The organism is Eggerthella hominis (assembly GCF_014287365.1).
In the GTDB taxonomy this organism is placed as follows: domain Bacteria; phylum Actinomycetota; class Coriobacteriia; order Coriobacteriales; family Eggerthellaceae; genus Eggerthella; species Eggerthella guodeyinii.
Genome location: NZ_JACOOA010000009.1, coordinates 57,672 through 114,907, shown reverse-complemented (window position 1 = coordinate 114,907; position 57,236 = coordinate 57,672). Strand labels below are relative to the sequence as shown.

Here is a 57,236-nt window from a genome sequence, read left to right as displayed (position 1 = left end):
GGCCGTCGCGCAGCGGCATCATGACGCTCTGCATGTCGCCGAGGCCGTTCTTCGGCAGCATGACCGACGTGTTCACCTTGCCGTCCACGTAGGTTTTCGGATCGGCGAACTGCGCGTTGTAGTCGGACGCCAGGCGATTGGCCCAGTCCGTCGCGGCGGCGAACAGCGTTTTCGCGAACTCGAGATCCTCGATGCCGGCGGCGCTCAGCTCCTTCTTGCGCGCCTCCCATGCCTCGTCGACCGTGGTCTTCACACCCGCGCCCTGCTGTACGTCGGTGCCGGCGATGCGCATGACGCCGTTCGATTCGTAGCTCTCGCCGCCCAGCAGGTCGAGCTTCTCCACCACCATCACCGAGCGCTTCGCCTCGAGCGGGTCCATGGCGGCCGACAGGCCCGCCACGCCGCTGCCCACGATCAGCACGTCGACGTCGGCGTCGAACGAGATGGCCGGCTGGCCCATCACGCTCGACTGCCCAGCGGTTTCGTTCGCTTCGTTCGCGGCGGTCAGGGGATTGTCCGGCAGCTTTCCCGCCTCGCATGCACCGAGGGTTCCGCCCACGGTGAGCACGGCAGCGGACAAGCCCGCAAGTTTGAAGAACGCGCGGCGCTCCATGGCGGAAGACCTCCTTTACTCGGTTCGCTGGCTAGACGTAGAACGCCGCATCGGGGCTCGGGGGCTCGAGAGCGCGTTTGAACGCCGTCGCGCGCACCGTTCGCAGCACGCGCTCGACGTCGGCGGCGTCGAACCCTTCGGCCGCGAGCGCCGTCGCGTCCAGCCCGCGCTCCACGTGCGCTTCCAACAGACGGTCGAGCGTGGCGTAGTCGATCCCCATGCTCTTCTCGTCCTCCTGCTCGGGCGACAGCTCGGCGCTGGGCGGCTTCGTGAACACGTGCTCGGGAATGGGAGGCGTCGTGCCAGCAGCTTCGGCCTGGTCGTTGCGCCAACGGGCCACCGCGAACACGTCGGTTTTGTACAGGCCGCCGATCGGCGCGAACGCGCCGGCCGTGTCGCCGTACAGCGTGGAATAGCCCATCATGGCCTCGCTCTTGTTGCCCGTGTTCACGAGCATCCACCCGTAGGCGTTCGACAGCGCCATGAGGCACACCATGCGGCAGCGCGCCTGCGTGTTTTCGGCCGCCAGCCCCTCGAGCTTGCCGCCGCACGCGTCGGCGAGCGCGGCCTCGAACGCCCGGTACGGCTCGGCGATGGACACCGTGCGCGGCTCGAGGCCCAGGTTCCGCGCCAGCTCGAGCGCGTCGTCCACCGAGTGCTCGGTGGAATACGGCCCCGGCATGAGCACGCCGTGGACGTGCTCGGCGCCGAGCGCGTCCACGCACATGACGGCCACGAGGCTCGAGTCCATGCCGCCGGACAAGCCGATCACGACGTCGGTGAACCCGGCGCCGTCCATGAAAGCCTCAAGCGCCTCGACGCAAAGGCGATACCGTTCGCTGTTCTCCATAGCGTTACTGGATAGCGCGGATGCGGTCGGCCAGCCATTCGGTCCAGGCTTCGACGCCGTCGCCCTTCGTGGCGGCGATCGGGAAGATGGGCGCCTGCGGGTTCAGCTGCGCGACCGCCTCGTCGAACGCCGCGCGGTCGAAGTTGAACACGGGCATGGTGTCCACCTTGTTGAGCACCACGGCCTCGGCCACCTGGAACACGCCGGGGTACTTGAGCGGCTTGTCGTCGCCCTCGGGCACGGACAGGATCATCACCTTGGCGTTTTCGCCCAGATCGAAATCGGTGGGGCACACGAGGTTGCCCACGTTCTCCACGATGATGAGGTCGAGGCGCTCCAGGTCGAGCACGTCCACGGCGCGCTTGATCATCGCGCTTTCGAGGTGGCACGCGCCGCCCGTGTTGATCTGCACGGCGGCGATGCCCTGCGCCTTGATCTTCTCGGCGTCCACGTTGCTGGCGATATCGCCCTCGATGACGGCGATGTTGAACTCGTCGCGCAGCGCGTCGATGGTGGCCAGGATGGTGGACGTCTTGCCCGAACCGGGGCTGGCCAGCAGGTCGAGCACGAACACGTGGTTGTCGGCGAAGCGCTGGCGCAGCTCGGAGGCGATCGCGTCGTTCTTCTGGAGGATCGGCTGCTTCAGATCGATTTGCATGGTTAGTCCTCGTTCTCCTCGTCATCGTCATCATCGTCGGGTATGTCGACTTCAATCGAGTCGATTTGCAGCTCGCGGCCGGCTATGAGCTCGGTGGCGAAGCTGTTGCATTCCGGGCACAGCATGTGGAACCGGTCGTGCCCGTATTCGGCACCGCATTCCAAGCAGCGGCTCTTCGGTCGCACCATGGTGATCTCCAGCTCGGCGCCTTCGCAGAGCGTGCCTTCCGACAGGGCCTCGAACGCGAACATGAGCGCGTCCTCGATGGCCTCGGTCATCTCTCCCACCGACAGGCTCACCTTCAGCACGCGCGTGGCCCCGGCCTGCTGCGCCGACGCCGTCACCGCGTCCATCACGCCCGTCATGATTCCCAATTCGTGCATGACGCTCCTTCGCGCTTGATCCACCTTGCATCGTTCGTGCCTATAGTAGCCGAAGAGCCGCGGCCGTGCAGGCATCGATGCGTCAACGGGTGCGAATGCTGCCCAGAAAACGCACAAGGCCCGCCGCTGTGCGACGGGCCTTCGACAAGGTACGGTTCGGACTACTTGGCCTTCTTGGCCTTCGTCTTCTTGAGCGCCAGCTCCTCGGCACGCTCTTCGGCCTCTTCGGCATCGAGCTCTTCGGTCTGCTTCTTGATGCGCTTGCTCAACACGACGCGAGCGATCAACAGGCTGCCCTCGTACAGCACCAGCAGGGCGGCGAACATGAGCAGCATGGTGACCGGGGACGCGTCCGGCGTGGCCATGGCCGAGATGACCATGAGCACGACGTACACCGTACGCCAGCTGCCGCGCAGCTTCTTGTACGGAACGACGTCGAAGATGACGAGGTAGAACACGATGAGCGGCAGCTCGAACGCGAAGCCGAAGCCCAGCTCGAACTTGATGATGGTGTCGATGTACGTCGACGCGCGCGGCACCACCTCGCCCAAGCCCGCGGCCTGGTCGGTCAGCCACTGGAACGCCGGGTCAAGGATGATCAGGTAGCAGAACACCGTGCCGAACACGAACAGCGCAACCGCCGCAGCGAACGTGGGGACGAACCACTTGCGCTCGCTGGGCTTGAGGGCCGGCAGGAAAAACGCGAGGATCTGCCAGAGAATGACGGGCGAGCAGGCCACGATCGAGGTCCAGATGGATATTTTGAAGCGCGTCGCGAACGCCTCGAACGGATCGAGCACGATCGTACCCGACAGCAAGCCGTCAACGCCGTCCGGCAGGTACGGAGAAATAGGCTGGAGCAGAAATTGGCTGATAACGGGCGTGGCCATGTAGAACACAACCACGGCGATAGCGAGGCACGCGATGATGCGCACGAGACGCATGCGCAGCTCGCCCAGGTGATCGAATAGGGGCATTCGAGCCGGTCCGACGGGCATGGCTTATTCCCCCTTCTCGTTCGTGTTGGATTTGGTCGTCGCTTCGGCCGCCTTCTTGTTCGCAGCGCGCGTGGCCGCAGCCTTCTTCGCCGCCGCCGAGCGAGCCGCAGCCTTCTCGGCGTCGGTCTTGGCAGCAGGCTTGGAAGCGGCCGCAGCCTTCGCGGCCGTGGGCTTCGCGGCGGGCTTGGCTGCGGGCTTGGCGGCTGCAGGCTTCGCGGCCGCGGGCTTGGCCGCGCTCTTCGCGGGCGCGGGAGAGGCCGCCGGCTTCTTGGCGGCGGGCTTCGTGCCGTAGAGCTCGTCGGGCGACGGCTTCGGCTTCGCGGTGGTCGCGGCAGGCTTCGTAGCCGGCTTCGTCTCCGCGGGCTTCGCCGCTTCCGGCTTGGCGAACGATCCGTCGGGCTTGGCGACCGGCTTGGCCGCAGCGGCCGTCGTCGCGGCGGCGGCAGTGGTCGCGGCAGCCTCGCCGCTTCCGGCCTTCTCGGCCTCGGCGGCCTTCTTGGCCGCGCGTTCCCTGTCGTACCTCGCCTTGCGCTCGGAGAAGCTCTCGGTCTTCTCCTCCTTGTCGTCCTTGCCGATCTCGCCGACCTTCGACAGCGCCTCAAGCGGGTTCTTGAACGGCTCGTCGGACGTGGGGTCGTAGACCTCCGTCTTGATGACCTTGTTCATTTCCTCTTGAGCGCTCCGGAACTTGTTGATGGCTTTCCCCAGCGTCTTCGCCATAGCAGGCAACTTGTCGGGTCCGAAGATCAGAAACCCGAACAGCAGAATGAGGAATAGCTCGAATCCACCTATACCAAACAAAGCAAACCCCTTTGTGCGGTTACTCTTCTCTCGTTTCCACGCCCCATGCGCGGCAACGATTTATAGTATCACAAACCTGCCCCCTGCACCCAAACGAGATAGCTCTACAGAAAAAGCATGACGAATGGCACGACGATGCACCCAACGAACACCGATTGAGGCGTACACCGTTTGAACTGGATCGGAAAAGCGGACCGCGCGCGCCCTTCGTGTCACAAAAATCACCGCTGTGAAGCCCCTCCCCCGGCGAGCGAGCGACGTCGATGCCTGCGACCTGGTAAAACGACGGCTGCATGCCGATGCATCGCGAGCGCAAAGCGGCGGAAAGACTCGAAAGACACCGAAATCGCTTCACAGCGGTGATTTTTGTGACACGAAGCCTCGTTTTAGCGGCGACACGCCCTCCGCGAAAGCGGAGGGCGTGTCGCGGGTCGGCTCCTTTACGAGCCGTTCCCGAGAAAGGCGAGCGCCACCGTGGGGATGCCGAGCGCCAGCACGAGGATGACGCACACGACGATGGTGAAGATCTTCTTCGTGCGCGCCGCCGCCTCGCGACGCTCTTTCTCCTTGCGCTCGCGCTCCTGTGCGGCACGGACGCGTTCGCTCTTCTGCTGAGCCGTCAACTTCTGGTTCGTTCCCATGGATTACAACCTCAACTTACCGCGGATCTCGATGACGCGGGCGATGTTCTTCGCTACTTCGACGCCCACGTTCCACTTGTTCTTCTCGTACAGCGCGACCCCGTTCACCATCGTCATGAGGATGTCGGCACCGCTGCAGGTGTTCACGACGGCCGACACCGGGTCGGTGGTGGGCGTCTGGTGCGAACCGGACAGGTCCACGGCGATGATGTCGGCCAGCTTGCCCACGTCGAGCGAGCCGATCTTGTCGTCCAGCCTGAGCGCGCGGGCGCCGCCGATGGTGGCCATCTCCAGCATGGTGGCCGAGTCCAGGAACTCGCCCACGTTCACCGCGCGCTGCACCAGCATGCCGATGCGCATCTCGGTGAGCATGTCGGTGGAGTCGGTCGCGGCGGGCGAGTCGGTGCCCATCCCCAAGCGCAGGCCGGCGCGCATGAACTCGTTGATGGGCGCCACACCCATGCCCAGCTGCGCGTTGCAGCGCGGGCACACGGCCACGGCCACGTCGTACTCTTTCAGCTTCTGCACGTCCTTGTCGTCCACGTGCACGCAGTGGATGGCCAGCACGTTGTCGGACTCGAACGCGCCCCAGTTCAGGGCGTAGCGCACGGGCGTCGTGCCGGTGGGCAGCCACGGCGGAATCTCGACGAAACCGCGCTTCTGGTCCATCGTGTGCACCGAGAACGGCGACGAGCCGTACTTGATGAAGTTGTATTCCTCGCGGTTGCCGGCCATGTGCATGGCCACGGGCACGTTCTCGCGACGCGCGAACTCCGACACTTTCGTGAACACGGAGGGGTGGCACGCGTACATGGCCGCGGGGGCCACGCCGATGGTGATGCGGTCGCCGTCCACCTCTTCGCGCCAGTGCATGATGTCGTTCTCGGCGATGCGCATGGCGTAGTCGACGCGGCGCTTGTCCATGGCGCCCACTTCGCGGTAGATGACGCTGCGCATGCCCAGCTTCTGCGTGGCGGTGCAGGCGGCGCCGGTGGTGGTGATGTCGGCGACGCAGGTGATGCCGCTCGACAGCGCCTCGAGGCCTCCGAGGATGGCGGAATCGTACCAATCGCCCACGTCCATCTTGGCGCTTTTCTCCACCATGGACGTGATCCAGGTGGTGTACGGCACGTCGTGCACGATGCCGCGCATGACGGAGTTCTCGAGATGCGTGTGCAGGTCGACGAGGCCCGGCATGAGCGCCGCCTGGCCGAAGTCCGCCACTTCTTCGTCGGGATAGCGCAGCTTGAGCATCTCGGCCGTGCCGATGTCGCGGATGACGCCGTCGCGGATCAGCACCGCGCCGTTCTGGAACGGCTCGGACGTGATGGGAAGAATGTATTGTGCGCACAAAAGCATGTCTGTCCCGCCAATCTCTTAGAATAATCGCATGATGCGTATCATAGCATTCCCTGTCCCCTCTGCGGCAAACGCACACAGGGGAATCGGCAGCCGTCCGCACGGAATCGCCCCGAAGGGGCGGCGTCAGGAGCGGTCGGCCAGCAGAGGCGTGACCTCGCCTTGCGCGAGCAGCGTGATGGTGCGCGTGGCGCGCGAGATGGTGGTGTACAGGCGGCGGCGCGACAGCGGGTCGTCCGGGAACGTCTGCGCGCTGGCGTCGGGGACGATGACGTGGTCGAACTCCAACCCCTTCGCCAAGCGCAGCGGCACGAGCACCACGCCGCGCGCCGGCAGCGTCGCGGACGCGTCGATGAGCGCGGGGGCCGCATCGCCCAACGCTTTCTGCAGCTGCTTGGCCTGGTGCTTCTGGGGCACTATCACCGCGGTCAGCCCGTCGTTTTCGGAGGCTTCCGCGATGGTGCGGCGCAGCGCGCGGTCGTATTCGTCGCGGTCGGCGTACGCGCGGATCACCGGCGCGGTGTCGGCGCGCTGGATGGACGAGATGCGCAGACGCTCCTCGGAGCTGAGCAGGCTGGCGAACAGCTGCGTGATCTCGGGCGTTGAGCGGTAGCTGGTCATGAGGCGGCATTCCTCCAGCGGGCCGCGCGCCTTCCGGAACAGCGCGCGCACCTCGTCGAAGGTGGCCGTGCCCGGCGCGATGGCCTGGTTCCCGTCGCCCAGCAACAGGAAGTGGGCGCGCTTGAAGTAGCGCGCGAGCACGGCCAATTGAGCCACCGTGTAGTCCTGCACCTCGTCGATCATCACGTACTTCGCGCTCGGGTTGCCGAGGCCCGTGAGCGCCATCTTGAGGTAGAGCCATTCCACCGGCACAAGGTTCTCCACGCCCAGCAGGCGCATGCCGATGCGATCGATGCGCAGCCAGTCGTCGTTCTCCACCGCGCGGCGCGCAGACGCGAAGCGGGCGTCCACGTACTGCTGCCCCATGGCGCGCACCTGGTTTTCGTCGTGCGGGTCGAACGTCTCGTGGAACAGGTCGACCTGCTCGTCGGGAGCGAGTTCCGCGATCTCGTCGAGCACCTTCTCCGACGATGCCAGCTGCTTGAGGCGGCTTTCCAGGCGTTCCAGCAGCTCCTCGCGCATGAGCGTGACGAGATGCGGGCCGGCGGGGATGTTCTTGAACTTCGCGGCCACCTGGAGGATCTGGCCGACGGTGACCAGGCGCTCGCCGTTGATGCGAAGCTCCTTGAAATCGTGCTGGTCGAACGTGAACGTGGCGCAGGCGGCGTCGATGCGCTCGAACGTGTCGAGGGACGCGGGCGCCTGCCCGCCGGTGCGGTCGGGCGGCATGAGCCCCTGCAGGAACTCGTCCCAGGTGAGGCATTCGGGGTTGCGCTCGCCCAGGTCGGGCAGCACGCCTTCGATGTAGTGCTCGAACACGGGGTTCGGCGTGATGAGGAACACCTCGCTGGGGTCGAGGCTCTCGCGCTGCTGGTAGAACAGGTAGGCGATGCGCTGCATGAGCACGGACGTCTTCCCGCTGCCGGCGATGCCGCTCACGAGCAGGGTCGGGACGTCCTCGTGGCGGATGACGAGGTTCTGCTCCTTCTGGATGGTGGCGGTGATGGCCTTCATCTGCGCCGTGCGCTGCTTCGTCAGCGAGGCCAGCAGCATGGCGTCCTGGATGGCGACGCTCGTGTCGAAGTAGGCGTTCAGCCGGTCGGCCTCGATGTCGAACTGACGACGCAGCTTGAGGTCCACGTGGATGGTGCGCCCGTTGGCCTCGTAGGACGTGGGGCCGTTCTCCTGGTTGTAGTACACCTCGGCCACCGGCGAGCGCCAGTCCACCACGAGACGGCGGTACGCGTCGTCGGAGATGCCGGCCGTGCCGATGTAGAGCTCCTTGGGCTTCTGGCCGGGCTTGAGCTGCATGACCACCTTCGCGAAGTAGGGCTGCCTGAGCAGCACCTGTATGCTCGTGAGCTTCTCGGCATCGACGGTTTGCGCGAGGTTGTACGCATCGATCACCCGGTTCACCGTGGCGAAGTCGGCGTAGGTTTCCATGGCGTCGGCGTAGCTGGCGAGGTTCACCGTCAGCTCGTCCACCATCGCCAGCTTGTCGGCGGCGGCGTCCTTGCTGTTCCGCTCCATCTTCGCCAGCAGGTCGCGGCCCATGGTCTGCAGCGTGGCGTACGTCTCGCTCAGGTGGCGCTGCTCCGCCTCGAACACCGGGTCGGACTCGGGATTGAGCTCGGGGCTGGGTTCGGGGCTGGTTTCAGGGCTGGCCGTGGGATCTGTGTGCTCGTGTTCCAAAAGTGCTCCTCTGTCTCCTTCGTGGGTTCGGGAGATTATACGCTCGGCCCGTGGAAAAAAGGAGCCTGTTCTTGGCAGGTTCCTTTCCTGTATAATAAGGTTACACCTTCCAATCTTTCCTGATTAACGGAGCATCACCTGTGAGCATCGATACCGCTACCGGCAAGGAAGCGCCCGCGGACATTTCGTCCGAACGCGTGAAAGACATCTTCTCCTCCATCGCCAAGAAATACGAGCGGTTCAACGCCGTGTCGAGCTTCGGCGCCTACAAGGCGTGGTTGGCCGGCATGATGCGCCAGGCGCCCATCGGCGCGCACGCGGACGTGCTCGACATCGCGGGCGGCACGGGCGATGTAACGTTCACCGTGGCACACGCCAAGCACCCCCGCCATATCCAGTGCACCGACCTCGTGAACGAAATGCTCGACGTGGCGCGCATGCACTACGCGGACGGCAAGGCCGAGGGCGTGCCGGTGGACTTCGAGGTGGTGGATGCGCAACACATCCCGTACGACGATTGCTCGTACGACGCCATCACCATGGCGTACGGCATCCGCAACATGCCCGAGCGCGACCAAGCGCTGTCCGAGATGTTTCGCGTGCTGAGGCCCGGCGGCGCGCTCGTGTGCCTGGAGTTTTCCACGCCGCCGAACGCCGTGTGGCGCGCATTGTACGGTTTCTACCTCAAGCACCTCATCCCCTTCTGGGGCGGGCTCATCACGGGCGACCGCGAGGGCTTCGTGTACCTGTCGCGCTCCATCAAGGCGTTCCCCGATCAGCAGGGGCTGGCGACCATGATGGAGAAGGCCGGGTTCGAGAACGTGACCTGGAAGAACTACACAGGTGGCATCGCCGCCGTGCACGTCGCGACGAAGCCGGCAGCGTAGGAGAGCCGCAGTTCGCCGCATGGAACCCGCGGCACACCGGGAAGCCGGGAACAAAGCGCAGGGGCTATCCGGTGATTTCCGCTACGGACTTGATGTCGGCTACGCGGAACAGGCGTTGCGTGGCGCCCTTGGCGCCGAAGGGAGCGGGGCACTCGATGAGCGCCCACTCGTCGTCGGAGTCGAGGACGATTCCGTTGCCTTGCGCGCTCGATGCTCCTGCATCGGCGAAGATGCGCCCCGGCGTCCACAAGGTGAAGACGCATGCGCGACCGTGCAGTTCGCGCAGCTGAGAGGCGATGCGTGCGGCGTTGTCCTCCCGCTCGCGCTCCCAACGCGCGGTGAAGCTGTCCTGCGAAGCGGCGTCCTTCTTCGGCAACCTGCTGAGCACGAATCCGAGCTGCACGATGACGATGACCAGCAACAACTCGATCATGATGCCGCCTCCTCGTCGTCGCTCGGCCATGCGAGCATGCTGTCGATCGCGTCGACATCGATGAGGCGTACCGCCGTCTCCTTCTTCGACCGGAACGCGCCGCTGCGAAGCTCGCACTCGACACGAAGCCATTCGTCGCCGACGGCGAGCACGCGAACCTTGTCGGGCATGGTGGCGGGATCGTAGAAATTCAGTTCGCCGAATACCGCTCGGTAGCAGATGCGGCAGCGCTTTCCTTCGAGGCGCTTGAGGACGTGCAGATCGCGCGGCTCCCTCGTGACGCGATCGGGGTCGGCCATCACGACTTCCACGTCGTCGGCCACGAGGTCGTCCAGGCTCACGCCGTAGAGCCGCGCAAGCTCGCTCGCCTTGTCGAGCGCCGGCGCGCCCTGGTCGCATTCCCAATTCGAGACGGTCTGGCGCGTCACGCCCAGCGCGGCGGCCACCTGCTGCTGGCTCATCCCCCGCTTCTTCCGCAGCTTCATCAGTTTCTCGCCCACCATGCCGTTTCCTTCCGCAGCGGTTTCATCACAATCATTCTCGCTGATCAGAGGCGCGGATTGAAGCAAATATTCCCGGCATTTCGGCAAATTCGTTTGGCGGGCGGGGTTGCGCGGCGCAGGAAAGCGCAGAGGATGCCCGGGCTCGCGAAAGAACGCGCCTTACTCTACGCGCATCATGCGGTAGCCTACTCCTACGTGGGTTTGGATGTAGCGGGGGTTCGCGGGGTCGGGCTCGATCTTCTTGCGGAGCGTGGCCATGAACACGCGCAGCGACGAGCGGTCGGACGCGAGCGCGCTGCCCCACACTTCCTTGAGCACGTAGTTGTGCGTGAGCACCTTGCCGGTGTTGCGTGCGAGCAGGCACAGCAGCTTGTACTCGATAGGCGTGAGGTGGATCTCCTCGCCGTCGCGGTGCACGCACGCGGCCGCGAAGTCGATGCTCAGACCGCCGTTCTCGTACACCGCGTCGTCGGCCTGGCCGCGCATGGCGCGCTCGCGGTCGAGCCGGCGCAGCGCCACGCGCACGCGTGCGAGCAGCTCTTCGACGGAAAACGGCTTCACGAGGTAGTCGTCGGCGCCGGCGTCGAGCGCTTCCACCTTGTCGGCGTCCTCCAGCCGCGCCGACAGCACGATGACCGGCAGCGCCGACCATTCCCGCAGCGTGCGGATGACTTCTACGCCATCGCGGTCGGGCAGCCCCAGGTCGAGCACCACCAGGTCGGGCGGTTGGGTGGACAGCTCGAGCAGCGCCTGGTTGGCCGTCTTGGCCTCCTGGCAGGCGTACCCGTGCAGGTTGAGCGTCGTCGTCACGAGACGCCGCACCGCCGTGTCGTCTTCCACCACCAGTATCCTGTAGCCATCAGCCATGGCGCTCCTCCGTCGTGGACGCTTCGGACTCGTTCATGCGCTCGGCAATCACGTCGTCGGCCTGCACGGCGGGCAGCATGAACCAGAACTCGCTGCCGTGCGGCTCGACGTTGCGCACCTCCAGCACGCCGCCGTGCACGTCGACGATGGAATGGCACAGCGGCAACCCGAGGCCCAAGCCGCGCTTGAAGTCGCCGCTCTTGTCGCCGCGTTTGCCGGTGGAACCATTGTAAAACAGGTCGAACAGATGCGTGCGTTCCTCCGCAGAAATGCCGGGGCCCTCATCCGACACGCCGATGCGCACGCGCGGCCCCTCGCCGCCGCTCGCCGCCACCGCACGGGCCGACACGACGATGCGCCCGTCGGGCGGCGTGTAGGACACGGCGTTGTTCACGAGGTTGATGATCACCTGGATGATCAGGCGCGCGTCCATCTGGGCCATGAGCAGCTCGTCGTCCAGCAACACGTCGATGCGGCGCTGCTCGGCGCGCCGATCCGTATGCTGCAGCGCCTCGCGCACCACTTCGCCCACCAACTCGGGCTGACGGGCGATCTGCAGCGTGCCGTTGTCGATGCGCGTGATGGACAGCAGGTTCTCTACGAGCGTGACCAGCCAGCACGCGTCGTCGTGAATGTCGCGGTACAGGCGCTCCTTCTGCTCCTCGCTGAGCGCGCCGCCTTCGTGCAACAGCACGTCCGCGTCGCCGGAAATGCTGGTGAGGGGCGTGCGCAGGTCGTGCGAGATGGTGCGCAGCAGGTTCGAGCGCAGCGTCTCCTTCTCCACGCGCACGGCCATGTGGCGGCGCTCGCGCTCGAGGCTGATCTGCTCGGCGGCCTGGCCGCACTCGTCCAGCACCATGAGCAGCAGGTTCTTCTCGAAGCCGCCGAAATCCTCGTCGTCGGTGCCGTCCACCACGAGGCCCGCCACGCCGTACACGGCATCCTTCGCCCTGATGGGCAGGTAGAGGCAGCGCGCGTCGGCCAACGTCTCGGTGGTGGCGCCCGCGCGCTCGTTGTTCGAGGCCACCCACGCCGCGACGCCCGCTTCGCCCGGCGACACGAGCGCCGCCGACGAGCCGTCGCCCACGGTGCCCGGCACGTCGTACACCTCGGGCGCGCCCAGCACGCCGTCGTGCAGCCGGTACATCACCACGGGCCGATTCAACAGCTTGATGATCTGCTGCGCAGCCAGACGGAAGCACGTGTCCACGTCGGGTGCCGCCTGCAGCTTCCGGCTGGATTCCAGCAGCACCTCGGTGCGGTACGCGCGGCGCGTGGTGCTGATGGCCTGGCGCTTCATGCGCACGGCCAGCGACGAGGCCGCCAGCGTGCCCAGCAGCAGGAAGCCGAAGATGAACGGGTAGTTCAGCCCGTAGGCGTTGAAGGTGAAGCGCGGCGTGGTGAAGAAGAAGTTGTACGCCAGCATGCTGCCGAGCGACGCGATGAGCCCGTAGAAGAACCCGTCGGCCTTCGTGGCCACGAACAGCACCACGAGCAGGTACAGCATGAGGATGACCGACGACGACAGCCCGATGGCGTACACGCCCATGCCGAGTGCCGTGGCGATGCCCACAGCCGCCAGCGCCTTCCACACGTCGCCCGTTGTGGGGCGCAGGCCGGCGGCCTCGCGCAGACGTCCGTACTGCACCGGCAGGTCGCGCACCGGAACCACGTTCACCACCGCGCCGTGCACGTGACGCATGAGCCGGTTCGCCAGCCCCTCGCGGCCGAGCGCCAGCGAGCGCAGCCCCATCGTGCTGCCCACCACGATGTGCGCGATGCCCGCCGTCTCGGCATACTGCGCGATCTGCTGGGCGATGTCCTCGCCGTACAGCGTGACCACGTGCGCGCCCAACTCCTCGGCAAGGTCGGTGTTGGCGCGCAGGCGGCCGCGCACCTCGCCCTCCACCCGCTTGTCGCGCGACGTTTCCACGATGAGCGCCGTGAGCGCGCCGTGGTAGGCCTCCGCCATGTTCGCCGCTTCGCGGATGGCCTTCACGTTGCCCGCATCGGCCGTGACGTACACGAGCACGTCTTCGCCCACCTCGAAGTGGCGGCCGGCCTCCACGCATTCGCCCTTGCGCGTGAGGCGGTCGGCCATGCGGCGCAGCGAGATCTCGCGCAGCGCCGCCAGGTTCTTGCGCGAGAAGAAGTTGGCCAGCGCCGTGTTCGCGCGCTCGGGCAGGTATATCTTGCCCGCCTCCAGGCGCTCGATGAGGTCGTCGGGCTCGATGTCGACGAGCTCGACGGACGCGGCCTGGTCGAACAGCCGGTCGGGAATGCGCTCGGCCACGCTGACGTGCGTGATGGCGGCGATCTTGTCGTTGAGCCCCTCGAGATGCTGCACGTTGACGGTGGTGAACACGTTGATGCCGGCGCGCAGCAGCTCCTCCACGTCCTGGTAGCGCTTCTTGTGACGGCCGCCCGGGGCGTTCGTGTGGGCCAGCTCGTCCACGAGCATGATCTGCGGGCGGCGTTCCAAGGCGGCATCGAGATCGAACTCCCTCAGCGTGATGCCGCGATGGCGCTGCTCGCGCGGGGGAATCTGCTCGAGCCCGTCGACGAGCGCCATCGTCTCGACGCGCGTGTGAGGCTCCACGTATCCCACCACCACGTCATAGCCCTTCGCCAACACCTCATGGGCCTCCGTGAGCATGGCGTACGTCTTGCCGACGCCCGCCGCATAACCGAAGAATATCTTGAGCTTGCCGCGCGTGTCGCCCTCGGTGGCCTCGGCTTCCTCGATTTGCCGCAGGATGGCATCGGGATCGCGCCGGGCGTCGAAGCCGTCGCACCTCGTATCGGTCATGATCGTCCTTTCCTTTCGCGCCGCTCATCATAGCACGCACCATTCCTCGTTGGTTGTCGAGCGGATCACGGGTTGGCGCAGTGAGCCAGCGAGGGGCTCCCTTCGGGGACTTGCTTCGCGGCGCGGCCTGTCGGCCCGTTCCGGCGGCCGTCAGACCGCCGGAACCCTGCTACAGCACGCCGTCGAGCATGAGGTTCACTTTCAGCACGTTCACGCGCGCCTGGCCCAACACGCCGAACTGGGGCTGCTCGGTGCACTGCTCGATGATGTCGCGAACCTCCTCCGTGCTCTTGCCCGTGTTCTTCGCGAGGCGATCCACCTGGTACTCGGCGGCAGCCGGCGAGATGTGCGGGTCGAGGCCGCTGCCGGAGCACGTCACGAGGTCGCTCGGGATGGCGCGGTCGCCCTTCTCCGGGTGCGCCTCGCGGATCTTCTCCACGCGCTCGGCCACGAGCTGGTCGAACTCGTCGCTGGCCGGGCTCAGGTTCGAGGGACCGTACCACATCACGGGGTTGCCCGCATCGTCGGTGAACGTGCTGACGTTCGCGTTCGTGGGACGCCCCCACATATGATCGTCGTCCGAGAACTCCTGGCCCACCACCGTACTGCCGTACTTCACGCCGTCCACTTCGATGATGGACCCATTCGCCTGCTGGGGAAACAGCAGCTGCGCGATGCCCGTGGTAACCGCCGTGTACAGCACGCCGCACAGCAGCGTCATCGCCACGAAGAACAGCGCTGCGCTCCCCCAGGTCTTCAACTTGCTCATTACGGTTCGCTTCCTTTCGATAGTAGCTCCGCCGGCGGGCGGCCGCTTGTGCCCGGCCGCCCGCGCTTTCGTCCTGCGAGTTGGCTCGCCGGACCCGTGAAAAAGGGCTACACGCCGATGGCCACCAACGCCATGTCCAACAGTTTGATGGCCACGAACGGCAGCACCACGCCGCCCACGCCGTACACCACGAGGTTGCGGGTGAGCAGGCTCTGCGCCGTGCCCTCGCGGTACTTCACGCCCTTGAGCGCCAGCGGGATCAGCGCCACGATGATCAGCGCGTTGTAGATGATGGCCGCCAGGATGGCCGACGACGGGCTGCCCAGCTGCATGATGTTGAGCGCCTCGAGCTGCGGGTACAGCGGCACGAACAGCGCCGGGATGATGGCGAAGTACTTGGCCACGTCGTTCGCGATGGAGAACGTGGTCAGGCTGCCGCGCGTCATGAGCAGCTGCTTGCCGATACGCACGATGTCGATGAGCTTCGTCGGGCTGGAGTCGAGGTCCACCATGTTGCCGGCTTCCTTCGCCGCCTGGGTGCCGCTGTTCATGGCCACGGCCACGTCGGCCTGCGCGAGCGCGGGCGCGTCGTTCGTGCCGTCGCCCGTCATGGCCACCATGTGGCCCTCGGCCTGGTACCCGCGGATGGCGGCCAGCTTCGTCTCGGGCGTCGCCTCGGCGATGAAGTCGTCCACGCCGGCCTCGGCCGCGATGGCCGCCGCCGTCATGGGGTTGTCGCCCGTGATCATGACGGTTTTGATGCCCATGGTGCGCAGGTCGGAGAAGTTCTCCTTGATGCCCTGCTTCACGATGTCCTTCAGATGCACGACGCCCAGAATACGATGATCGCGAGCAACGAGCAGCGGAGTGCCACCTGCGCGCGAGACATCCTCAACGATGCCGGCGCACTGAGCGCTGTACGTGCCGCCGTGCGACTCCACATAACTCTTGACGGCATCGGCCGCCCCCTTCCGAATCTCATGGCCGCCGAAGTCGACGCCGCTCATGCGCGTCTGCGCCGTGAACGGGATGGACTCCATGCCCGACCCTTCCAGCTCGCGAGCGCGGATGTCGAACAGCTCCTTCGCCAACACCACGATGCTGCGGCCCTCGGGCGTCTCGTCGGTGAGGCTGGCCAGCTGCGCCGCGTCGGCCACGTCGCGCTCCGACGCGCCGTCCACCGGGATGAACGCGGCGGCCTGGCGGTTGCCCAGCGTGATGGTGCCCGTCTTGTCGAGCAGCAGCACGTCCACGTCGCCCGCGGCCTCCACGGCTCGGCCGCTCATGGCCAGCACGTTCGCCTGGTTGAGGCGGCTCATGCCGGCGATGCCGATGGCCGACAGCAACGCGCCGATGGTGGTGGGCGCCAGGCACACGAACAGCGCGATGAGCGAGGTGAGCGTCGTCGGGTTCGCCGCGCCCTCCTGCCCGGCCGTGAACGCGCTGAACGGGAACAGCGCCACGGCCACGATGAGGAACACGATGGTCAGCGCCACGAGCAGGATCTCGAGGGCGATCTCGTTCGGCGTCTTCTTGCGCGAGGCCGATTCCACCATCGCGATCATCTGGTCGAGGAAGCTGTGGCCCGCATCGGCCGTCACCTCCACCACCAGCCAGTCGGACAGCACCGTGGTGCCGCCGGTCACGGCCGAGCGATCGCCACCCGACTCGCGGATGACCGGGGCAGACTCGCCCGTGATGGCGCTCTCGTCCACCGAGGCCGCGCCCAGGACGATCTCGCCGTCGGCGGGAATCTGCTCGCCCGCCGCCACGAAGAACAGGTCCTTCTTCTTGAGCAGCGCCGAGCTCACCTCGCTCGCGTTCAGGCGGAAGAACTCGGCCGGGTCGTCGAGATGCATGCCCTTGGCCAGCTGGCCCTGGTTGATCTTGTGCGCGTCCACGTCGCACTTGGCGGCGCGCAGCGAGTCGGCCTGCGCCTTGCCGCGGCCCTCGGCCAACGCTTCCGCGAAGTTCGAGAACAGCACGGTGAGCCACAGCACCACCGAGATGGCCAGCACGAACGCCGGATGCGAGTCCGTCACGCCGAACAGCGCCAGCACGAACAGCCCCAGCGTGAGGATGGCCGAGAGGTACACCATGAGCATGACGGGGTTCTTCGCCTGCTCGCGGGGATCGAGCTTCGCGAAGGCGTCGCGCACCGCGCGCTTCGCGAGCGCGTTCATGGCGCCGTCGTTCCGATTGCCGCGGGGGCTGCGAGCGCCCGCGTCTTCCCAAGTTGTTGTAGTCATAGCTCCATTCACCTTGCCTTACCCGAGCACCATCTGAAGATGCTCGGCAATGGGACCCAGCGCAAGCGCGGGGAACATCGTGAGCGCACCCACCAGCAGCACGATAACGATCAGCAGGAACACGAACATGGTGTTGCAGGTGGACAGCGTTCCTGCGCTCGTCGCCACCTTCGAGCGCTTCGCCAAGCCGCCGGCCAGCACGAGTGCCGCCGCCAGCGGAATGAAGCGGTTCACCAGCATCTCGACGCCCAGCACCACGTTGATCATGGGCGTGTTCGCGCTGAGGCCCGCGAACGCCGAGCCGTTGTTGCCGCCCGCCGAGATGGCCGCGTACAGCACTTCCGAGAATCCGTGCGCGCCCGAGTTGGTGAGGCTGTCGACCGTGGCGGGGTCGAGGCACATGACGGCCGCGCCCACGAGGATGACGAGCGGCGTGGTGACGCACAGGATCACCGCCATGCGCATCTCCTTCGGCCCGATCTTCTTGCCGAGATACTCCGGCGTGCGTCCTACCATGAGGCCGGCGATGAACACCGTGAGCAGCACGAACCCGAGCAGCGAGTACAGGCCGCAGCCCACGCCGCCGAACACCACTTCGCCGAGCGCCATGAGAATCATGGGCACCATGCCGCCGAGGGGCGTGAAGCTGTCGTGCATCGAGTTCACCGCGCCGTTCGAAGCGGCGGTGGTGAACGCCGCCCACAGCGACGAGTCCGTCACGCCGAAGCGCGTTTCCTTGCCTTCCATGTTGCCGCCCGACTGATCGGACGTGCCCATGTACACTGCGCCGTCCTGCGCGAGTTGCGGCGTGCCCACCTGCTCGAAGTACGCGATGGCCACGAGGCCCGCCAGCAGCAGGATGAACAGGGCCGCGAACAGGGCGCGCCCTTGTCGACGGTCGTTCACGAAGCGGCCGAAGCTGAACACGAGCGACACGGGGATGAGCAGCAGCGATATGCACTGGATGAGGTTCGTCAGCGGCGTGGGGTTCTCAAGCGGGCTGGCGGAGTTCACGCCGTTGTAGCCGCCGCCGTTCGTGCCGAGCTGCTTGATGGCAACCTGGCTGGCCTGCGGCCCCAGGGGGATGGCCTCCTGCGTGACGATCTGCTCGGCCGCTGGGTCGTCGGCGCTCACGATGTCGCCGTCGGCCGTGACGCCCACCGGCTCCACCAGCTGCACCGTCTCGTAGGGCGAGAGGTTCTGGGGCGAGCCCTGCGCGACATCGACGATAGCCACCACCAACGACAGCGGCAGCAGCACGAACAGCACCGCGCGCGTCACGTCTTTCCAGAAGTTGCCCAAACCGGACACGTTCTCGGCGACGATGCCGCGGAACAGCGCGAACAGCACGGCGATGCCCACGGCCGGCGTGACGAAGTTCTGCACGGTCAGGCCGATGGCCTGCGAGAAGTAGCTGAGCGCCGCCTCGCCGCTGTAGGCCTGCCAGTTCGTGTTCGTCACGAAGCTGACGGCGGTGTTGAACGCGAGGTCCCAGCTGAGGCCGGACATGCCCTCCGGGTTGCCGGGCAGCACGCCCTGCAGCATGAGGATGGCGAACAGCCCCACGAGCGAGATGGCCGAAAATGCGAGCGCGCTCACCAGGTAGCGCTTCCAGCCCATGTCTTCCTGACGATTGACGCGGATGCCGCGGTAGATGAGGTTCTCCACCGGATTGAGCACGCGCGACAGCACGGCCACCCGCTCGCCCGCCATCACTCGGTTGATATACGCGGACAGCGGAATGGCGAGGGCCACCAGCAGCGCGAGGTAGATTGCGTACTCGAACACTTCACCCGTCATCGTTCATCACCCCCTCGCAGAAGCACATAGAAGAGGTAGAGAGCAACGACGATGCTCAAACCCCCAACGATCCCGGTTACGATACTCATCATGATCCTTCCTTACGAGTTGCCTGGCGTGGCGGCGCGTACGGGAGCGCCGCCACGAACCCAGCATAAGAAGAACCGCATGAGCGCGACGTAAAGATGGAAGCCCGCGTGTTAAGGAAGGATTAAGATGGGGAAACGACGCGCGCGATCGCGCCCCCGAACGAATGTTTCACGTGAAACATTCGCAGGAGGAGTCGCGCGCGACGGGAAGAGGGAGAGGGGGCTAGCGCACCCCTTCCTTAGTACGGGTCGTCGAGGTTGGCGTGGGCTTGGGCGTCGGCTTCGAGGGGGAAGAACTTGCCCTGGTTGTGGCGGTCGAGGGCCACGAGCGCGATCATGCCGGCGTTGTCGCCGCAGGCGCTCATGGGCGGCAGGGTCAGTCGCACGCGCAAGCGCTCGCACAGCTGCTGGTAAGCGTCGCGCAGCACGGGGTTCGCGGCCACGCCGCCGCCGAGGCAGAACGTGCGCGCACCCGTTTGCCGCAGCGCCATCTCGGCCTTCTTCACCTGCACGTCCACCACGGCCTGCTGGAAACTGGCAGCGATGTCGGGCACGTTGAGCTCGCGCCCGGCGGCGCGCTCGTTGTTGATGTAGGTGACCACTGCGGTTTTCAGCCCCGACAGCGAGAAGCGCAGGTCGCCCGAGTGCATCATGGCACGCGGGAACGGGATGGCCGACGGGTCGCCCAGTGCGGCCTGCTTCGAGATGACGGGGCCGCCCGGATAGCCCAGGCCCAACGCCTTCGCCACCTTGTCGAACGCCTCGCCCACCGCGTCGTCGATGGTGGCTCCCAGCGTTTCGTAGTCGCCCCAGTCTTTCATGTGCACGAGCAGCGTGTTGCCGCCCGACACGAGCGACACCACCGCGGGGGGTTCGAAGTCGGGCGCGCCGATCTTGTTGGCGTACAGGTGGCCCTCGAGGTGGTTGACGCCGATGAACGGCAGGTCGGCCGCCCAGGCCGCGCCTTTCGCGAAGGCGACGCCCACCACGAGCGCGCCCACGAGCCCCGGCGCGTAGGTCACGGCCACGGAATCGAGATCGCGCCAGGTGAGACGCTCCATCCCAAGCGCGGCAGCCGCCACGTCGAAGCACTCGTCGCACACGCCGCAAATGGCCTCGATGTGCTTGCGGCTGGCGATCTCGGGCACCACGCCGCCGAAACGCGCGTGGAAGTCGATCTGCGAAGCCACGACGTCGGCGATGAGCGTGCCGTTGCCGTCGACGATGGCGGCCGCCGTCTCGTCGCAGGACGATTCGATGGCGAGGATGAGGGGGCGAGCCGCGGACGCCTCGCCCATCGCGTCGTGCACGTGCAGCTCCATGCCGGCCACGTCGTGCAAGCCCTGCGGCAGGGGGCCCTCCATGATGACGGCGTCCTCGCCGTCGGAATAGTAGCGCGGGCGCACGCCGAGCGCGACCAGGCCGAGCGCGGCGTACAGCGCCTGCGCGCCGGCGTTGCCCGCGCGCACCTCGAGCGAGCAGCTTGACGCGCCCAGGTCGCGCGCGTCGGCCGCCACGCGGGCCAGCAGCCCGCGCGCGATGCCGCGGCGGCGCATGGCCGGGTCGACGCCCACCTTGAGGATCTGCACCTGCCCGTCGACGATCCACCCGCCGGCGTAGCCTGCGAGCGCCTCCCCCTCGTAAGCCGCCCACCATACGCGGTCGAGGCGGGGGAGCTCGTCGGCGACGAGGGCTTCGTTCCAGGCGTCCGAACCCATGACCTGCGACTCCAGCGCCGCAACCGCAGCCGCGTGGGCGGCATCGAGCGGCTTGTACGTGATGCCGCGCTCGTCGGGCTGCGCGTTCAGGATGGCGGTGTCGTGCATGGTGGCGCGCTGGTCGGCCCGCTTCGCCACGTCCTGCACGCCGGTCATGAGGTTCTTCGGATCGTTCTTCGCCAGGCGGATGCGCTCGTTCTCCTCCGCGTCCGACAGCCGCGTGTACACGGGCAGCGCGAACGCGGGATCGTGGCGGCGCGCGTCGAACGGGTCCGCCTCGCCGGCTCGCCACGCCGCCTGCAGTGCCAGCAGCAGCCCGCGCCCCGTCGGCGTCCACAGCTCGGGCGCCAGCGTCGCGCCGCACGCCTCGAACAGATCGGCGTACTTGCGCAGCGCATCGCCCGTCACCTGCAGCGACGCCTCATCGGCGGCCAACTCTTCGGCGGCAAGCTCGGCCTTCACCACGCGGTCGGCCTCGAGTCGCTCGATTCCCTCGTCGCCCAGCAGGTAGCGCACCGGGTACACTTCCTTGCGCATGGCGTCGGCCACCACGGCCAACGGCCCGCGCTCGCCCGCCGCCCACGCGTTCCACGCCACCGCATCGAGCGACGACACGCCCACGAGCGCAACCTCGAGCGCCGACGCGACGCCCTTCGCCGTGGCCATCGCGATGCGCACGCCCGTGAACGAGCCCGGGCCGCGCCCCACCGTCACGCACGCGATATCCTCGCGCGCCACGCCGTGCGCGGTCAACGCCTCGTCGATGCGCGGCAACAGCTGCGTGTTCGACGCGCGACGCGCCTCCACCTCGACGGACGCCACCACCTCGACCGCCTGCGACGACGCGCGCAGCACGCCCAGGCCGATCGCGATGATTTCGTTGGCAGTATCGAATGCGAGCACGTATCGTGCCCGTTCAGACGCGCCCTCAGGACGCGAGTTCAATTCGCTCACGCATTTCCTCCCGCGCACTTCATGAGCCGCGACTTAGAATCCTTCGCCCATACGAACAGCAACCTGCGCGCGCGGTCGCCGTAGGCATGCGCCGTGACCGCGCGGTTGCCCGCGTCGTCCACGCGCAGCGACAGCTCGAGATAGCCGTACGGCAACGCCTCGGGGAACTTCTCGCCCCACTCGATGAACGACGCGCCGTCGCCGTCGATGGTCTCGTAATAGCCGATGTCCTCGAGCTCGTCCGCCTCCTCGAGACGGTACAGGTCGAAGTGGTACAGCGGCAGCAAGCCGGCCGGATACGTCAGCAGGATGTTGAACGTGGGGCTGGTCACCTGATCGCGCACGCCGAGGCCCGCCGCGACGCCCTGCACGAACTGCGTCTTGCCCGCTCCCAGGTCGCCCGACAGCACGATGACGTCGCCCGCCTGCAAGTAGGGCGCAAGCGTGGCCGCCAGCTGTTTCGTCGCTTCGGACGAGGTCGTTTTGCGCGTGTATGTCAGTCCGTTTGCCATGCTCCGTATCATACGCCAACGCCCCTGCGCGAACCAGCCCTCCCGAATATCACCGCATTCGGCGGACGCCCTCCGCACGAGGCGTTCGATGAGCTATGATCGCAGCGAACAAAGAAGTCAAGCAGTTCGGTTCTGCCGACGACCACGTTAGGAGCCACGCCATGTACGAACAGCGCGTCGACGCCGTGAGGAGCAACCTCGCGAGCCGCGACCTCGAGCAGATGCTCGTGTGCGATCCCCGTTCCATCCAGTACCTCACCGGCGTCTACGCCGAGCCGGGCGAACGCTTCCTCGGGCTGATCATCGCTCCGAGCATCCCGCCCACGCTCGTGCTGAACGCGCTGTTCACCGCCCCGGCCGATGCGGCGTGCGCCGTCCGCTCGTTCACGGATACCGACGACCCGCTGGCCATCGTCGAAGAGCTGTGCGACCCCGACGCGCCGCTCGGCTGCGACAAGAACCTGCCCGCGCGCTTCTTGCTGCCGCTCATGGACCGCGGTGCCGCAGCGGGCTTCGCGCTGGCCTCCGAGGCCGTCGACGACGCGCGCGCCATCAAGGACGATGCCGAGCGCGAGCTCATGCGCGCTGCCAGCGCCACGAACGATGCCGCGATGGGCCGCTTCCGCCAGCTCGTGCACGAGGGCGTCACCGAAGCCGACGTGGCCGGCCAGCTGGAGGCGATCTATCGCGAACTGGGCGCGCAGGGACACTCGTTCACGCCCATCGTCAGCTTCGGCGCGAACGCCGCCGACCCGCATCACGAACCCGACGACACGCCGCTGGCCAGCGGCGACGTGGTGCTGTTCGACGTCGGCTGCCGTCAGGACGAATACTGCTCCGACATGACGCGCGCGTTCGTGTTCGGCGAGCCCACCGAGAAGCAGCGCGAGGTGCACGATACCGTGCGGCGCGCGAACGAAGCGGCCCGCGAGTTGGTGGCCCCCGGCGTGCGCTTCTGCGACATCGACGCGGCGGCGCGCACCGTTATCGAAGAGGCCGGCTACGGGCCGTACTTCACCCATCGCCTCGGGCATCAGATCGGCCTCGACGTGCACGAACCCGGCGACGTGTCGGCCACGCACGACGCGCCGGTTGAAGCGGGCATGGTGTTCTCCATCGAGCCGGGCATCTACCTGCCCGGCGAGTTCGGCGTGCGCATCGAAGACCTCGTGCTGGTCACCGACGACGGCTGCGAAGTGCTCAACAGCTACCCCCGCGAGCTGACCACCGTCGGCTAGCGTTGCCTCCTGAGCGAAGGCGCCCAGCGCCCTCGCTCGGATGACGAGCCACACAGCAGGGCTGCCGTCCACCGATAAAAACACGCCGTTCACCGATAACAAACATACATGAATGTATTTTACGGGTATCATCGCGCTATCCGGTGAGACGATGGTGCATCGAGGAGGCGATATGGTTCGGCAGCACAACTCCCAGGAGACGCGAGAGCTCATCATCGACTCCGCCATCGGCCTGTTCATCGAGAAGGGATACTCCCACACCACGCTCGAGGACATCGTGCGCCGCGTCGGCCTCACCCGCGGCGCGTTCTACTGGAACTTCAAATCCAAGAAGGACATCCTCGACGAAGTCGTCGATCGCTACGAAGAATTCTATCGCGAGATCTACGCGAGCTACCGGCACTTCGAGTCCGCCTACGAGACCGTGAAGAGCTTCCTTACGTGCGACTTCCTGAAGAAGAACGTCGACAACCCCTACACCAAAATCATCCTGTACAAGGTAGAGGCCTGCGACGAGCTTTCCGACCTCGCCGAGCGTCAGGCGCGCTTGGACCGCGAGTTCACCTCGCTGATCGAGGGCGAGATCAAACGGGGCCAGGATCTCGGGGAGTTCCGACGCGACAAAAGCGCGCGGATGCTCACGCTTTCCGTCTACATGAACCTGCTGGGATTCGACACGTACAACGCCTCGCAGGACACGGGCGAACAGAACCGCTATTTCTCGGAAGAGGAGATCGCCGATTTCGTCGAGGTGATTTTGAGCAGCCTGGTCTGAGCGGTATATTTTTTTGGCCAAAAACATACAAACATGTATGTTTATAACAAAAAGGAGGCAGCCATGTCCAACGTAGAAGGTTCCTTGAAAGGCAAGCATTTCCTGACCCTCGAGGAATGCACGCCCGAGCAGCTCCGTCACCTGCTCGACCTGTCCGCCAAGCTCAAGAAGGAGAAGAAAGAGGGCGTGAACCAGCAGAAGAACATCGGCAAGAACATGCTCATGCTCTTCGAGATGGAGTCCACGCGCACGCGCTGCGCATTCGAGACGTCCGCGCAGGATCTGGGAATGGGAACCACGTACCTCTCCAACTCGCATTTCGGCGCGAAGGAGACCATCAAGGATTCCATGCGCGTCTTCTCGGAGATGTACGACGTCATCGCCTACCGCGGCAAGGACCACGAGCAGCTCGTCGAGATGGCCGCCGAAAGCGCAATCCCCATCATCAACGGCTACACCATGCACGAGCATCCCACGCAGATGCTTGCCGACTTCATGACGCTCGACGAGGTTTGGGGCCGCGAAGGGTACCGCGGCAAGACGTTCACCTACATCGGGCGCGGCGGGGCCTGCTGCGCGTTCTCCTACGCCGTGGCCTGCGCCATGCTCGGCATGAATTTCCGCTTCATCACCTCCTACATGACGCTCGAGGAGTCGCTCGAGCTGCTCACCCCCGAGGAGCGCGTGGCCTTCCGCCGCGAGGTTCCCGAGGGAGCCAAGCTCGACGGCTGGTCCGGCGCCCTTCCCGAGGAGCAGAAGGCCCTCATCAACGACCTGTACGCGAAGCACCATCCCGAGTGCAGCTTCCTCGAGACCGAAGATGTGGACGCCATCGAAGGCACGGACGTCGTGTCGACCGAGAACTGGGGATTTTTCACCAACAAGGCCATCACGTGGCTTCCCGGCATCGCCAAGTACCGTCCCTACCAGGTCAACCGCGAGCTCATGGAGCGCACCAAGAACCCGAACGCGATTTTCATCCACATGCTGCCGGCAACCCACAACAGCGGTCACAGCGCGGCGCAGAACCTCATCGGCGCCATCGCCGATCCGGAGCTCCAAGCGTTCCTTGACAAGGGCTTCGAGGTCACCGACGAAGTGTTCGAGGACAACGCCGGCTACATCTTCCGCGAGGCGGGCAACCGCCAGCACACCATCAAGGCCGTCACCTACGCCGTCATGGGCAACGACGCGTAAGACCGCGTAGAAAGGAGGGGACAGCATGTTCGTCGTGAGCCTCATCCCCATTATCGTCGCCTTCGCAGGCGTGATGATATCGAAGCGCGCCTTCGAGTCGTGCATCGCGGGCATCATCACGGCCGTGATCATCTATGCGGCGCAAACCGGCGACTGGAACATCCCGTTGCTCTTCTACAACTTCCTCGCGGAAACGAGCAGCGAGCCCGGCAACATGTGGGTCATCGTGTTCACGCTCTCCATCGGAGCGGTCACGCAGATCCTCACGGACGCCGGCGCCACCGCCGCTTTCAGCAACTGGGTCACGAAGCGCTTCGCCAACAACGAGAAGAAATCGATGCTCTCCATCGTCGTCTTGGGCATCTTGGTCTACGCAGACGAGTTCCTGAAGGCCGCCGTGCTCGACTCGTACGGCAAGACCATCGGACGCAAGAACCGCATTCCCGCCGAGGTCGTGGGCATGCTGGTGGTGGCGCTGTGCATCCCGCTCGTCGCGTTCACGCCCATGGCCACGTGGTCGGTGTACTTCTCGCAGCTCATGGTCAGTTCGGGCTTCGCTGCCAACGGCATGATGGACTTCGTGACGCAAGTCATGCCGATCATGGTGTTCCCCATCATCCTCACGGCCATCATCGTGCTGTTCTCCCTGGGCATCATGCCGGCGTTCGGCACCGTCAAGCATGCCATCGCGAAGAAGCGCGAAGGCGCTTACGACTTCTCCTGCTATGAAGATCAGGGGCTTTTGGACAACGCCGCTCTCAAGGCGCGCCCCCTCGACTTCGTAACCCCCCTGATCGTCCTTTTGGCCGTGGGCATCGCGCTCGACGGCGACCTGGCGATCGCATGCCTCGTCGCCATCGCTTTCGAGATGGTGTGGTTTACCGCACGGAGGGTCATGACCTTCGCCGAATTCATGGACAGCTTCTGGAAGGGCATGTTCGGCGTGTTCAAGCCCACGGTCTACCTCATGGTCGGCTTCACGCTCACCACCATACTGAAGCTCATCGGCTTCCCTGAGCTGGTGCAGGCGGTCGCGGGCTTCATGGTTCCCGGCGCGGCCCTCGCGTTCTTCTTCGTGGCGGCAGCCGCCATCGGAACGCTGACCGGCATGTTCTGGCCCACCACCGCGCTGTTCATGGCGGCGTGCCTGCCCGTCACCGACTCCATGGGCATCAGCCCCTTCGTCCTTTCCGCCGTGCTCTTCTCGGCGGCCACTTTTGGCTCGGTGCTCTCGCCGCGCGGAGCGCTGGTGATGTTCATCGGCGAGGAGCTGGGCTCCAACGCCGTGGACCTCACCCGCAGCTTGCGCCCCTACGCGCTCATCGCGGGCGGCCTCACGCTGCTCTTCTACCTCGTGCTCGGGTTCGTGGTGGTCTAACCGAGCGCCCGGCCCATTTCCGCCGCGCCGCAGGAGGGCCCTACCCCCCCCCGCGCGGCGCATATCCACTAGCAAGCATTCGATTCCGTCAGCGCGCGTGCGCGAAGGCAAGCAAAGGAGATACGCAATGAAAGAGAACACGTTCCGCTACGCCGGCGAGTTCGAGCCCCAGGAAACGGTCGTGATCGGCTGGCCCCGCATCATCGAACCGGTCGGCGGCATGTACACCGAGGGCGTCATGCGCCAGGTCGTCAAGGCGCTCGTCGGGCATGTGGACAACATCGTCGTCAACTGCGGATGGCCGGGCACCTACGATCGCTGCCGCGAGGTGCTGAGCGAGGGCGGCATCGACCTCGATCGGATCGCCATCACCCAGATCCCCGACATGATGCACTGGATGCGCGATTACGGCCCCGACATCATGAGGGACGACGAGGGGAACATGCGCCTCGTCCACTTCCGCTTCGACATGTACGGCATGGGCGAGGAAGACAGCGAGATGTCGCTTCTGTGCAAGAAGTTCGCGCCGCATATGGCCATCGAGCTGGGCTGCTACGACATCGTCGAGTCGCGCCTCGTCTCCGAGGGCGGCGACAAGGAGTTCAACGGCGCCGGCGTGATGATGGCCATCGAGGAGACCGAGGTTGCCAAGCGCAACGGCTCCATGACCAAGGAGGAGGTCGAAGAGGAGTTCAAGCGCGTCTTCAACCTCGAGAAGGTCATCTGGCTGCCGCAGTGCCATTGGGAGGAAGAGCCCTCGACGCTCGGCGTGCTCGACCACGTCGACGGGAAGCCCGTATACCGCTCCGGCTCGGCCAACGGCCACATCGACGAGCTCGCGCGCTTCGTCGACAAGAGCACCGTGCTGCTGCTGGAAGTGAGCGAGGAAGAGGCCTCCGAGCTCGAGAGCGCCCGTATCACCAAGGAGCGCTGCGACGCGGCCTACGAGGTCCTCAAGTCGGAGACGGACGCCGAGGGAACCCCGCTCACGATCATTCGCATCCCCGCCCCTATCCCCGAGTACGTGTCGACCACGCCGGAGGATTGGACGAACCGCACCTGGGGCAAGCGCTTCGCTGAGAACGAGGAGCCCCTGCTCGACGACGGCACCCCCATGCCCGAAGGCGAGATCATCATGCAGCCGGCGATGAGCTACATCAACTACCTGGTCTGCAACGACGTCGTGATCGCGCAGAGCTATTGGCGCGAGGGCAAGCCCGAAGCCATCCGCCAGCGCGACGAGCAGGCGATGGCGGCGCTCGCCGAGGCGTACCCCGGACGCACCATCGTGCCCATCTACTCCATGGATCTGAACATCCGCGGCGGCGGCATCCACTGCGCGACGAAGAACATCCAGAAGTAGCCGCATCCAGACGGCGGGAAGGATGGCGTATCCGTCCTTCCCGCCGCACCGCTCCTCCGCGCGCGGCATGCGCCGCGGGCGCAATCGCATGCCAAGAGGCCGAACCGACGGACGTGGGTCTTATGGATAAGAAACGCATCATCGACATCGCAAAGCTCGTCGTCCCCTCGACGGCGGGGGTTTTGCTCTTCCTGGTTCCGGTTAGCTACGGGGAAAGCCAAGAGATGCTTTCGGGCATCATCGTATCTTGGCTGAAATCGTCGCTGGAAGGAGTATCCGTCCCGCTGCTCGTATGCATGGTCTCCGCTTCAGCCGTACTCTCGCTCTGGCATCGTATCTCGCCCATCCCCTTCATCAGCAGGCACGACGGCCTTGACGCCATCTTTTCGCCAAGCAGGTTCTGGATCGCGGTGCGCGTCGGCGGAGCGGCTATGATGCTGGCGGTCTTTCTCGGCATCGGGCCTGCGGAACTGGTATCCGAAGGCACCGGCGGAAACATGTTGTACACCGTAGCGCCCACCTGCACGGCATGGTACCTGATAGGCGGCGTGTTCCTGCCTTTGCTCACCGACTACGGCTTCGTCGACCTGTTCGCCTCGCTGCTGCGCGGCGTCGCCCAACCGCTGTTTCGCATACCGGGCCGCTCGGTGGCGAACTGCCTCTCCTCATGGTTCGGCTCGAGCGTCTGCGGAACCTATCTGACCATCTCCCAATACGAGAAGGGCTTCTACACCGGCCGCGAGGCGGCGACCATCATCAGCTGCTTCTCCATCCTGAGCATCAGCTTCTGCTCCATGATCGCCTCGATACTGGGACTGGGGCGGCACTTCATCGCCTTTTACGGCACGATAGCGATCACGGGCCTGATCCTGGCACTCCTGCTGCCGAGGATCTGGCCCATCTGCTCCATGACGAGCGACTACTGCGATGATGTCGGCAAGAAGATAGACGAAGAGGCTCCCGAGAACGTCGGCCGGCTCGCCTGGGGTTGCCGCCAGGCGCTCGCCCGCGCCGCGAGCGCTCCCGGCTTGGGCACCGCATTGTCGCGAGGCCTCACGAGCGCGCTCAACATGACGGTGAGCACGCTGCCCAGCATCATGGTATTCGGAACCGTCGCGCTGATGGTGGCCACTTACACGGATCTGTTCGCCTACCTCGGCGCGCCGTTGGGAGCCTACCTTTCGCTGTTCGGGATTCCGGACGCCATGGAGGTGGGCTCGATCGTGCTCGTCGGCTTCGCGGATCAGTTCGTTCCCGTCATTCTCGGGGCGGCGCAGGCTTCCGTCGAAGTGCGCTTCTTGGTGGGGACGCTCTGCATCCTGCAGGTTCTCTACATGACCGACATCGGCGCGCTCATCTTGACCTCGAAGATCCCCTTCTCGTTCCCGCAGCTGTTCGCCGTGTATCTCGAGCGGGTGCTGATCAGCGTGCCCATGGTGCTGGCGCTCGGGCACTTGTTCGGGGTTCTTTGAGGCAGGCGAAACCCGCCCAAAGCGCTCCGCCGCCCCCCCCCACATCGCGCAGCGGCCCCGCCTCGGCTTCCGGAGGCGGGGCCGCATTTCGTTTACTTGCCGCCGAACAGGCCCGAGAGTTTACCCAGGATGTCGCCGTCGCCCAGGAAGTCGCCTACCGCTTCCATCACCTTGTCCATGTTGAGCTCCTTGCCCTCGAGCAGGGGCTCCACGGCGCCCACCACGTCCTTGAGCTGCTCGTCGCTCAGCTCGAGCCCCGTCGCGTTCTTGATGGCGGCGCCCGGGTCGATGCCGAAAGCCTTCAGCTGCTCCGGATCCTCGGCCGCCCCCTTCACGAACTGCCCTACGATCTGCTGCACATCCATGGTTCTCTCCTTGCTTCAACTATACGTTGAACTGGGGTTATTCCGTTCTCAACTTCTGCGCGTACCTTATCATATCGATAACCGTTCAAGGAGAACAAGAGGGGACGACACGCTTATGACAACGAAGAAGCAGCCGAGCGAGCACGACGAAAAAGCAAGCGAGGCGCCGAAGAAGCCGGCCGAGAAGAAGGAGCCGAAGGAGCGCCACTTCGTTGACGCGAAAACCGGGGAGACCGTCGCGAAACCGAAGCAGGGCGGTTCGGGCGCGGCGACGCAGGCCGTGCGCGAGGAGATGCACGCGGAGCGCAAGGGGAACGCGTTGCCGTTCCGCATCGGCGCCATCGTGCTGTGGGTGCTGGGCATCGTGTTCGAGGTGGTGGCCATCCTCGTGGCGAACAGCACGCTGTATCTTCCGAAGTTCCCGCCGATGACCTGGGTGGTTATCTTCCTCGTGGTCGACCTCGTGTTCGTGGTGGTGGGCTCGCAGCTGTGGAAGCGCGCGAACCACATCAACCCGGCGTCCAAGGAGAACAAGCTGGCGTACTGGGTGCAGACCGAGCTCGGCGTCATCATCGCGGTCATCGCGTTCGCGCCCATCCTGCTGCTCATGCTGACGAACAAGGACCTGGACAAGAAGACGAAGCAGGTGTGCTCCATCGTGGCCGGCGTGGCGCTCGTGGCCGCCGTCGGCAGCGGCATCGACTACCATCCGACGTCGCAGGAGGACCTCGACCAGGCCGAAGCCGGTGCCGCCGTGCTTTCGGACGACGGGCTGGCGTACTGGACGCCGTTCGGCGAGGTGTACCACTTCAACCCCGATTGCCAGTACATCAAGAATTCGGGCACCATCTACTCGGGCTCGATCAACGACGCGCTTGAGGCCGGCCGCAACCGCGCCTGTTCCGGCTGCGCCGTGGAAGACGGAACCGACACGCTCGACAGCGCCGATCCCGCTGCCGTGGAGGAAGCCGCCGCGAACGCCATCAGCGTGATCGAGGGCGGCGCCGGAGCAGACGCCGACGACGACGCCAAGCAGGAGGATCTCCCGAAGGCAGCGTAGAGCTGCACGAATCGCCGCGGTGGGCGACGTCCGGCCCGCACGTCGCCCACCGCGGGCCAAAGAGCGGAGAACCTACCGCTTCATCCCGCTGCGGCGGGCGGCGGCTTTGGCGTCGTGGAGGCGCTTGCAGTCGGGGCAGATGGACGTGAGCGTGCGAGCACGGGCGGCGTCGGCGTTCTCCTCCTGCTCGAGCAGCTCGTTCGCGAACGCCACCTCCTTGTTCGTGGCGTAGTAGCGGCCGCACGACTCGCACTCGGCCAGCGAGAACAGGCAGCGCTTCGGCGGCTCGGAGTCGTCGGCGAACTCGGTGCCCTCGATGAGGCTCATCGCCCCGGTCGGGCACACGGGCACGCAGCGGCCGCACTGCGTGCAGTCGTACAGGTCGAGCGTCCACACGAGCATGCCCTCGTCCTCGTCGATGAAGATGCGGATGGCGCGGGAGTCGCACGCCACCGCGCAGGCCGCGCAGGCGATGCACCGGCCGAAGTCGTGGCGGGGCTTCCCCTTCGCCGGCTCGTGCGCGCGGCGCGCCAAGGGAACGGGCCGTCCTCCGGAGATGGCGTTCGGCACGCGCGGCTTCATCGTACCCATCACGCCTCCCCCTCCTCGACGCCCAGCACGCCGCGCATGGCCACGTCGGTCATCTCGATGGCGTCGATGCGGCGCGTGCGGCCCAAAGCTCCCAGCGTGCCCTCGTCCACCAGGGCGAGCGCCTTCGTGGGGCAGGCGTCCACGCATCGCGGCCCGTCCGGCGACTTCGCGCACAGATCGCACATCACCACCGAGGTGTACGAGCCCGTCTCCTTCTGGCGCAGCAGCCCCGCAGACCGCGCCGACGAGGCACGGCTGTACGGCGCCGCCTTCACGTGCGCCGTCGAGGGCGCCGACGGGTACACCGCGCCGAAGGGGCACACGAGCGCGCACAGCAAACAACCCGTGCAGCGGCTTTCGTCCACGTGCAGGCGATCGCGCTCCTGCACGATGGCCCCCTCGGGGCACACGGACATGCAGGGCGCGCCCTCGCACTGGTGGCACGTCACCGCGGCGGACACCGTGCGCGTCTTCACGAGCGAGATGCGCGACGCGGGCCGCAGCGCGCGGCGGCGATGGCTCTCCGTGCAGGTGACGCGGCACGCGCCGCAGCCGATGCACCGGGACGGATCGGACACGACGAAGCGGTTCATACGAGCGTCTCTTCCTCGCCGTTCGCATACAGGGCGCGCCCCGCCACTTCGGCCTCGTGGGGCGCGAAGGCGGGGGTGGGAGTCGGGGCCGCATCGGCCGGCGCCGCGGGGAATCCTTCGACTCCGGCGGCATCGCTCAGGACGGTGGAGGGCACGGCGTCTTCGGCCGACTCCTCCTCCACCGGATGCTGCCGGTCGGCCTCGGCGGCCAGCCGCGCCTTCAACTCGGCGTAGCGCTCCACGAGGTACGTCTCGGCCCATGCCTGATCGGGAATGGCCTCCACCTGGCAGGCGCTGAACTTGTCCTCGGGCGTGCCCGACTCCCCGTCCGTGACGTGCAGCGTCAGCTCGTTGCACTTGCCGATCCACCACTGGTAGGTCATGTACACGGCACCGTCGTTGATGCGGTCGTCCACCGCCGCGCGGGCCAGCACCTTCCCGCGGCGCGACGTCACCCACACGAGCTGCTCTTCATCGATGCCGCGCGCGTCGGCGTCGACCGGGCTGATGCTCACGTATCCCGGCTCGTCGGCCAGCGCGGCCAGCGCCTTGCAGTTGCCGGTCATCGAGCGGCACGAGTAGTGCCCCACCTCGCGCACCGTGCACAGCACGAGCGGATAGCGCTCGTCGGGCTCCTCGGTGGGCGGGCGCCACGCGGCGGCCTCCAAATGCCCCTTCCCGTCGGGCGTGGTGAACGCGCCGCCGGCGAACAGCTCGGCCGTGCCGTGGTTGTCGGGGTCGTCCGCCGCCTCGGCGTAGATGGGCCATTGCGCATAGCCGACGCCCGCCATCTTCTCGTACGTCGCGCCCGCGAACTGGGGGCACAGGCTGCGCACCTCGTCCCAGATCTCCTCGGCGCTGCGGTAGTGCATCGGGTAGCCCATGCGCGTGGACAGGTCGGCGAATATCTGCCAGTCGTGGCGGCACCCACCCTTCGGCGGCAGCGCCGCGGTGGTGCGCTGGAACGAGCGGTCGGACGCGGTGTACACGGCGTCGTGCTCGGCCCACGACGTGGCGGGCAGCACGACGTCGGCCAGCGCCGTGGTCTGCGTCATGAAGATGTCCTGGCTGATCAGCAGGTCGAGCCCTTCGAGCGCGGCGCGCACCTGCGCCGTGTCGGGCTCGGTTTGCAGCGGGTCCTCGCCGAAGTTGTAGAACGCGCGGATGGTGCCCGTCTCCACGCCGTGCGGCAGGTCGGTGAGCTTGAAGCCCTCCTCGAGCGACAGGCGATCCTCGTCCACGCCCCAGGCGGCGGCGAACTTGGCGCGCACCGCGGGGTCGTCCACGCGCTGGTAGCCGGGATAGAGGCTCGGCCACATGCCCATGTCGCAGCTGCCCTGCACGTTGTTCTGGCCGCGCACGGGCGCCAACCCGCTCGCATGCCGACCGATATGCCCGGTGATCATCGCCAACGCCGCGAGGGCGCGCACGGTCTGCACGCCCTGGGCCTGCTGCGTTACGCCCATGCCCCAGCCGATGACGGCGGTCTCGGCGTTCGCGTAGCGGCGCGCGGCGTGGCGGATGGCCTCGGCCGCGAGGCCCGTGACCTCTTCCACGTCTTCGGGCGCGTAGTCCTGCACGACTTCCCACCAGGCGTCGAAGCCCGTCGTGTGCTGGTCGATGAAATCCCAATCGGCCAGCTCTTCGTCGATGATCGTGTAGGCGAACGCGTTGAGCAGCGCGACGTTCGACCCGTTCTTCAACGGCAGGTACACGTCGGCGATGCGCGCCGACTCGATGACGCGGGGGTCGCACACGATGAGCTCGGCCCCGCGCTCCTTCGCGTTCACGATGCGGCGCGCCACGATGGGATGGCTGGCCGCCGGGTTGTAGCCGAACAGCAGGATGCAGTCCGTCTCCTCGAGCGTGGGGATGCTCACGCTCATGGCGCCCGATCCCACCACCTCCATGAGGCCGATGACGCTGGCCGCGTGGCACGTGCGGGCGCAGTTGTCGATGTTGTTCGTGCCCAGGCAGGCGCGCGTGAACTTCTGCATCACGTAGTTCGCCTCGTTGCCCGCGCCGCGCGACGAGCCGGTGAGCATCACCGAGCGCGCACCGTGCTCCGCGATGATGGAGCGCAGGCGGTCGGCCGTGAAATCGAGTGCCTCGTCCCAGGTCACGCGTTCGAGCGGCGCGCCCTTCGCGCGGCGGATCATGGGATGGTAGATGCGGGGCGTGAGGATTTTCGTGTCGTTGACGAAGTCGTAGCCGTACCTGCCTTTGAGGCACAGCTCGCCCTCGTTCGTGATGCCCGGCAGACCCTCTGCGTCGATGACGAGGCCGTTCTCCACCACGAGGTTCATCTTGCAGCCGGCACCGCAGTACGGGCACACCGCCATATGCTTTTCCATGATCCTACTCCCCCTCGTCCAGATCGGCGTTGAGCTTCATGCTGGCGTACGATGCGGCCGCCCGAGCCGCGGCCCGACGCTTGTTCTGCCGCGCGCGCTCCATGAACCGCTCGTCGATGAGCCGCAGCGCCTTCGTCGGGCATGCCGAGGCGCACGCGGGACCGCCGGAACGGCCGATGCACAGGTCGCACTTCACCACGGTCGACTTCGTGCGCTTGCGCTTCTTCGCGCGCGCTCGGGCACGGGCGCCCTTGTCGTCCTGGGCGGGCGCGGCCGCAGCCTCGGCGCCTGGCGCGGGCTCCGGTTCGGGCGGCAGCTTCTCGGTGACGATCTCCACGGCACCGTACGGGCAGGCCAGCACACAGTTGCGACAGCCGATGCACTTGTCCGCGTGCACGCCCACGTGCTCGTCGTCGGTGAAGAGGCAGCCGGTGGGGCACGCGTCCACGCACGGCGCCTCGGCGCAGTGGTGGCAGCCCACGGGAGCCGAGATGGTGCGCGTGGTGACCAGCGTGAGGCGCGGAACGGCCACGTCGTTCGGCGCGTCGTGGCGATGGAAGCATGCGGCCATGCACGTTTTGCAGCCGATGCAGGTGGCGGGGTCGGCGATGACGAACGTGCGGCCCATCGGAGAGGGAGCGCGCACCGCCTACCGCCCCTCCCCACGCGCGGCGAGCGCCGCTTCGGCCGCGGCCACCGTGTGCGCCATCGTCACCGACGTGGTGACCGTGCCGATGCCGCCCGGCACCGGCGTGATGGCCCCCACCACGGGCTCAACTTCGGCGAAGTCCACGTCGCCGCACAGGTTTCCCTGCGTGTCGAAGTTGATGCCCACGTCGAGCACCGTTTGCCCCGGACTGAAAAACGACGCGCCGAAGGCCCGCGCACGACCCGTGGCGCAGATGACCACATCGGCCGAGCGCATGATGTTGGCAAGATGCTCCGTTTTGCTGTGGCAGATGGTCACGCTGGCGTTGCGGCGCAGCAGCATCATGGACACCGGCTTGCCCACCACGAGGCTGCGGCCCACCACCACGATGTGCTTGCCCTGGAGCGGCACCCGGTAGTGGTCGAGCAGCTGGATGCACGCGGCCGCCGTCGCGGGAGGATAGCCCGCATGGCCGTCGGTGAACACCGAGGCCAGCGACGCCAACGTGATGCCGTCGATGTCCTTCTTCGGATCGAGCAGCTCGCACACGTGCGACTCGTCCACGAACGACGGCAGCGGGCGGAACAGCAGGCAACCGTGCACGCCGTCGTCGTAGTTCACTTCGCGAACGGCCGCCTCGATGGCCGCCTGAGGGGCGAATTCGTCCAGCTCGTACGGCTTGACGGCGATGCCGAGCGACTCCGCGCGTTTGCGCGCCGTGCGTTCGTACGACAGGTCGTCGGGCCGCTGCCCCACGCGCACGAGCGCAAGCGCGGGCGTGACGCCGGCACGACCGAGCGCCTCGATGCGCGCATCCAGGTCGAGCGCCATGCTGTCGACAACGGGCTTCCCCCTCAGTAACTCAGCCATGTCTGCCTTTCTGCTTCGCAAGCCATGAAACTGGCGATGTTACCGTATCGCGTCCATCGTATATGCGAGAATTCCGTCGGCGCGCACGTTTGCCTCGGCGATGAGCGCATCGGCTTCGGCGCGATAGCCGTCGGCGCGGTTCTCGTCGTCCATCGAGGCCGCGTTGATGTACACGTTCATGCTGGCGGCCACCAGCGCAGCGCGCGCCAGCACCGCCGCCGCGCCCGCGTCCGACACGGCCAGCTTGCTGCCGTTGCGTGCGAGGAAGTCGGCGTAGTCGATGACCTCGGCGCACGCGCGCATGATAGCCAGCGGCACGTCGCACGCAGGTCCCAGCGCCAGCTGCAGCGCCGCCTGCTTCGCCGCCGCCTCCTCGGGCGTGGCCTTCGGCATGCGGTACGACGCGGCCAACGGCTCGAACGCCCGCGCGTCCGACTCGATGAGCGCAAGCAGCTTGGCGCGCACGCCCTCGAGGTCGCGCAACGCGTCCTGCACCTCGTCCTCCACGGCCGCATACGTCTTCTTGCCCGTCGTCAAGTTGCCCACCATGGACGCGAGCGCGGAAGCAACCGCCCCCACGTACGCCGAGGCACCGCCGCCGCCCGGCGTGGGGGCGGCCGAAGCCAGCTCGTCGATAAAAGTCGTGTCCAAGAAGGTCCTCCTTGTCGCGTCGCGCACTCGAAACATAGCCCCATGATACGACAATCCACTGCGCAGGGAGATCAGCGCGCGGCCGACGGCCGCATCCTCCTCAATTTCCCCGTGCGATTCCAGCAGAATCCTCATGCGATTCTCACGCGAATCCATCGGATTTTGCACGCGAGTCCAGCGCGGAACCGATGCGGTTCCAACGCGGATCAAGCGCGGTTCCAACGTCAATTCTACGCATATGAACAGGACTTTTGATGCTTCACACAATCGTTCGCAAGGAGTACAATGGCCGCACCGACGGTGTCCGCATTCGGGTGGCGCTTCTTGCGAAAGGGGCAAAACCTATGAACATCGTTTTTGAAATCCTTAACGCTTACGCAGCGGTGGCCACGATCGCGAGCTTTCTCCGCGACCTGTGGACGGACTATATGAAATGCGGACGAAGCAGGGAGGGAACCGGGGAGAAGCTGAAATAGCAAAGCCCGGGAATAATCCCGGGCTCCCACATTAACCTGCGCCGCCCGAACTGGACCGTGAACCGACTAAAACTCACATCCTGGGCACCGCCGGTAGTCGTAGTATACGACAGAAGGCCCCCCGGGTTCAAGGGAAACCGGGGGCCTTCGCGCTTAGAACAATCCCGATATCTTGCCGGTTTCGTCGACGTCGATGCGCTCGGCGGCGGGCACCTTGGGCAGGCCGGGCATCGTCATGATGTCGCCCGTTAACGCCACGACGAACCCGGCGCCGGCCGACACTTTCGCGTTGCGCACCGTGATGCGGAAGTCGCGCGGCGCGCCGAGCTTCTTCGCGTCGTCGGAGAAGCTGTACTGCGTCTTCGCCATGCACACCGGCATGCCGCCGAAACCAAGCTTCTCCAGCTTCGCCAGCTCGGTCAGCGCCTTCGGCTCGAAGTCCACGCCGTCGGCATGGTACACGCGCGTGGCGATGGCCTCGATCTTCTCGGCCAGCGACAGGTCGTCCTCGTAGGCGAACTGGAAGTCGTTCGGCTCTTCGCACAGGCGCACCACTTCGTCGGCCAGCGCGAGGCCGCCCTCGCCGCCCTTGGCCCACACCTCGGACAGGGCCACGTTCACGCCCAGGTCGCGGCACTTCTGCTCCACCAGCGCCAGCTCGGCCTCGGTGTCGGTCGGGAAGCGGTTGATGGCCACGACGCACGGCAGCTGGTACACCTTCGTGATGTTCTCCACATGCTGCAGCAGGTTCGGCAGCCCCGCCTCGAGCGCTTCGAGGTTCTCGTCGTTGAGGTCAGCCTTCGCCACGCCGCCATGGTTCTTGAGCGCGCGCACCGTGGCGACCACGACCACCGCGTCGGGGCGCAGGCCCGCGAGGCGGCACTTGATGTCGAGGAACTTCTCCGCGCCCAGGTCGGCACCGAAGCCGGCCTCCGTCACGCAGTAGTCGCCCAGCGCCATGGCCATGCGGGTGGCCATGATGGAGTTGCAGCCGTGCGCGATGTTGGCGAAGGGGCCGCCGTGCACGAACGCCGGCGTGCCCTCGAGCGTCTGCACGAGGTTCGGCTTGAGGGCGTCCTTCAGCAGCGCCGCCATCGCGCCCTGCGCGTTGAGGTCGCCGGCCGTGACGGGCTGGTCGTCGCGCGTGTAGCCCACGACGATGCGGGCCAGGCGCTCTTTGAGGTCGGTGATGGAGGTGGACAGGCAGAAGATGGCCATGATCTCGCTGGCCACCGTGATGTCGAAGCCGTCCTCGCGCGGCACGCCGTGCGCCTTGCCGCCCATGCCGTCGACCACGTTGCGCAGCTGGCGGTCGTTCATGTCCACCACGCGCTTCCACGTGATCTTGCGCACGTCGATGCCCAGCTCGTTGCCCTGCTGGATGTGGTTGTCCAGCATGGCGGCCAGCAGGTTGTTGGCCGCACCGATGGCATGGAAATCGCCCGTGAAGTGCAGGTTGATATCCTCCATGGGGATGACCTGGGCGTATCCGCCGCCAGCAGCGCCGCCCTTCACGCCGAACACGGGGCCCAGGCTGGGCTCGCGCAGCGCGACGACGATGTTCTTGCCCTGGCGAGCCAGGGCGTCGGACAGGCCCACGGTCGTGGTGGTCTTGCCCTCGCCAGCGGGCGTCGGGTTGATAGCCGTGACCAAGATGAGCTTCCCCGGCGTGTGCTCCTCATCGGTGAGCAGGTTGTAGTCCACCTTCGCCTTGTTCGTGCCGTACAGTTCGAGGTACGACTCCGGCACGCCCGCCTTCTCGGCGATCGCGCTGATGGGCAGAGGTTTCGTCGCCTGGGCAATTTCAATGTCGCTCAACACGTCGGGCCCTTCCTTTCTTTTCGCCTGCTCGTCACAGGCGGCGTGGCTTTCCCAATAGCAGCATTCTAGCTGCTCGGCGCGTCGGGGACGAGAATCATTCCCCAAGAGCGCAATAAAGCCAGCGTTGCGGCAACGCGCCCTTGGAGCAGGTGCATCGCAGAGCCAGGGAACCCGTTCGCGCCCATCGATCCGCGCTCAGCGGCCCGCCCCCTCCTGGGCCTCGTAGACGAGGCGCAGGCCCTCGAGGGTCAGCTCGGGGTTGATGGCGGTGATGGTCTGCGACTGGGCCGCGACGCGCGACGCGAGGCCGCCCGTCGCCACCACGGGCGTCTCGTAGCCCAGCTGGGCGAAGATGCGGCGGATGATGCCGTCCACGCGGTCGGCCTCGCCGTACACGATGCCGGCCTGGATGGCCTCCTCGGTGTTGTGCCCGATGGCGGTGCCCGGATCGACGAGGTCGATGGCGCCCAGCTTCGTGGCGTGCGAGAACAACGCAGAAGCCGACGTTTCCACGCCCGGCGCGATGACGCCGCCGATGAAGCGGCCGTCCGCGTCGATGACCTCCATGTTGGTTGCCGTGCCGAAATCCACCACGATCACGGGCGACCCGTACAGCGCCTTCGCGGCCACGGCGTCGGCCACGCGGTCGGCGCCGATCTCGTGCGGGTTGGGGTAGTCGGCCTCGAACAACGCCCCCGCCGTCTCGGCCGAGCACACGAGCGCCTCCTCGCCGATCATGCGGTGCGCCGCCGAGCACCACGCCATCGTGAGCGCCGGAACCACCGAGGCCAACGCCACACCGTGGATGTCGTCGAGCGCGAGGCCTTCGGACGCCAACAGCGGCACGAGTTTCACGCGAAGTTCGTCCGAAGTATGGCTCTTATTCGTGGCCACGCGCCACCGGTATTGCAGGCTTCTGTCCTGGTAGATCCCGACTACCGTTTGAGTATTCCCCACGTCGATGGCAAGTAACATGTTCCTGACAGTCTCCCTCGGTTGCGGCCCGAATGCTTATAGTTGCTCTCGACATTATAACAACCCGCCCACGCGCATCTGTCAGGCACCGGCAACGGGAGTCCATCTGATAGAAAGGCAACACATGAACGACACTCCGCACCGCATCCTCGTTGTTGACGACGAGCCCTCCATCACCGAATTCGTCAGCTACGCCCTCAAGAAGGAGGGCTTCTTCACCGACGTCGTGGACAACGGCGAAGACGCGCTGGCGCTTGCCACGAAGAACTCGTACGACCTGTTCGTGCTCGACATCATGCTTCCCGGCATGGACGGCTACGAGCTGTGCCGCCGCCTGCGTTCGAAGACCACCGTTCCCGTCCTTTTCCTGTCGGCTCGCGACACCGAGCTGGACAAGGTCGTGGGCCTCGAAATCGGTGGCGACGACTACCTGGCGAAGCCCTTCGGCGTTCGCGAGCTCATCGCGCGCGTGCGCGCTCTGCTGCGTCGCGGCTCGGGCGGCGATTTCCCCGGCGCGAACCACGCCGTCACCGCCAGCGGCATCACGCTGGACGAGGATGCCCACACCGCTTCGGGCGCCAACGGCGAGATCGACCTCACGCCGCGCGAGTTCGAGCTGCTTGCCAGCCTCATGAAGAACGCCGGCAAGGTGGTTTCGCGCGAGGATCTGCTGCGCGACGCCTGGGGTTGGGAATACTTGACGGAAACCAAGACCGTCGACACCCACATCAAGCGTCTGCGTGATAAGATTGAGTCTGCCGGGTACGATCCCGGCTTGGTGGAAACGGTTCGCGGCTACGGATATAGGTTCAGGCAATAAAAAGACTGCAAACATACTTCTCGCTGCTGGCAACCCTGCTTTCGCTTCTCGCCGGCGCGGTACTGCTCCTCATTTGCTTCCTCGCCTTCGACCTTCCGTCGAAGGCGTTTTTGCTGCTTGTTCCCGTCGGCCTCGTGGTGTTCACGTTCAGCTTGATCATCGGCCACTTCATATCCGAACCGCTGCGCTTGCTGGCGAAGAAGACCGCCGCGTACCGCTCGGGCGCCGACGTGCCGTTCGAGCCGGACGGTCGCCTGTACGAAGCCGACGAGCTGGCCACCGACTTCAAGGCGCTCGCGCAAACCATGAAGACGCAGCAGCACGACCTGGTGCTGAAGGAGCGCCGCCAGGCGGCGTTCATCAGCGACGTGGCCCACGAGCTGCGCACCCCGCTCACCGCCATCCGCGGCAACGCCGAGATGCTGGAAGACCCCGACCTGCCGCCTGAGCTGCACGAGAAGTTCTGCTCCATCATCATCAACGAGAGCGAGCGCCTGAGCCGCCTCACCCACGACCTGCTGACGCTGCAGCGCCTCGACGACGCGGCGATGCCCATGGAGCTGTCGCGCGTGAACCTGCGCGAGCTGTCCACGGGCGTGCTCGACGCGCTCGAGCCCATCCTGCGCGACCGCCACGCGAACACCGAGATCATCGGCGAGGCCCCCGACGTGCTGGGCGACCCCGACCGCCTCAAGCAGGCCGTGACGAACCTCGTGGAGAACGCGAGCCGCTTCATCGAGCCCGACGGCCACATCACCATCGAGCTGTTCGGCCTCAAGGGCAACTCCATCCTCGCCGTCAAGGACGACGGCACCGGATTCGGCGACATCGACCCGCAGCTGCTGTTCGACCGCTTCTACCGCACCGATGCCTCGCGCAGCCGCGGCACGGGCGGCACGGGCCTCGGGCTGGCCATCGTGAAGTCGGTGGTGGAGGCGCACGACGGCACGGTGGAAGCCATCAACCTGCCCGACGGGGGCGCGTGCTTCATCATCGCGCTGCCGTCCATCCTGCCCGGCGAGCGCTGAGGCTACCGGGCCGCTCCGGGCGGCGGCGCGCCCGCTGCTAGCGAGCTCCCTGCGCGTGGCCCTTCTTGCCGCGGAACAGCGCGAACGCGAGCACCGCAACCACGACCACGCTCGTGCCGATGGCGCACACCGCCTGCAGATGGATCATCGGGATGCCCACGAGCATGCCGATGATGTACGGGACGAGCCATGCCAGCCACACGAACGTGCTGAACGTATGGAAGCGCTCCATGCCGCGCTCGTTGCGACGCACGTACGTGACGGTTGCCCAGGTGGCGTGCACGAGCATGAGCGCGATGGCGATGGCGCCGGTAGCCGCATGGATGCCGAAGCCGCCCGCCGCCGATTGCTGCGCCATGTTCGTCATGATCATCGTGCCGGTGGTGTCGCACACGAGGCCGCCCCAGAACAGCAGCACATGACGCAGGGACAGCGTCCCCGAACGGCGTTCTCCGAACACTCCCACGGTATACAGCACCAGCGCGCAGGTGATGGCGATGCTCGCCACGATCAATTCCATACTCATAAGGCGCTCCTTTCCTTCATCTTTTATGAACGATGTTCATTAATGAACGAGGTTCATGTTAAGGAGCGAACGGGGGGAATGCAATACCGCGCACCCGTCGCCCACCGTTTCTTCACGAGCGGGGAGGCGCGTCTTCCTCTACAATGAGGGGCATCCTGTTCGAACCACGAACTTCCGCACGCGGGAGGTGCGCATGGGCAACAAACCCATCATCAGCAAGCAGCAGATCCTCGACACCGCCTTCGCGCTGGCCAGCGAATCGGGCTTGGCGGGCCTCAGCATCCGCGACGTCGCGCGCGCCTGCAACGTGGCCGTGGGCACGGTGTACAACTCCTACCCCACCAAGAACGACCTCGTCAACGACGTGGTGGGCCGGTTCTGGAACGAGGCGCTGGCCGACCGCATGCCGCATGCCGTGGCCGGCGACGACTTCATCTGCTTCTGCCAGGAGCTTGCTCGGCAGCTGTCGGAAGCGCTCGCGAAGTTCCGCGACGACTGGCTCACCGAGATCGCGGCGCTCGACGCGCAGGGCCTTGCCGCTGCGCGCAAGCGCGAGGAAGCGTGCTTCGCGCACATCCGCCGCGGCCTCGTGGTGGCGCTCGAGCGCGATCCGCGCGTGGCGCGCGATCGCCTGCACGACGCGCTGGCCCCCGAGCCGCTGTGCGCGTTCGTGTGGGACAGCATGCTGTCGTCCATCAAGCACGGCGATCCGAGCTGCCGAACCCTGTTCGCCCTGCTCCGCAGCACAGTGTACGAGGCCTGAAACGACCGCGAGGCCCCGGAAATCCGGGGCCTCGCTTCGCATCATGCGCGCTGCGGATGATTACAGGGCCTCAAGCGCGGGAAGCACCTTCTCGAGGTCGGCCACGAGGCCGAGATCGCACTGCTTCATGAGCGGGGCGTTCTTATCCTTGTTGACGGCCACCACGAACTGGGATTCGGCCATGCCCACCGTATGCTGCACCTGGCCCGACACGCCCAGCCCCACGTACACGTCAGGCTTGACGGTTGCACCGGAAACGCCCAGGTAGCGGCTATGCGCCATCCACCCCTCGCCTTCGGCGATGGGGCGCGAGCAAGCCATCTCGCCGCCGATGCGCGCCGCGAACCGCTGCGCCACGCCCAGGTTCTGCTCGCTCTGGATGCCGCGGCCCACGCACACCACCACCTTCGCGGAGCCGAGGTCGACCACTTCCTCCTGCTTCTCCTGGCGCCCGACCAGCTTGATGGGACCCGGTTCGATCGACGCCGCCGCACGCTCCACCGTACCGGGAGCCGGTGCCGCGTCGATCTCGAACACGCCCGAGCCCACGAGCACGAGCGCCGCGCCGCGCGCTCGCTCGACGCGCTCGGCCGCGCCGCCGTACGCCATATGCGCCACCTCGACGCCCGCGTCGTCGAGCGCCACGCGCGACGCGTCGGTGACCACCGGCACGCCCAACCGCACGGCGAGGCGACCCGCCACGCACTGCGTGCGCTTCGACATGCGCACCAGCACCAGCGCCGGCTGCTCAGCCTCGAGGATCTCCTGGAATGCGGGGACGCAGTCTTCGTACAGCGCGCCTTCGGGGACGGCCCCGACGCGAATCACCCGCGCGCCCCAGGCAGCGATGCGCTCCGCATCGGCCTCGTCGCCTGCCCACAACGCCACCGGGCTGCCGCCCAGCGCCCGCGCTCCGCTGCACAGTTCCTCGTAGGGCTCAACCGCATCGGCGAACACCGCGATCGTCTTATTGCTCATGGAAGCCTCCTTACAGCCGCTCGCGCACGCGCGCCACGAATGCCTGAACCGTCTCGTCGTCATCGCCCTCGAGGATCTCGCACGCGCGATCGCGCTGCTCGGGCGCAAGCGTGCTCACCACCTCGATGGCCTCGTCGGCGCCGGCGAAGCCCACGTCCTCGAGCGAAAGCACGCGCGAGGGCTTCTTCCCCGCGCCCAGGATGTCCTTCATGGAGGGGATGCGCGGCGTGTTCATGTCGGCGACCACCGACAGCACGGCCGGGAGCGGCACGTCCAGGCGCTCCACCACGGTGCCGACGGTGCGCTCGACGTGCGCCACGTCGCCGTCGAGCTCGATGGAGCTGACGGCGTTGATGACGGGCAGGCCCAGCACCTCGCCCAGCTGCACGCCCACCTGCTGCGCGTAGCGGTCGGCCGACCCCTCGCCGCACAGCACGAGGTCCACGTCGCCCAGCTGCTTGACGGCCGCCGCAAGCACCTGCGCCGTCGTGGTCGATGCGGCCTCGGGCAGCGACGCGTCCTTCACCGCCACGTTCTCCTGCGGGCCGCGCGCGAGGATGGCCTTCTTCAGCTTCGTGTCCTCCACGGCGTCGCCGCCGGCGGTGAGGCACACGAGCGACGCCCCGTGCGCGGCCGCCAGCTGCGCGCCGGCTTCCACGGCGTTCAGGTCGTAATCGCCGATCTTGAGCGCAGCGCGCTCGAACGACAGCGTGCGGTCGGCCTGCACGACCACGTCCTGCTCGTCGGGCACGATCTTGTAGCACACAACGATGTTCATGAATCACTCCTTTTGCGTATCGGGAATGCGGTTCCGTGCATTCGGAAAGCAAAAAGCGTGCCAGCCTGTCGCGGCTGCCCTCCGTCCGGAAGGAAGCCGTCCCTAGAACGTATCGTCGATGCTTTCGAGCACCACGCGAACGCGCAGGTGGAGACGGTTGAGCAACTCGGCCAGCTCGTCGTGCGTGAGGTTGAGCTGGCGCCCCACCGCCGCAAGGTCGCCTTCGTACTGCGCGAGGAGCGCCTGCACGAGCTGGCGCTCCTCGGACGTCGCGTCGTCCTCCACGCCTTCCCGCATCGCGCCCGCGCTCTGCTGCATGGCCGCGGCAACGTGGGCGACCGGGCCGTCCGGCATCGTGTTCGCCGCGTTCGCGATGTGCGGCGGCAGCGAATCGAGGGTGACGTTGGCGCCTTGGCCCTGCATGATCAGGCAGCGCTCCACGATGTTGCGCAACTCGCGCACGTTGCCCGGCCAACTGTAGGCCTGCAACGCCTCGATGGTGTCGGCGGGAAAGGGCGTGCACGGCACCTCGAGCACCGAGGAAAGCTGCCCGTTGAAGTAGTCCACGAGCGGCGGGATGTCGGCGGCGCGCCGTCGCAGCTGGGGCAGGCGAATCTCCACGAGGCTCAGACGGTAGTACAGATCGCTGCGGAACTTCTTCTCGGCGATGAGGCGCTCGATGTTCTGGTTCGTCGCGGCGATCACGCGCACGTCCAGCGTCTTCGCCGTGTTCGATCCCAGCTTCGTGACGCTCTGCTCCTGCAGCACGCGCAGCAGGCTCACCTGCATGTCCACCGGCATCTCGCCGATCTCGTCGAGGAACAGCGTGCCGCCGTCGGCGTACTCGAACTTGCCCACCGCGCCCGTCTCGCGCGCGCCGGTGAACGCGCCGCCCTCGTAGCCGAACAGCTCGGTGGCCAGCAGGTCGCGCGGCATGGCGCCGCAGTTGATGGCCACGAACTCGCCGGCACGCCCGCTGCGGCGGTGCAACGCGCGCGCCACCACCTCCTTGCCCGTGCCCGTCTCGCCCAGCAGCAGCACGTTCGTCTTGATGGGAGCCACCTTCTGCACCATGCGGTCGATCTTCTTCCACTCCTCCGTCTCGCCGATGTAGTCGACCTTGTCGCCCGTGGGCATGACCGCGGCGTCGCTGCGGCGACCGGTCGCGCGCTTGGCGTTGCGCTCGGCTTCGCCGCCGTCCTCGAACACGAGCATGACGAACGGCTCCTGGCCGTCGATGTCCACCACGCCGCGCCGCACGAGGCTGAGCTCCTGCACGGCGCGCGAGCGGCCCTTCTTGAACGGCAGGGGCAGCGGCGCCTCCAGCTTCTCGGGAAGGTCGAGCACGTCCTGGGCGGTGAAGCCCTTGCCCAGATAGGCGCTCAGCGATTGCGACCCGTAGGAGTACTGCTGCCAATCGGGACAGTACGGCCGCATGCCCGCGTTGCCGCCCAGGATGCGGCCGCTTTGGTCGATGAGGAGCACCGGATGCTCGAACGCCAGCATGAGCGGCTTGAAGAAGTCCACGGTGGACAGCAGCGCGCCGGCCTTCGCGTGCGCGCGGTACAGGTCGTTCGTCAGCGACACGCCGATGCGGCACAGCTCCAAGGCGCTCTGGGGAAGCACGGCGAAGGGGCTGTTGATGTTGAGCGCGCCGTAGTACTTCCCCGCCGCGTCGAGGTAGGGCACCGACACGCCCGAGTACGTCTGGACGATGGCGCGGTAGTGCTCGAACCCGTCGACGCGCACCGGGCGCTTCTCGTACGCCACCACGGTGGCGTTGCCCGTGCCCACCTCCTCTTCGCGCGTGAACGTGCCGAACGTGCGCGGATAGGTTGCCAGGGGCGACATGAGCTCGAACACGAAGTTCTCGCCGTCCATGAGCGACACGTTGCACCCCAGCATCATCTCGAGGAACTTCATGACCGGCGCGGTCGCCCTGAGCGAGGCGGCGAAACGCGCCCGCTTCTCCTCGAGCAACGGGACGTTCTGATCGACGAAATCGCTCGACCATGGGTTCACGCCTGCCGCGCGGCACCGAATCCATGAGCGAGCTATTTCGGGGCGAACCTTGTCCTCGAGGATCGTTCCGGTGCTGACAAACGTTTTCCAGGCCTCTATCGCGTGTTCTTTTCGATATACCACGTACGCTCCCCTCCGTCTCGATTGAGAACCTTACCGTCTTCGCTGCGACTGCCGCCCGATGCCGAGCGCTTCCCGATACTTCGCCACGGTGCGGCGCTTGATGTCCACGCCCTCGCCGTTCAGGATGGTGGTGATGGTCGCATCGCTCAGGGGCTTGCGGCGGTCCTCCTGTGCGACGAGATCCTTGATGCGGTCCTTGATGGCCAGCGACGACAGCGCGTGGCGACGCTCCTCCGCCGAGCAGGCAACCGAGCTCGAGAAGAAGTGCTTGAGCGGGTACACGCCCCAGGGGGTGAGCACGTGTTTGTCCTGCACCGTGCGGCTGATGGTGGACACGTGCACGCCCAGCGCGTCGGCGGCCTGCTGCATGGTGAGCGGGCGCATGCGTGCATCGCCTCCGATGAAGAAGTCGTACTGCGCCTCCGCCAGGTACACGCCGAAGCGGTGGAGCGTCTGGCGGCGCTGGTCGATGTTGGCCAGCGCCGCATCGGCCTCGGCGCGTTTCTGGCCCAGCCACTCGCGCGCCTCGCCGTCCATGCGGCCCTGCGCGGCCATGCGATCGTAGGTTCCGTTGAGCACGAGCGTCTCCGACAGCTGGCCGGTCACGCGCACCGAGAACCCCGTCCCGTCGGGCATGATGGTCACGTCGGGCACGACGTACACCGTCCCCTTGCGCTGCGAGAACGACGAGCCGGGACGCGGGTCGAGCGTGCAGATGATATCGCGGATGGCCGAGAGGTCGTCGACGCTGACATGGTACGCGCGCGTGAGCTTCGTCGTGCGATTCTCGGCGAGATCTTCCAGGCTGTTCTGCAGCATCGCGCGAATCACCGGCGCATAGGGGACGTCGTCGTCGAGCTGCAGCATGAGGCACTCGGCCAGGTCGCGCGCGCCCACGCCGCGCGGCGTCAGCGTTTGCACGAGCGCGAGCAGCCGCTGGCCGTCGTCCGTCGAGCAGCCCGCCTCCGCGCACACCGCGGGCATGCTGCCCGAGAAGTACCCGTCGTCGTCGATGTTCTCGATGAGGGCGTCCAGCACGAGACGGTCCCGCTCGCTGGCGCATGCTCCCGTCAGCTGCATGCGCAGGTGGCTCTGCAGCGTCTCGGTCTCGGAGCACTCGTCGCGCAGGCGCGCGAGATCGAACCCGTGCGCATCCCAGGCGATGGAGGCGGGACGCGCGTAGGCGCTCTCGGCGTCCTCGTCGGCGCCGCCGGAAGCGCGGTCGTCGTCTTCTTCGGGAATCTCCTCGAACGACAGGGAGGCGTGATCGTAATCGAAATCGAGCAGGGGATTGCGCTCCACCAGATCGCGCACGTAGGCATCGAGGCGCGTGACGGGCAGCGACAGCACCTCGAGCCCCTGGATGGCCGCAGGCGCCAATCGCTGCTTCGTGCGCAACGATACCTCGGAACGCGCTTCCATGCGAACGGCTTGGCTCGGGTACTCCGGCATGCAACCCCCTTGGTACGGCACGCTGGGGCCGTTCCCCTCGGCCAGCGCGTAGTTTTACCGACAAGCGGTGTCAATGCACCCATTTTAAGATGATTCCGTGAAATTTTCAACTAAATATGAGATATTATAAACTTTAGCACGATTTTTGCTAATTACTTCACTAATCTATGGATAAAGCTCAGGAAGGACCCCTTCATGACGTGCGATCCATGCACCCTCACCATTCGCGAAGCAACCGAGCACGACGGCGACACCATCGCGCGCCTGGCCGAGGATGCCGGCATGGGCACGCTCACCCCGCGCGGAACGTCGTACGTCGCGCTGAGCGAGGGGCGCATCGTCGGCTTCATCCGCATCGTCGAAGCCGAGGGCAGCTGGTACATCAGCCCCATCGTGGTCGATCCGCAGGCGCGGCGGCTGGGCGTCGGACGCACCCTCATGGAGGACGCGCGGGCGCGCTACGGAGCGCTGCTGTTCGTCGCGCGCGGCCCGGCGGTCCCCTTCTACACGGCGCTCGGATGCGAGCAGGTGGCGCGCGAGCACATTTCGCCCGACCTCGGCGAGGACTGCGACACGTGCCCCGATTTCGCCACCTGCTCCCCCGTCCCCATGATCTACCGCTGAAGGCCCCAAGGGGGACCGGCGCCTTCGGGGACCTTCCCTGCGCCTACCGCGGGTTCTTCGCTTCCGGGGCCGGATCGGCGGGGCCGGCGTAGGTTTGCACGATGCCGGCGTAGGTGCGCGCCTCGTCGCCGACCACCTCGAGGTCGGTGTCCATCCAGTTGCGGCGGCGGATGGCCACGAGCGCCCAGTCCTTCGCCGAGCCCTTGATGTAGTTCTGGTCGTTCGGCTCGCCCTTCGCCCACAGCTCGCCCGACGGCAGCGTCAGCTCGAGGTACAGGGGAATCTCGGGGTTGAACGCGAGGCCGTTCACGTTGTACATGTTCGGACGGCCCTGCCACGAGAGGAACAGCGTGGAGGTGATGCGCTCTTTCACCACGGGGTCGATGCCCAGCGCGTCGTAGAGGTCCACGCTGTGCGCCCATAGCTCCATGAGGCGCGCCGACGCGAGCGAGCGCACGGACATGGGCGGGATGCCGGCGGCCCACGGCACGCGGCCCTTGGGGCCCAGCTCCATGAAGGCGGCCGTCATAAGGGTGCGCTGTTCGCGCCACCAGTTCAGGATATCGGCGCCGCTCTGGTCGCGGAACGCCATCACATGGTAGTGCTCGTCCTGTTCGGACGCGGCGTCGGCCACGGCGTTCACGCTCTCGCCGCGCCCGGCCAGCAGCTCGACCGCGCAGTAGTCGAAGAACGCGATGTGGCAGATGACGTCCTTGAACGTCCAGGTGGTGCAGTACGACGCCATACGGTTCCAGTCGTCCTCGGTGAAGTCGGCAACGAGCGAATCAACCAGGGATTGCTCCGCAACGAGGTCGTCGACGGGATTGAAGATTTGGGGCATGATGAAGTCCTTTCTCGGTGGTTTGTGCACGCGCTCCATGCGCCCGCGAACCTCCTGCGGGAACGGTGCGTCGCGCGGCGGACGCAACCCGCGCATCCCGAAGGCCGATCCGCCGCGCACGAAAGCCAGACGACCTACTCCTGAAATTGCTTCTGGATGGCTCGTCCGGCGATGTGGATCATGATCTCGTCGGTTCCGGCCCCGATACGGTAGACGCGCTGGTCGCGCCAGAGACGCGAGATGCGGCAGTCCTTCGTGTAGCCGATGCCGCCCATCACCTGCAGCGCGGTGTCGCACACCTCGAAGGCGGCGCGGCCGCAGTACAGCTTCGCCACGGCGGAGTCGATCTGCACCGACTCGCCGTTGTCGATCTTCCACGCCGTCTTGTACACCCAGTTGCGCATGTTCTCGATCTTCAGGTACATGTCGGTGATGTGCTCCTGGATGAGCTGGTTGCGCCCGATGGGCTTGCCGAACTGGATGCGCTGGGTGGCGTAGCGCGTGGCGTCCTCGAACGCGCACTCGGCAGCGCCCAGCGATTGGGCGCACGCCAGCAAGCGCTCCACCTCGAAGTTCACCATGGCCTGCATGAAGCCGTTGCCCTCGACGCCCACGAGGTCCTTCTCCTCGAGCTCCACGTCCTGCATGTGCAGCTCGCAGGTGTTGCCCATGTTCCAGCCGATCTTCTCGAGCGGCTCGATGGAGATGCCGGGGGTCAGGTTGCCCTCGTCGTCGCGCAGCGGCACCCACCACATGGAGAAGCGCGAGCGGTTGGCGCGCTCCTCGGGGTCGTCGTCGGCATCGCGAGCCACGCACAGCATGTACTTCGAATTCACGGCGTTCGTCATGAACGACTTGCTGCCGTTGAGGTACACCTTGCCGTCGCGACGCTGGTAGGTGCTGGCCAGCGCAGAGCTGTCGCTGCCCGCGCCCGGCTCGGTGAAGCCCAGCACGAATCCGGGGCGTCCCGCCATAACCTCGGCGAAGCACTGCTCCTGCTGCTCGGGCGTGCCGTACTCGGTCATGTCCTTGAGCGCGCACAGGTTGCCGTACACGTAGATGGGCGCGCCGTTCTTGCACACGCGCTCGGCCACCAGCATGAGCGTGGTCACGTCGACGGGGGTGCCGCCGAACTCCTCGTCCACGCCCAACATCTGGAAGCCGTTCTCCAGCAGCGCGTCGGTGAACTCGTGCGGCCATTCATGCTTCTCGTCGCACTCCTTCATGTACTGCTCGGTGCAGTAGCGCTCCATCAGCTCGTCGAGGCTCTCAAGCAGAAGCTGCTGCTCGTCGGTCAAACTGAAATCCATCTCATCGTTCCTTTCCTTCGGTTCTCCGTACGTAGTGCCCCATGAAATACCGGTACGCATCCCCCGCGCGCTCCCTGCGCACCCGCCCTTCGCCCCTGAGGTGGTCGAGGTGGGCCAGCGTTTCGCACACGATGATCCACCGCTGGATGATGGGGATCTCCTCCCAGGTGTCATGCGGAATGTTCCACGTGATGGACTTAGCAAGTTCCGTGCCAGTCATGCCGGGAACCTCGTCGATTCGCGTGAGAATCTCGTCGAGCCGTTGCTGGTGATGCTGGCGCAGCCACGCGATGCGCGCGGGCATGGCTTCGGCCTGCCGCTGCGGATCGACGAAGCCGTGGCCCATGCAGGCGAACGCCACCGGCAGCTGCGCCACCTTGTCCAGGCTGCGCAGGTAGTCTCCCAGGGAATCCGCCTCGTCGGGGAACGGCGCCATGTTGGGCGAGCTGTTCATCAGCACGTGGTCGCCGTAGAACATGATCTTCTGATCGGGCAGGTACAGGCATTGGTGCCCCGGCGTGTGCCCGGGCGTGTCCACGGCCCGCATCCGATAGCCGCCGTAGCGCACCTCGTCCCCGTCGGCCAGGTTCACGAAGCTCTCGGGCATGGGCCATTCCACGCGCGGGATGAGGCTGGCATCGGTGCGCTCAAGCTCGTCCAACTCATCCGGCGGGAAGCCCTCGCGCGCCAGCCGCGCCTTCACCGTGCCGCGATACGAGCGCGCGCCCCGCCCGCGGAACACCTCCTCGTCGCGTGCGCTCAGGTACACGCGCGTGTCCTCGTGCGCAAGCGCCGCGACCAGCCCCAGGTGGTCGATGTGGAAGTGCGTAGCGAACACGTCGGTGCGCGCCATGTCCACGTGCAGATCCTGCAACGCCGAACGCAGCACCTCGTAGGACGCCTCATGGCTCACACCGGTGTCCACCAGCAGGTTGCGCTCGTCGGTGACGATGAGGTAGGCGTTCGTGTAACCGATGGGCGTGCCGCCCGAGTACGGCACCTGGATGAGGTAGATGTCGGGGTCGCTGCACAGCTTCTCGTGGTGACGCGGCGCGGCCTGTTCCTTGCGCTCGTCGAAGTACGCGACGACGTCGAGCTTCCGCACCTTGCCCGCACCATCGCGTCCCAGGTCGTCCATGAACACGACGTAGCGCGGCTTCTTGTAGCTGGCGATGTAGCCCTTGCAGTGCGTCTGCACCTCGGCGGCCGTGAGGTTCGAGCCCGCACGCGGCTGGATGACGGCCGCCACGGCCTCCCCCATCACCGGGTCGCTCGTGCCGAACACGACGCAATCCTCCACATCGGGATGCGTGCGCAGCACGTTCTCCACCTCGGCGACGAACACGTTCTCGCCGCCCGACTTGATCATGTCCTTCTTGCGCGACCGCACGTAGTAGTACCCCTCCGCGTCACGCATCATGAGGTCGCCCGTGCGCAGCCAGCCGTCGGGCGTGAACGCCTCGTCGGTGAGGTCGCGCTGCCCGTAGTAGCCGCGCATCACCGACGCCGAGCGGAACAGCGCTTCGCCCACCTCGCCGTCGGGCACCTCGCGGCCGGCCTCGTCCACCACCTTCATCTCCACGTGCTTCATCGGCCGCCCCACGCTCTCCAGCAGGGGCGAGCCGGCCTCGAGCATCGCGCGCGTGATCTTCAGACTGCTGCCCGCGCCGCTTTCCGACTGGCCCCAGCCGTAGTTGAGCACCGCGTTGGGGAACTTGTCGTAGATGGCCTGGATGATGGGCTTCGTGGTGGCCCCGGCGGCGCTCTGCACGAGGCGCACCGAGCTGAGGTCGCACTGGTCGATGGTGGGGCACCGCAGCAGGCGCAGGTACGTGGTGGGCGGCAGCAGAATCATGTACGTCACCCGGTAGAACTCGATGAAGTGGAGGATCTGCTCGGCGTTGAACGCCTCGCAGATGACCAGCGTCGCCCCGGCCGCGAACGTGATGGTGAACCAGCTGTGGCCGCCGTGGTGCTCGAGCGGGCACTGGATGAGCACCACGTTGTCGGGGTCGTCGCCAATGCCGTTCGAGTCCATGATGGCATCGAGCTCCACGAGGTCGGCGGCATGGGTGCGCGCGGCCCCCTTCGGCAGGCCCGTGGAGCCGCCCGTGTACTGGATGCGCGACAGGGCATCCGGGTCGCGGAACAGCGGGGGCTCGGCAGTGCCGTGGCCGGCGCACGCCCGCTCCAGCTCCAGCGTGCCATCCACCTCCCCGCCTGCGCTGACGAGCGCCACGTCGGCCGAAAACGCGCGCGCCGCCTCGGCCACCGCCGCAGCGAACTGGTGGGCGAACACGAGCACCTCGGCCCCGCTCGCGTTCACCAGATAGCCGATCTCGCGCGGGATGAGCTTGTAGTTCAAAGGCACGGCCACCGCTCCGAGCTTCTGGATGGCGTAGTACACCTCCAGAAGCTCGGGGCAGTTCGGCAGCAGGTAGGCCACGCGATCGCCCGGCCGTACGCCCAGGTCGCCGGCGAGCATGCCCGCCATCTGGTTGATGCGGTCGTTCATGGCGCCGTAGGTGATCTCGCGTCCGTCGAACACGACGGCCGTTTTATCGGGATGCGCCTGCACGCTTGCCAGGAACGGTTCCGCTACGTTGCACTGTGCCATATCGTCTCACCTTCGCAGGGTTCAGCGGGCAAATTTCTCCATGGTGGCGGCGTACGCCTTCGTCGTCGTGCAAAACGGCGACGCCGTCGATTCGGCTTCCAGGCACGCTTCCAGATTGCCGTCGGCAAGCCCGTTCATGATGTTCTTCGTCAGCTGGATGGACGCGTCGGGCATCCCCGCCAGCTGGCGCGCGAACCAGAGCGTGTCGGCTTCCAGGGTTTCGGCCGGGAACAGCCGGTTCACTACGCCCCAGTCGTACAGCTGGAGCGCGGGGATCTTGCCGCCGAAGAACAGCAGCTCCTTGGCGCGCTGCGGACCCACCAGATCGGGCAGCAACTTCATCATGCCCATCTCGGGCACGATGCCGATCTGGCAGAACGCCGGCACGAACTGCGCGCGCTCGGACGCGCACACGAGGTCGGACGCGCACACGAGCGCGAATGCGCCGCCCACGGCGTAGCCGTCCACCATCGCGATCACCGGCTTCGCCATCGTGCGGATCGTGCGGATCACGGCCAGGTACCGACGCAGCGTCTTGCGCGCGCCCTCGGGGCCGGGCTCGAGCGCGGGGCCCTGATCGAGGTCCCCGCCGCTCGAGAAGTCGGTCCCCGCGCCGCGCAGCACCACCACGCGCACGCCGTCGTCGACGTCCGCCGCGCGCAGCAGCCCGTCGAGCTTGCTCATCATCTCGCCGGACAGGGCGTTCTTCTTGCGCGGCTGGTTCAGGTAGACGACCTCGATGCCCCCTTCGAGCCGCTCGGCGTACACGACGTCGTGCGCGGAGGCGCACGCAGAAGATCCGTCGGCTCCGGCGGCTTCGCCGCCTTCGCTCGGGATGACAGGTTGTTCGGTCATAGCACTCACTCGCGTTTCCTCTCCTACAGCGCGCATGCCGCGCGATAGCCCATCTTGGTTGCGTCGGCGATGCGCCCCGGCGTCTCGCAGTCGCCCACGAGGTACACCTCGTTCACGAGCGGCTTACATGCCTCGCCCAGATCGTGGTTCTCGGCAAGGCCCAGCGTGATGGCCACGGTCTTGGCGGGGATGAACAGCTCCTTGTCGCCCTCCGGCGTGGTCTGCACGGCCTTCACGCCCTCCTCGGTGATGGCCGTAACGCGCGTGAGCGGGTACATCTCGACGTTCTCGGCCTTCTTGAAACCGCTGATCAGCCCGAAGCGGTCCGAACCGCCCACGTCGAAGCCCACCTTCTTGCGCTCCTCGACGATGGCGGTGGTGCGGCCCGTCTCCATGCACAGGTGGCCGAACTCGCAGCCCGGCAGGCCGCCGCCGATGATGGCGACGCTGCGGCCGATGGGCCACGGCGACTTCTCGGTCATCGTGCGCGCGAACGACGGCGTGTAGTACATGCTGAGGAACAGCGATCCCGCGCCCCACATGAAGCTGTTGAGCGCGCCCTTCTTCCCCGCAGGCTTGTGGCCGTTGATCATCTCGAGGAAATCGTGCGACGACACGACGTTCTTGCCGTCGGCGCCCGGCACGTCCAGCCCCACGGGCTTGCCGCCCACGGCCACAATGGCCGCGTCGGGCTTGGCCTGCCGCACCGTCTCGGGCGTGACCTTCGTCTTGAGGTGCACGGTGATCTCGGGATGCTGCTTCACCTGCGTGAGGAGGTAGTCCAGGTAGCGTTCGTGGTAGGGGCTGAAGATGCTGCTCATCTTCACGCATCCGCCGAGGCGCGGGCCTTCCTCGTACAGGTCCACGGCATGGCCGCGCTGCGCCGCCGTCAGCGCCGCGTTGATGCCGGCCGGCCCCGAGCCCACCACCATCACCTTCTTGGCGCTCTGCGCCGGCGGAAACGCCTCGTGGTCGAGCTCCTCGCCCAAGCGCGGGTTCACGCCGCAGTTGTTGAGCGGTTTGCCCTGGCTCACCACGTCGTCCAGGCAGCGGCAGCACACGATGCACAGGCGCATGTCGCAGGTGCGGTCCTCCATTACCTTGCGGGGCAGCGCCGGGTCGGCGATGCTGTAGCGCAGCCCGGCCACCACGTCCATCTTGCCGTCCTGCAGGTTCCGCTCCATCACGCGCGGATCGGTGTTGCGGTATCCCTGCGCCACCGGCTTCTTCGCCACGGTCTTGATCTGCTGGGAGATGAACGTCCAGTGGCCGTCCTCGATGACCTTCGTGGTGAGCGGCTCGCTGGTCTCGTGCCAGCCCACGGCCAGATCGTGCAGGTCGCAGCCCGCTTCTTCCAGCATCGGCGCGATGCGCAGCGCCTCCTCCATGGACAGGCCCGGGCCCGCGGGGCTCTTGATGAAGTCGACGGGCGACCAGCGCACCACGATGGGGAACTCCGGCCCCACCGCTTCGCGCACGCCGCGGATCACCTCAAGCGTCAGCTTCACGCGGTTCTCCAGGCTGCCGCCGTATTCGTCGGTGCGGTTGTTGGTGGCGAGCGCCATGAAGCGCGACAGGATGCCGCCCACGCCGGCCATGACCTCGATGGCGTCGAAGCCGGCCGCCTTGCACACGCGCGCCGCGTTGAAGAACTGCTGCTTGAACGCCTCGATCTGCTCGAGCGTCATGGCGCGGAAGCCGCCCATGAACTTGAGGATGGCGATATCGGACGGGCCGTAGGGGCCCTCCGGCGTCTCGGCGTCGGGCTTCCAATCGTGTACGTAGTACGGCTGCGCGCAGATGAGGCCGCCGTGCTTGTGCACCGGCTCGACCAGGTAGCGCTGCAGGTCGGGAATGCAGCTTTCGTCGTAGCAGCTGGGCAGTTCGTGGATGTGGTCGGGGTCGATCTCGTTGCGCTTCCACGGGCAGATGGTTTGGATGATGAGGGCCGTCTGCCCTTCGGCCCGTTCCTCCAGGTAGTTCGCCAAACGCTGCGTGGGACGGTTGTCCTTCGTCACGTAGCCCGCGCCCGGCGACATGGACGTGGTGATCATGCGGTTCTTCAAGGTGACGCCGTTCACCTGCAACGGCGATCCCAGGATGGGGTACTGCGTGCTCATAGTCTCAAGTCCTCTCTCGGTGTTCCTAACCCAGGCGAAATTCCACGCCCATGCCGCCGCGCGGGTAGTTCCACGACGTGACCACCGTGCCCTTGGCGGCCACGAGGCACGTGCCGCACTCCAGGCATCCGGCGTAGTCGAAGCTCAAGTTTCCCTGCTCGTCGATCACGTACAGGCCCGCCGGGCACAGCTTCGCCAATCGTTCGATGTCGTTCCTGCTGGCCGCCTTGTCCACTTCGATGTGGGCGCACTCCTCGTCCACGTGGAACTTGTCAGCGGCAAGCTTCTCCTCAACCGTCATCTGCTGGATCACAGCGCCTTCAACCCCTTTCGCGCATCGTTCGC

General features: G+C 66.4%; 52 protein-coding genes (2 of these 52 cut by a window edge). 13 read left to right on the top strand and 39 right to left on the bottom strand.

Annotation, left to right across the window (positions count from 1 at the left end):
• From H8S61_RS15915 to H8S61_RS15875, 9 genes are all read right to left on the bottom strand, one after another.
• A protein-coding gene (locus H8S61_RS15915; RefSeq protein ID WP_186939669.1) for an FAD-dependent oxidoreductase crosses the window boundary here: on the bottom strand, positions 1-613 show its start. Its footprint begins 935 nt before the window's first position; only the first 613 of its 1,548 coding nucleotides appear in the window; the start codon lies at positions 611-613; its stop codon lies beyond the left edge, outside the window.
• Positions 614-644: 31 nt separating this feature from the next.
• The gene (gene nadE / locus H8S61_RS15910; protein ID WP_186939668.1) at positions 645-1,463 is read right to left on the bottom strand and encodes an NAD(+) synthase; all 819 of its coding nucleotides are present in this window, start codon (positions 1,461-1,463) and stop codon (positions 645-647) included.
• A 4-nt stretch (positions 1,464-1,467) separates the two neighbouring features.
• Positions 1,468-2,121: a hydrogenase nickel incorporation protein HypB gene (gene hypB, locus H8S61_RS15905; protein ID WP_160941062.1), complete on the bottom strand. Its 654-nt coding sequence runs from the start codon at positions 2,119-2,121 to the stop codon at positions 1,468-1,470.
• A gap of 2 nt (positions 2,122-2,123) precedes the next feature.
• Positions 2,124-2,504, bottom strand: coding sequence for a hydrogenase maturation nickel metallochaperone HypA (gene hypA, locus H8S61_RS15900; RefSeq protein ID WP_186939667.1), 381 nt, complete (start codon positions 2,502-2,504; stop codon positions 2,124-2,126).
• 161 nt (positions 2,505-2,665) lie between these two features.
• Positions 2,666-3,502, bottom strand: a complete 837-nt coding sequence (gene tatC / locus H8S61_RS15895) for a twin-arginine translocase subunit TatC (RefSeq protein WP_154332369.1) — start codon at positions 3,500-3,502, stop codon at positions 2,666-2,668.
• A 3-nt stretch (positions 3,503-3,505) separates the two neighbouring features.
• Positions 3,506-4,303, bottom strand: a complete 798-nt coding sequence (locus tag H8S61_RS15890) for a Sec-independent protein translocase subunit TatA/TatB (RefSeq protein WP_186939666.1) — start codon at positions 4,301-4,303, stop codon at positions 3,506-3,508.
• A gap of 440 nt (positions 4,304-4,743) precedes the next feature.
• Positions 4,744-4,944 (bottom strand): CASC3 protein CASC3, encoded by a 201-nt coding sequence (locus tag H8S61_RS15885; RefSeq protein WP_154332371.1) that lies wholly within the window; start codon positions 4,942-4,944, stop codon positions 4,744-4,746.
• A gap of 3 nt (positions 4,945-4,947) precedes the next feature.
• Complete coding sequence (locus H8S61_RS15880; RefSeq protein ID WP_186939665.1) at positions 4,948-6,303, bottom strand: amidohydrolase family protein; 1,356 nt, start codon at positions 6,301-6,303, stop codon at positions 4,948-4,950.
• Positions 6,304-6,429: 126 nt separating this feature from the next.
• Positions 6,430-8,616, bottom strand: coding sequence for a HelD family protein (locus H8S61_RS15875; RefSeq protein WP_186939664.1), 2,187 nt, complete (start codon positions 8,614-8,616; stop codon positions 6,430-6,432).
• 140 nt (positions 8,617-8,756) lie between these two features.
• Here H8S61_RS15875 and H8S61_RS15870 point away from each other — a divergent pair, with 140 nt between their 5' ends.
• Positions 8,757-9,503: a class I SAM-dependent methyltransferase gene (locus H8S61_RS15870; protein WP_186939663.1), complete on the top strand. Its 747-nt coding sequence runs from the start codon at positions 8,757-8,759 to the stop codon at positions 9,501-9,503.
• Between the two features lie 64 nt (positions 9,504-9,567).
• Here the strand turns inward: H8S61_RS15870 and H8S61_RS15865 are convergent, their stop codons facing one another.
• The 9 genes from H8S61_RS15865 to tsaE form a co-directional block, all read right to left on the bottom strand.
• Positions 9,568-9,936 carry a hypothetical protein gene (locus tag H8S61_RS15865; protein ID WP_186939662.1) on the bottom strand — a complete coding sequence of 123 codons (369 nt, stop codon included), beginning with the start codon at positions 9,934-9,936 and terminating at the stop codon, positions 9,568-9,570.
• Positions 9,933-10,439, bottom strand: coding sequence for a helix-turn-helix transcriptional regulator (locus H8S61_RS15860; protein WP_186939661.1), 507 nt, complete (start codon positions 10,437-10,439; stop codon positions 9,933-9,935). Before H8S61_RS15860 ends, H8S61_RS15865 begins: the two co-directional genes overlap by 4 nt.
• 159 nt (positions 10,440-10,598) lie before the next feature.
• The gene (locus H8S61_RS15855; RefSeq protein ID WP_154332379.1) at positions 10,599-11,306 is read right to left on the bottom strand and encodes a response regulator; all 708 of its coding nucleotides are present in this window, start codon (positions 11,304-11,306) and stop codon (positions 10,599-10,601) included.
• Entirely contained in the window at positions 11,299-14,115 is a 2,817-nt protein-coding gene (locus H8S61_RS15850) for an ATP-binding protein (protein WP_186939660.1), read from the bottom strand. The genes H8S61_RS15855 and H8S61_RS15850 overlap by 8 nt, the downstream gene beginning before the upstream one ends.
• Before the next feature lie 169 nt (positions 14,116-14,284).
• The gene (kdpC, locus tag H8S61_RS15845) at positions 14,285-14,884 is read right to left on the bottom strand and encodes a potassium-transporting ATPase subunit KdpC (protein ID WP_186939659.1); all 600 of its coding nucleotides are present in this window, start codon (positions 14,882-14,884) and stop codon (positions 14,285-14,287) included.
• Positions 14,885-14,991: 107 nt separating this feature from the next.
• The gene (kdpB, locus tag H8S61_RS15840) at positions 14,992-17,133 is read right to left on the bottom strand and encodes a potassium-transporting ATPase subunit KdpB (RefSeq protein ID WP_186939658.1); all 2,142 of its coding nucleotides are present in this window, start codon (positions 17,131-17,133) and stop codon (positions 14,992-14,994) included.
• Between the two features lie 18 nt (positions 17,134-17,151).
• A complete protein-coding gene (gene kdpA, locus H8S61_RS15835) occupies positions 17,152-18,933 on the bottom strand; it encodes a potassium-transporting ATPase subunit KdpA (RefSeq protein WP_186939657.1) in 1,782 nt (593 codons plus the stop codon).
• 328 nt (positions 18,934-19,261) lie between these two features.
• Positions 19,262-21,694: a tRNA (adenosine(37)-N6)-threonylcarbamoyltransferase complex transferase subunit TsaD gene (gene tsaD / locus H8S61_RS15830; protein ID WP_186939656.1), complete on the bottom strand. Its 2,433-nt coding sequence runs from the start codon at positions 21,692-21,694 to the stop codon at positions 19,262-19,264.
• The gene (gene tsaE, locus H8S61_RS15825; RefSeq protein ID WP_154332384.1) at positions 21,691-22,206 is read right to left on the bottom strand and encodes a tRNA (adenosine(37)-N6)-threonylcarbamoyltransferase complex ATPase subunit type 1 TsaE; all 516 of its coding nucleotides are present in this window, start codon (positions 22,204-22,206) and stop codon (positions 21,691-21,693) included. Before tsaE ends, tsaD begins: the two co-directional genes overlap by 4 nt.
• A 95-nt stretch (positions 22,207-22,301) precedes the next feature.
• Between tsaE and H8S61_RS15820 the strand changes: the two genes are divergently transcribed.
• The 6 genes from H8S61_RS15820 (at position 22,302) to H8S61_RS15795 (ending at position 29,629) form a co-directional block, all read left to right on the top strand.
• Entirely contained in the window at positions 22,302-23,444 is a 1,143-nt protein-coding gene (locus H8S61_RS15820; protein WP_255466662.1) for a M24 family metallopeptidase, read from the top strand.
• Between the two features lie 172 nt (positions 23,445-23,616).
• Positions 23,617-24,219, top strand: a complete 603-nt coding sequence (locus tag H8S61_RS15815; RefSeq protein WP_186939655.1) for a TetR/AcrR family transcriptional regulator — start codon at positions 23,617-23,619, stop codon at positions 24,217-24,219.
• A 63-nt stretch (positions 24,220-24,282) separates the two neighbouring features.
• Positions 24,283-25,416, top strand: a complete 1,134-nt coding sequence (locus tag H8S61_RS15810) for a Rossmann-fold NAD(P)-binding domain-containing protein (protein WP_186939654.1) — start codon at positions 24,283-24,285, stop codon at positions 25,414-25,416.
• A 25-nt stretch (positions 25,417-25,441) separates the two neighbouring features.
• Entirely contained in the window at positions 25,442-26,794 is a 1,353-nt protein-coding gene (locus tag H8S61_RS15805) for a Na+/H+ antiporter NhaC family protein (protein ID WP_186939653.1), read from the top strand.
• A 127-nt stretch (positions 26,795-26,921) separates the two neighbouring features.
• Positions 26,922-28,157, top strand: coding sequence for an agmatine deiminase family protein (locus H8S61_RS15800; RefSeq protein ID WP_160941042.1), 1,236 nt, complete (start codon positions 26,922-26,924; stop codon positions 28,155-28,157).
• 497 nt (positions 28,158-28,654) lie between these two features.
• Positions 28,655-29,629, top strand: a complete 975-nt coding sequence (locus H8S61_RS15795) for a YjiH family protein (RefSeq protein WP_186939652.1) — start codon at positions 28,655-28,657, stop codon at positions 29,627-29,629.
• 92 nt (positions 29,630-29,721) lie between these two features.
• On the opposite strand, the gene H8S61_RS15790 is transcribed toward H8S61_RS15795, so the two are convergent.
• A complete protein-coding gene (locus H8S61_RS15790; RefSeq protein WP_160941040.1) occupies positions 29,722-29,994 on the bottom strand; it encodes a homocitrate synthase in 273 nt (90 codons plus the stop codon).
• A gap of 115 nt (positions 29,995-30,109) precedes the next feature.
• On the opposite strand from H8S61_RS15790, the gene H8S61_RS15785 reads away from it, so the two are divergent.
• The gene (locus H8S61_RS15785) at positions 30,110-31,054 is read left to right on the top strand and encodes a hypothetical protein (protein WP_160941039.1); all 945 of its coding nucleotides are present in this window, start codon (positions 30,110-30,112) and stop codon (positions 31,052-31,054) included.
• 72 nt (positions 31,055-31,126) lie between these two features.
• Here H8S61_RS15785 and H8S61_RS15780 read toward each other — a convergent pair whose 3' ends face one another.
• From H8S61_RS15780 to H8S61_RS15755, 6 genes are read right to left on the bottom strand one after another with little or no spacing between them, the layout of a single operon-like run.
• On the bottom strand, positions 31,127-31,645 hold the full coding sequence (locus H8S61_RS15780) for a 4Fe-4S dicluster domain-containing protein (protein WP_186939651.1): 519 nt from the start codon (positions 31,643-31,645) through the stop codon (positions 31,127-31,129).
• Positions 31,645-32,238, bottom strand: coding sequence for a 4Fe-4S dicluster domain-containing protein (locus H8S61_RS15775; RefSeq protein ID WP_160941038.1), 594 nt, complete (start codon positions 32,236-32,238; stop codon positions 31,645-31,647). Before H8S61_RS15775 ends, H8S61_RS15780 begins: the two co-directional genes overlap by 1 nt.
• Entirely contained in the window at positions 32,235-34,592 is a 2,358-nt protein-coding gene (gene fdhF / locus H8S61_RS15770) for a formate dehydrogenase subunit alpha (RefSeq protein WP_186939650.1), read from the bottom strand. The genes H8S61_RS15775 and fdhF overlap by 4 nt, the downstream gene beginning before the upstream one ends.
• 4 nt (positions 34,593-34,596) lie before the next feature.
• Complete coding sequence (locus H8S61_RS15765; protein WP_366458601.1) at positions 34,597-35,238, bottom strand: 4Fe-4S dicluster domain-containing protein; 642 nt, start codon at positions 35,236-35,238, stop codon at positions 34,597-34,599.
• Positions 35,239-35,241: 3 nt separating this feature from the next.
• On the bottom strand, positions 35,242-36,111 hold the full coding sequence (locus H8S61_RS15760) for a bifunctional 5,10-methylenetetrahydrofolate dehydrogenase/5,10-methenyltetrahydrofolate cyclohydrolase (protein WP_160941036.1): 870 nt from the start codon (positions 36,109-36,111) through the stop codon (positions 35,242-35,244).
• A 39-nt stretch (positions 36,112-36,150) separates the two neighbouring features.
• A complete protein-coding gene (locus H8S61_RS15755) occupies positions 36,151-36,762 on the bottom strand; it encodes a cyclodeaminase/cyclohydrolase family protein (protein ID WP_186939649.1) in 612 nt (203 codons plus the stop codon).
• 344 nt (positions 36,763-37,106) lie between these two features.
• On the opposite strand from H8S61_RS15755, the gene H8S61_RS17565 reads away from it, so the two are divergent.
• Positions 37,107-37,238, top strand: a complete 132-nt coding sequence (locus H8S61_RS17565; RefSeq protein ID WP_255466660.1) for a hypothetical protein — start codon at positions 37,107-37,109, stop codon at positions 37,236-37,238.
• Between the two features lie 153 nt (positions 37,239-37,391).
• Here H8S61_RS17565 and H8S61_RS15750 read toward each other — a convergent pair whose 3' ends face one another.
• Together H8S61_RS15750 and H8S61_RS15745 are read right to left on the bottom strand one after the other, a co-directional pair.
• Positions 37,392-39,059 (bottom strand): formate--tetrahydrofolate ligase, encoded by a 1,668-nt coding sequence (locus H8S61_RS15750; protein ID WP_186939648.1) that lies wholly within the window; start codon positions 39,057-39,059, stop codon positions 37,392-37,394.
• A gap of 195 nt (positions 39,060-39,254) precedes the next feature.
• Positions 39,255-40,034, bottom strand: a complete 780-nt coding sequence (locus H8S61_RS15745; RefSeq protein ID WP_154332393.1) for a type III pantothenate kinase — start codon at positions 40,032-40,034, stop codon at positions 39,255-39,257.
• 124 nt (positions 40,035-40,158) lie between these two features.
• Between H8S61_RS15745 and H8S61_RS15740 the strand changes: the two genes are divergently transcribed.
• On the top strand, positions 40,159-40,854 hold the full coding sequence (locus tag H8S61_RS15740) for a response regulator transcription factor (protein WP_154332394.1): 696 nt from the start codon (positions 40,159-40,161) through the stop codon (positions 40,852-40,854).
• Positions 40,855-40,964: 110 nt separating this feature from the next.
• Complete coding sequence (locus H8S61_RS15735) at positions 40,965-41,882, top strand: sensor histidine kinase (RefSeq protein WP_186939647.1); 918 nt, start codon at positions 40,965-40,967, stop codon at positions 41,880-41,882.
• A 37-nt stretch (positions 41,883-41,919) separates the two neighbouring features.
• Here H8S61_RS15735 and H8S61_RS15730 read toward each other — a convergent pair whose 3' ends face one another.
• Entirely contained in the window at positions 41,920-42,408 is a 489-nt protein-coding gene (locus H8S61_RS15730; RefSeq protein WP_186939646.1) for an HsmA family protein, read from the bottom strand.
• 193 nt (positions 42,409-42,601) lie between these two features.
• Between H8S61_RS15730 and H8S61_RS15725 the strand changes: the two genes are divergently transcribed.
• Positions 42,602-43,171 carry a TetR/AcrR family transcriptional regulator gene (locus H8S61_RS15725; RefSeq protein ID WP_186939645.1) on the top strand — a complete coding sequence of 190 codons (570 nt, stop codon included), beginning with the start codon at positions 42,602-42,604 and terminating at the stop codon, positions 43,169-43,171.
• Positions 43,172-43,231: 60 nt separating this feature from the next.
• On the opposite strand, the gene H8S61_RS15720 is transcribed toward H8S61_RS15725, so the two are convergent.
• From H8S61_RS15720 to rpoN, 4 genes are all read right to left on the bottom strand, one after another.
• A complete protein-coding gene (locus H8S61_RS15720) occupies positions 43,232-44,149 on the bottom strand; it encodes an electron transfer flavoprotein subunit alpha/FixB family protein (protein WP_186939644.1) in 918 nt (305 codons plus the stop codon).
• Positions 44,150-44,159: 10 nt separating this feature from the next.
• Positions 44,160-44,927, bottom strand: a complete 768-nt coding sequence (gene fixA, locus H8S61_RS15715) for a putative electron transfer flavoprotein FixA (RefSeq protein ID WP_160941028.1) — start codon at positions 44,925-44,927, stop codon at positions 44,160-44,162.
• Positions 44,928-45,029: 102 nt separating this feature from the next.
• Entirely contained in the window at positions 45,030-46,949 is a 1,920-nt protein-coding gene (locus H8S61_RS15710) for a sigma-54 interaction domain-containing protein (RefSeq protein WP_366458596.1), read from the bottom strand.
• 153 nt (positions 46,950-47,102) lie between these two features.
• Entirely contained in the window at positions 47,103-48,524 is a 1,422-nt protein-coding gene (gene rpoN / locus H8S61_RS15705; protein WP_160941026.1) for an RNA polymerase factor sigma-54, read from the bottom strand.
• 195 nt (positions 48,525-48,719) lie between these two features.
• Between rpoN and H8S61_RS15700 the strand changes: the two genes are divergently transcribed.
• Complete coding sequence (locus tag H8S61_RS15700) at positions 48,720-49,148, top strand: GNAT family N-acetyltransferase (RefSeq protein ID WP_186939642.1); 429 nt, start codon at positions 48,720-48,722, stop codon at positions 49,146-49,148.
• Between the two features lie 43 nt (positions 49,149-49,191).
• Here the strand turns inward: H8S61_RS15700 and H8S61_RS15695 are convergent, their stop codons facing one another.
• The 7 genes from H8S61_RS15695 to H8S61_RS15665 all read right to left on the bottom strand — a co-directional run.
• Complete coding sequence (locus H8S61_RS15695; RefSeq protein WP_160941024.1) at positions 49,192-49,989, bottom strand: TIGR03084 family metal-binding protein; 798 nt, start codon at positions 49,987-49,989, stop codon at positions 49,192-49,194.
• Positions 49,990-50,123: 134 nt separating this feature from the next.
• Positions 50,124-51,299, bottom strand: a complete 1,176-nt coding sequence (locus tag H8S61_RS15690; RefSeq protein ID WP_154332403.1) for an acyl-CoA dehydrogenase — start codon at positions 51,297-51,299, stop codon at positions 50,124-50,126.
• A gap of 1 nt (position 51,300) precedes the next feature.
• Positions 51,301-53,916, bottom strand: a complete 2,616-nt coding sequence (locus tag H8S61_RS15685; RefSeq protein WP_186939641.1) for an AMP-binding protein — start codon at positions 53,914-53,916, stop codon at positions 51,301-51,303.
• Between the two features lie 21 nt (positions 53,917-53,937).
• Entirely contained in the window at positions 53,938-54,771 is an 834-nt protein-coding gene (locus tag H8S61_RS15680; protein WP_255466658.1) for an enoyl-CoA hydratase/isomerase family protein, read from the bottom strand.
• 23 nt (positions 54,772-54,794) lie between these two features.
• A complete protein-coding gene (locus tag H8S61_RS15675) occupies positions 54,795-56,891 on the bottom strand; it encodes an oxidoreductase (protein WP_186939639.1) in 2,097 nt (698 codons plus the stop codon).
• 25 nt (positions 56,892-56,916) lie between these two features.
• A complete protein-coding gene (locus tag H8S61_RS15670) occupies positions 56,917-57,204 on the bottom strand; it encodes a ferredoxin family protein (RefSeq protein ID WP_366458593.1) in 288 nt (95 codons plus the stop codon).
• Positions 57,201-57,236, bottom strand: the end of a protein-coding gene (locus tag H8S61_RS15665) for an FAD-dependent oxidoreductase (protein ID WP_186939638.1). Its footprint extends 1,257 nt past the window's final position; only the last 36 of its 1,293 coding nucleotides appear in the window; its start codon lies off the right edge, out of view; the stop codon is at positions 57,201-57,203. The genes H8S61_RS15670 and H8S61_RS15665 overlap by 4 nt, the downstream gene beginning before the upstream one ends.

What these genes read in the sequence shown, in the direction of transcription:
- tsaE (WP_154332384.1), bottom strand. Translation starts at nt 22,206, where the DNA reads ATGGCAAACGGACTGACATACACGCGCAAAACGACCTCGTCCGAAGCG.
- H8S61_RS15795 (WP_186939652.1), top strand. Translation starts at nt 28,655, where the DNA reads ATGTTGTACACCGTAGCGCCCACCTGCACGGCATGGTACCTGATAGGC.
- H8S61_RS15745 (WP_154332393.1), bottom strand. Translation starts at nt 40,034, where the DNA reads ATGTTACTTGCCATCGACGTGGGGAATACTCAAACGGTAGTCGGGATC.
- hypB (WP_160941062.1), bottom strand. Translation starts at nt 2,121, where the DNA reads ATGCAAATCGATCTGAAGCAGCCGATCCTCCAGAAGAACGACGCGATC.
- H8S61_RS15725 (WP_186939645.1), top strand. Translation starts at nt 42,602, where the DNA reads ATGGGCAACAAACCCATCATCAGCAAGCAGCAGATCCTCGACACCGCC.
- H8S61_RS15805 (WP_186939653.1), top strand. Translation starts at nt 25,442, where the DNA reads ATGTTCGTCGTGAGCCTCATCCCCATTATCGTCGCCTTCGCAGGCGTG.
- H8S61_RS15850 (WP_186939660.1), bottom strand. Translation starts at nt 14,115, where the DNA reads ATGACCGATACGAGGTGCGACGGCTTCGACGCCCGGCGCGATCCCGAT.
- kdpC (WP_186939659.1), bottom strand. Translation starts at nt 14,884, where the DNA reads ATGAGCAAGTTGAAGACCTGGGGGAGCGCAGCGCTGTTCTTCGTGGCG.
- H8S61_RS15720 (WP_186939644.1), bottom strand. Translation starts at nt 44,149, where the DNA reads ATGAGCAATAAGACGATCGCGGTGTTCGCCGATGCGGTTGAGCCCTAC.
- H8S61_RS15740 (WP_154332394.1), top strand. Translation starts at nt 40,159, where the DNA reads ATGAACGACACTCCGCACCGCATCCTCGTTGTTGACGACGAGCCCTCC.
- kdpB (WP_186939658.1), bottom strand. Translation starts at nt 17,133, where the DNA reads ATGACTACAACAACTTGGGAAGACGCGGGCGCTCGCAGCCCCCGCGGC.
- rpoN (WP_160941026.1), bottom strand. Translation starts at nt 48,524, where the DNA reads ATGCCGGAGTACCCGAGCCAAGCCGTTCGCATGGAAGCGCGTTCCGAG.
- H8S61_RS15800 (WP_160941042.1), top strand. Translation starts at nt 26,922, where the DNA reads ATGAAAGAGAACACGTTCCGCTACGCCGGCGAGTTCGAGCCCCAGGAA.
- H8S61_RS15865 (WP_186939662.1), bottom strand. Translation starts at nt 9,936, where the DNA reads ATGATCGAGTTGTTGCTGGTCATCGTCATCGTGCAGCTCGGATTCGTG.
- H8S61_RS15880 (WP_186939665.1), bottom strand. Translation starts at nt 6,303, where the DNA reads ATGCTTTTGTGCGCACAATACATTCTTCCCATCACGTCCGAGCCGTTC.
- H8S61_RS15855 (WP_154332379.1), bottom strand. Translation starts at nt 11,306, where the DNA reads ATGGCTGATGGCTACAGGATACTGGTGGTGGAAGACGACACGGCGGTG.
- kdpA (WP_186939657.1), bottom strand. Translation starts at nt 18,933, where the DNA reads ATGACGGGTGAAGTGTTCGAGTACGCAATCTACCTCGCGCTGCTGGTG.
- H8S61_RS15760 (WP_160941036.1), bottom strand. Translation starts at nt 36,111, where the DNA reads ATGGCTGAGTTACTGAGGGGGAAGCCCGTTGTCGACAGCATGGCGCTC.
- H8S61_RS15790 (WP_160941040.1), bottom strand. Translation starts at nt 29,994, where the DNA reads ATGGATGTGCAGCAGATCGTAGGGCAGTTCGTGAAGGGGGCGGCCGAG.
- H8S61_RS15815 (WP_186939655.1), top strand. Translation starts at nt 23,617, where the DNA reads ATGGTTCGGCAGCACAACTCCCAGGAGACGCGAGAGCTCATCATCGAC.
- fixA (WP_160941028.1), bottom strand. Translation starts at nt 44,927, where the DNA reads ATGAACATCGTTGTGTGCTACAAGATCGTGCCCGACGAGCAGGACGTG.
- H8S61_RS17565 (WP_255466660.1), top strand. Translation starts at nt 37,107, where the DNA reads ATGAACATCGTTTTTGAAATCCTTAACGCTTACGCAGCGGTGGCCACG.
- fdhF (WP_186939650.1), bottom strand. Translation starts at nt 34,592, where the DNA reads ATGGAAAAGCATATGGCGGTGTGCCCGTACTGCGGTGCCGGCTGCAAG.
- hypA (WP_186939667.1), bottom strand. Translation starts at nt 2,504, where the DNA reads ATGCACGAATTGGGAATCATGACGGGCGTGATGGACGCGGTGACGGCG.
- H8S61_RS15675 (WP_186939639.1), bottom strand. Translation starts at nt 56,891, where the DNA reads ATGAGCACGCAGTACCCCATCCTGGGATCGCCGTTGCAGGTGAACGGC.
- H8S61_RS15690 (WP_154332403.1), bottom strand. Translation starts at nt 51,299, where the DNA reads ATGGATTTCAGTTTGACCGACGAGCAGCAGCTTCTGCTTGAGAGCCTC.
- H8S61_RS15695 (WP_160941024.1), bottom strand. Translation starts at nt 49,989, where the DNA reads ATGCCCCAAATCTTCAATCCCGTCGACGACCTCGTTGCGGAGCAATCC.
- nadE (WP_186939668.1), bottom strand. Translation starts at nt 1,463, where the DNA reads ATGGAGAACAGCGAACGGTATCGCCTTTGCGTCGAGGCGCTTGAGGCT.
- H8S61_RS15680 (WP_255466658.1), bottom strand. Translation starts at nt 54,771, where the DNA reads ATGACCGAACAACCTGTCATCCCGAGCGAAGGCGGCGAAGCCGCCGGA.
- H8S61_RS15730 (WP_186939646.1), bottom strand. Translation starts at nt 42,408, where the DNA reads ATGAGTATGGAATTGATCGTGGCGAGCATCGCCATCACCTGCGCGCTG.
- H8S61_RS15860 (WP_186939661.1), bottom strand. Translation starts at nt 10,439, where the DNA reads ATGGTGGGCGAGAAACTGATGAAGCTGCGGAAGAAGCGGGGGATGAGC.
- H8S61_RS15820 (WP_255466662.1), top strand. Translation starts at nt 22,302, where the DNA reads ATGATCGCAGCGAACAAAGAAGTCAAGCAGTTCGGTTCTGCCGACGAC.
- H8S61_RS15780 (WP_186939651.1), bottom strand. Translation starts at nt 31,645, where the DNA reads ATGGGTACGATGAAGCCGCGCGTGCCGAACGCCATCTCCGGAGGACGG.
- H8S61_RS15700 (WP_186939642.1), top strand. Translation starts at nt 48,720, where the DNA reads ATGACGTGCGATCCATGCACCCTCACCATTCGCGAAGCAACCGAGCAC.
- H8S61_RS15810 (WP_186939654.1), top strand. Translation starts at nt 24,283, where the DNA reads ATGTCCAACGTAGAAGGTTCCTTGAAAGGCAAGCATTTCCTGACCCTC.
- tatC (WP_154332369.1), bottom strand. Translation starts at nt 3,502, where the DNA reads ATGCCCGTCGGACCGGCTCGAATGCCCCTATTCGATCACCTGGGCGAG.
- H8S61_RS15775 (WP_160941038.1), bottom strand. Translation starts at nt 32,238, where the DNA reads ATGAACCGCTTCGTCGTGTCCGATCCGTCCCGGTGCATCGGCTGCGGC.
- H8S61_RS15685 (WP_186939641.1), bottom strand. Translation starts at nt 53,916, where the DNA reads ATGGCACAGTGCAACGTAGCGGAACCGTTCCTGGCAAGCGTGCAGGCG.
- H8S61_RS15785 (WP_160941039.1), top strand. Translation starts at nt 30,110, where the DNA reads ATGACAACGAAGAAGCAGCCGAGCGAGCACGACGAAAAAGCAAGCGAG.
- H8S61_RS15885 (WP_154332371.1), bottom strand. Translation starts at nt 4,944, where the DNA reads ATGGGAACGAACCAGAAGTTGACGGCTCAGCAGAAGAGCGAACGCGTC.